Annotated in this window: 51 protein-coding genes (2 of these 51 cut by a window edge); 26 read left to right on the top strand and 25 right to left on the bottom strand. The window is 64.9% G+C overall.

The features are described from left to right. A protein-coding gene (locus tag FY251_RS07080) for a metal-dependent hydrolase (RefSeq protein ID WP_148414087.1) crosses the window boundary here: on the bottom strand, nucleotides 1-348 show its 5' portion. It extends 222 nt beyond the left edge of the window; the window shows 348 of its 570 coding nt (coding positions 1-348); the start codon lies at nucleotides 346-348; its stop codon lies beyond the left edge, outside the window. Beyond that, nucleotides 348-1,433 (bottom strand): DUF1616 domain-containing protein, encoded by a 1,086-nt coding sequence (locus FY251_RS07075; RefSeq protein WP_148414086.1) that lies wholly within the window; start codon nucleotides 1,431-1,433, stop codon nucleotides 348-350. Before FY251_RS07075 ends, FY251_RS07080 begins: the two co-directional genes overlap by 1 nt. A gap of 304 nt (nucleotides 1,434-1,737) precedes the next feature. Between FY251_RS07075 and FY251_RS23055 the strand changes: the two genes are divergently transcribed. The 7 genes from FY251_RS23055 (at nucleotide 1,738) to FY251_RS07045 (ending at nucleotide 9,374) form a co-directional block, all read left to right on the top strand. Continuing rightward, a complete protein-coding gene (locus FY251_RS23055; protein WP_255516610.1) occupies nucleotides 1,738-1,866 on the top strand; it encodes a hypothetical protein in 129 nt (42 codons plus the stop codon). Next, nucleotides 1,863-2,444, top strand: coding sequence for an acyltransferase (locus FY251_RS07070; RefSeq protein ID WP_148414085.1), 582 nt, complete (start codon nucleotides 1,863-1,865; stop codon nucleotides 2,442-2,444). The genes FY251_RS23055 and FY251_RS07070 overlap by 4 nt, the downstream gene beginning before the upstream one ends. Further along, on the top strand, nucleotides 2,441-3,829 hold the full coding sequence (locus tag FY251_RS07065) for a nucleotide sugar dehydrogenase (protein WP_148414084.1): 1,389 nt from the start codon (nucleotides 2,441-2,443) through the stop codon (nucleotides 3,827-3,829). The genes FY251_RS07070 and FY251_RS07065 overlap by 4 nt, the downstream gene beginning before the upstream one ends. Then, entirely contained in the window at nucleotides 3,822-5,108 is a 1,287-nt protein-coding gene (locus FY251_RS07060; RefSeq protein ID WP_148414083.1) for a nucleotide sugar dehydrogenase, read from the top strand. The genes FY251_RS07065 and FY251_RS07060 overlap by 8 nt, the downstream gene beginning before the upstream one ends. 10 nt (nucleotides 5,109-5,118) lie before the next feature. Then, a complete protein-coding gene (locus FY251_RS07055) occupies nucleotides 5,119-6,144 on the top strand; it encodes a DUF354 domain-containing protein (RefSeq protein WP_148414082.1) in 1,026 nt (341 codons plus the stop codon). A gap of 176 nt (nucleotides 6,145-6,320) precedes the next feature. After that, entirely contained in the window at nucleotides 6,321-7,373 is a 1,053-nt protein-coding gene (locus tag FY251_RS07050; protein ID WP_255516609.1) for an ATP-grasp domain-containing protein, read from the top strand. Between the two features lie 63 nt (nucleotides 7,374-7,436). Continuing rightward, a complete protein-coding gene (locus FY251_RS07045; protein WP_255516608.1) occupies nucleotides 7,437-9,374 on the top strand; it encodes a glycosyltransferase family 39 protein in 1,938 nt (645 codons plus the stop codon). 77 nt (nucleotides 9,375-9,451) lie between these two features. On the opposite strand, the gene FY251_RS07040 is transcribed toward FY251_RS07045, so the two are convergent. From FY251_RS07040 to FY251_RS07030, 3 genes are all read right to left on the bottom strand, one after another. Continuing rightward, nucleotides 9,452-10,225 (bottom strand): methyltransferase domain-containing protein, encoded by a 774-nt coding sequence (locus FY251_RS07040; protein WP_148414079.1) that lies wholly within the window; start codon nucleotides 10,223-10,225, stop codon nucleotides 9,452-9,454. A gap of 25 nt (nucleotides 10,226-10,250) precedes the next feature. After that, the gene (locus tag FY251_RS07035; RefSeq protein WP_148414078.1) at nucleotides 10,251-10,628 is read right to left on the bottom strand and encodes a hypothetical protein; all 378 of its coding nucleotides are present in this window, start codon (nucleotides 10,626-10,628) and stop codon (nucleotides 10,251-10,253) included. A 137-nt stretch (nucleotides 10,629-10,765) separates the two neighbouring features. Beyond that, entirely contained in the window at nucleotides 10,766-11,797 is a 1,032-nt protein-coding gene (locus FY251_RS07030) for a thioredoxin domain-containing protein (protein WP_148414077.1), read from the bottom strand. A 370-nt stretch (nucleotides 11,798-12,167) separates the two neighbouring features. Here FY251_RS07030 and glmS point away from each other — a divergent pair, with 370 nt between their 5' ends. Together glmS and FY251_RS07020 are read left to right on the top strand one after the other, a co-directional pair. After that, the gene (gene glmS / locus FY251_RS07025) at nucleotides 12,168-13,976 is read left to right on the top strand and encodes a glutamine--fructose-6-phosphate transaminase (isomerizing) (protein WP_042666557.1); all 1,809 of its coding nucleotides are present in this window, start codon (nucleotides 12,168-12,170) and stop codon (nucleotides 13,974-13,976) included. Between the two features lie 24 nt (nucleotides 13,977-14,000). Continuing rightward, a complete protein-coding gene (locus tag FY251_RS07020) occupies nucleotides 14,001-15,710 on the top strand; it encodes an asparagine synthase-related protein (protein WP_148414076.1) in 1,710 nt (569 codons plus the stop codon). A gap of 208 nt (nucleotides 15,711-15,918) precedes the next feature. Here FY251_RS07020 and glmU read toward each other — a convergent pair whose 3' ends face one another. The 4 genes from glmU to glmM form a co-directional block, all read right to left on the bottom strand. Continuing rightward, nucleotides 15,919-17,100, bottom strand: coding sequence for a bifunctional sugar-1-phosphate nucleotidylyltransferase/acetyltransferase (glmU, locus tag FY251_RS07015; RefSeq protein WP_148414075.1), 1,182 nt, complete (start codon nucleotides 17,098-17,100; stop codon nucleotides 15,919-15,921). A gap of 100 nt (nucleotides 17,101-17,200) precedes the next feature. Further along, nucleotides 17,201-18,568, bottom strand: a complete 1,368-nt coding sequence (locus FY251_RS07010) for a succinylglutamate desuccinylase/aspartoacylase family protein (RefSeq protein WP_148414074.1) — start codon at nucleotides 18,566-18,568, stop codon at nucleotides 17,201-17,203. Nucleotides 18,569-18,809: 241 nt separating this feature from the next. Then, nucleotides 18,810-19,799, bottom strand: coding sequence for a hypothetical protein (locus FY251_RS07005; RefSeq protein ID WP_255516607.1), 990 nt, complete (start codon nucleotides 19,797-19,799; stop codon nucleotides 18,810-18,812). Between the two features lie 86 nt (nucleotides 19,800-19,885). After that, nucleotides 19,886-21,217, bottom strand: a complete 1,332-nt coding sequence (glmM, locus tag FY251_RS07000) for a phosphoglucosamine mutase (protein WP_148414073.1) — start codon at nucleotides 21,215-21,217, stop codon at nucleotides 19,886-19,888. A gap of 424 nt (nucleotides 21,218-21,641) precedes the next feature. On the opposite strand from glmM, the gene FY251_RS06995 reads away from it, so the two are divergent. Together FY251_RS06995 and FY251_RS06990 are read left to right on the top strand one after the other, a co-directional pair. Beyond that, entirely contained in the window at nucleotides 21,642-21,872 is a 231-nt protein-coding gene (locus tag FY251_RS06995; protein WP_148414072.1) for a PadR family transcriptional regulator, read from the top strand. Between the two features lie 117 nt (nucleotides 21,873-21,989). Beyond that, complete coding sequence (locus tag FY251_RS06990; RefSeq protein WP_148414071.1) at nucleotides 21,990-23,012, top strand: rhodanese-like domain-containing protein; 1,023 nt, start codon at nucleotides 21,990-21,992, stop codon at nucleotides 23,010-23,012. A 305-nt stretch (nucleotides 23,013-23,317) separates the two neighbouring features. Here FY251_RS06990 and FY251_RS06985 read toward each other — a convergent pair whose 3' ends face one another. The 5 genes from FY251_RS06985 to FY251_RS06965 all read right to left on the bottom strand — a co-directional run bounded on the left by FY251_RS06985 (nucleotide 23,318) and on the right by FY251_RS06965 (nucleotide 28,294). Next, a complete protein-coding gene (locus tag FY251_RS06985) occupies nucleotides 23,318-24,184 on the bottom strand; it encodes an SDR family oxidoreductase (protein ID WP_148414070.1) in 867 nt (288 codons plus the stop codon). Between the two features lie 126 nt (nucleotides 24,185-24,310). Further along, on the bottom strand, nucleotides 24,311-25,660 hold the full coding sequence (locus FY251_RS06980) for a phenylacetate--CoA ligase family protein (RefSeq protein WP_148414069.1): 1,350 nt from the start codon (nucleotides 25,658-25,660) through the stop codon (nucleotides 24,311-24,313). Between the two features lie 102 nt (nucleotides 25,661-25,762). After that, nucleotides 25,763-26,509, bottom strand: coding sequence for an enoyl-CoA hydratase/isomerase family protein (locus tag FY251_RS06975; protein WP_148414068.1), 747 nt, complete (start codon nucleotides 26,507-26,509; stop codon nucleotides 25,763-25,765). 125 nt (nucleotides 26,510-26,634) lie between these two features. Next, a complete protein-coding gene (locus FY251_RS06970; RefSeq protein WP_148414067.1) occupies nucleotides 26,635-28,062 on the bottom strand; it encodes a sodium:solute symporter in 1,428 nt (475 codons plus the stop codon). After that, nucleotides 28,055-28,294: a hypothetical protein gene (locus tag FY251_RS06965; RefSeq protein WP_148414066.1), complete on the bottom strand. Its 240-nt coding sequence runs from the start codon at nucleotides 28,292-28,294 to the stop codon at nucleotides 28,055-28,057. The genes FY251_RS06970 and FY251_RS06965 overlap by 8 nt, the downstream gene beginning before the upstream one ends. Before the next feature lie 535 nt (nucleotides 28,295-28,829). Here FY251_RS06965 and FY251_RS06960 point away from each other — a divergent pair. Continuing rightward, the gene (locus FY251_RS06960; protein WP_187367365.1) at nucleotides 28,830-29,582 is read left to right on the top strand and encodes an IclR family transcriptional regulator; all 753 of its coding nucleotides are present in this window, start codon (nucleotides 28,830-28,832) and stop codon (nucleotides 29,580-29,582) included. A 472-nt stretch (nucleotides 29,583-30,054) separates the two neighbouring features. Here FY251_RS06960 and FY251_RS06955 read toward each other — a convergent pair whose 3' ends face one another. Continuing rightward, nucleotides 30,055-31,191, bottom strand: a complete 1,137-nt coding sequence (locus FY251_RS06955; protein ID WP_148414064.1) for an acyl-CoA dehydrogenase family protein — start codon at nucleotides 31,189-31,191, stop codon at nucleotides 30,055-30,057. A gap of 118 nt (nucleotides 31,192-31,309) precedes the next feature. Between FY251_RS06955 and FY251_RS06950 the strand changes: the two genes are divergently transcribed. From FY251_RS06950 to FY251_RS06940, 3 genes are all read left to right on the top strand, one after another. Further along, entirely contained in the window at nucleotides 31,310-31,795 is a 486-nt protein-coding gene (locus FY251_RS06950) for a VOC family protein (protein ID WP_148414063.1), read from the top strand. A gap of 233 nt (nucleotides 31,796-32,028) precedes the next feature. Continuing rightward, complete coding sequence (locus FY251_RS06945; protein ID WP_148414062.1) at nucleotides 32,029-33,627, top strand: long-chain-fatty-acid--CoA ligase; 1,599 nt, start codon at nucleotides 32,029-32,031, stop codon at nucleotides 33,625-33,627. 1 nt (nucleotide 33,628) lies between these two features. Then, a complete protein-coding gene (locus FY251_RS06940) occupies nucleotides 33,629-34,516 on the top strand; it encodes a haloalkane dehalogenase (RefSeq protein ID WP_148414061.1) in 888 nt (295 codons plus the stop codon). Between the two features lie 148 nt (nucleotides 34,517-34,664). Here the strand turns inward: FY251_RS06940 and FY251_RS06935 are convergent, their stop codons facing one another. Genes FY251_RS06935 through FY251_RS06925 form a run of 3 tightly spaced genes read right to left on the bottom strand, consistent with a single transcriptional unit; the run spans nucleotide 34,665 to nucleotide 38,322 of the window. Next, complete coding sequence (locus FY251_RS06935; RefSeq protein ID WP_148414060.1) at nucleotides 34,665-35,180, bottom strand: Zn-ribbon domain-containing OB-fold protein; 516 nt, start codon at nucleotides 35,178-35,180, stop codon at nucleotides 34,665-34,667. After that, complete coding sequence (locus FY251_RS06930; RefSeq protein WP_148414059.1) at nucleotides 35,177-36,373, bottom strand: beta-ketoacyl synthase N-terminal-like domain-containing protein; 1,197 nt, start codon at nucleotides 36,371-36,373, stop codon at nucleotides 35,177-35,179. Before FY251_RS06930 ends, FY251_RS06935 begins: the two co-directional genes overlap by 4 nt. A gap of 2 nt (nucleotides 36,374-36,375) precedes the next feature. Next, nucleotides 36,376-38,322 carry a 3-hydroxyacyl-CoA dehydrogenase/enoyl-CoA hydratase family protein gene (locus FY251_RS06925; protein WP_148414058.1) on the bottom strand — a complete coding sequence of 649 codons (1,947 nt, stop codon included), beginning with the start codon at nucleotides 38,320-38,322 and terminating at the stop codon, nucleotides 36,376-36,378. Nucleotides 38,323-38,654: 332 nt separating this feature from the next. Here FY251_RS06925 and FY251_RS06920 point away from each other — a divergent pair, with 332 nt between their 5' ends. From FY251_RS06920 to FY251_RS06895, 6 genes are all read left to right on the top strand, one after another. Then, nucleotides 38,655-39,914 carry an ABC transporter substrate-binding protein gene (locus tag FY251_RS06920; RefSeq protein ID WP_148414057.1) on the top strand — a complete coding sequence of 420 codons (1,260 nt, stop codon included), beginning with the start codon at nucleotides 38,655-38,657 and terminating at the stop codon, nucleotides 39,912-39,914. 5 nt (nucleotides 39,915-39,919) lie between these two features. Next, entirely contained in the window at nucleotides 39,920-40,942 is a 1,023-nt protein-coding gene (locus tag FY251_RS06915; RefSeq protein ID WP_148414056.1) for a branched-chain amino acid ABC transporter permease, read from the top strand. Beyond that, complete coding sequence (locus FY251_RS06910; protein WP_148414055.1) at nucleotides 40,939-42,066, top strand: branched-chain amino acid ABC transporter permease; 1,128 nt, start codon at nucleotides 40,939-40,941, stop codon at nucleotides 42,064-42,066. The genes FY251_RS06915 and FY251_RS06910 overlap by 4 nt, the downstream gene beginning before the upstream one ends. 36 nt (nucleotides 42,067-42,102) lie before the next feature. After that, on the top strand, nucleotides 42,103-42,885 hold the full coding sequence (locus FY251_RS06905) for an ABC transporter ATP-binding protein (protein WP_148414054.1): 783 nt from the start codon (nucleotides 42,103-42,105) through the stop codon (nucleotides 42,883-42,885). Next, the gene (locus FY251_RS06900; RefSeq protein WP_148414053.1) at nucleotides 42,882-43,589 is read left to right on the top strand and encodes an ABC transporter ATP-binding protein; all 708 of its coding nucleotides are present in this window, start codon (nucleotides 42,882-42,884) and stop codon (nucleotides 43,587-43,589) included. Before FY251_RS06905 ends, FY251_RS06900 begins: the two co-directional genes overlap by 4 nt. A 216-nt stretch (nucleotides 43,590-43,805) precedes the next feature. Beyond that, nucleotides 43,806-44,327 carry a winged helix-turn-helix domain-containing protein gene (locus FY251_RS06895; RefSeq protein WP_148414052.1) on the top strand — a complete coding sequence of 174 codons (522 nt, stop codon included), beginning with the start codon at nucleotides 43,806-43,808 and terminating at the stop codon, nucleotides 44,325-44,327. A gap of 81 nt (nucleotides 44,328-44,408) precedes the next feature. On the opposite strand, the gene gdoA is transcribed toward FY251_RS06895, so the two are convergent. The 7 genes from gdoA to FY251_RS06865 form a co-directional block, all read right to left on the bottom strand. Beyond that, nucleotides 44,409-45,485 carry a gentisate 1,2-dioxygenase gene (gdoA, locus tag FY251_RS06890; protein ID WP_187367364.1) on the bottom strand — a complete coding sequence of 359 codons (1,077 nt, stop codon included), beginning with the start codon at nucleotides 45,483-45,485 and terminating at the stop codon, nucleotides 44,409-44,411. Between the two features lie 97 nt (nucleotides 45,486-45,582). Further along, entirely contained in the window at nucleotides 45,583-45,759 is a 177-nt protein-coding gene (locus FY251_RS22510) for a hypothetical protein (protein ID WP_187367363.1), read from the bottom strand. A 70-nt stretch (nucleotides 45,760-45,829) separates the two neighbouring features. Further along, nucleotides 45,830-46,240, bottom strand: coding sequence for a thioesterase family protein (locus tag FY251_RS06885; RefSeq protein WP_148414051.1), 411 nt, complete (start codon nucleotides 46,238-46,240; stop codon nucleotides 45,830-45,832). Continuing rightward, on the bottom strand, nucleotides 46,237-46,938 hold the full coding sequence (locus FY251_RS06880) for an acetate--CoA ligase family protein (RefSeq protein ID WP_148414050.1): 702 nt from the start codon (nucleotides 46,936-46,938) through the stop codon (nucleotides 46,237-46,239). Before FY251_RS06880 ends, FY251_RS06885 begins: the two co-directional genes overlap by 4 nt. Then, the gene (locus tag FY251_RS06875) at nucleotides 46,931-48,346 is read right to left on the bottom strand and encodes a CoA-binding protein (RefSeq protein WP_148414049.1); all 1,416 of its coding nucleotides are present in this window, start codon (nucleotides 48,344-48,346) and stop codon (nucleotides 46,931-46,933) included. Before FY251_RS06875 ends, FY251_RS06880 begins: the two co-directional genes overlap by 8 nt. Before the next feature lie 88 nt (nucleotides 48,347-48,434). Then, a complete protein-coding gene (locus FY251_RS06870) occupies nucleotides 48,435-51,461 on the bottom strand; it encodes an FAD-binding and (Fe-S)-binding domain-containing protein (protein WP_148414048.1) in 3,027 nt (1,008 codons plus the stop codon). A gap of 404 nt (nucleotides 51,462-51,865) precedes the next feature. After that, on the bottom strand, nucleotides 51,866-52,744 hold the full coding sequence (locus tag FY251_RS06865) for a fumarylacetoacetate hydrolase family protein (RefSeq protein WP_148414047.1): 879 nt from the start codon (nucleotides 52,742-52,744) through the stop codon (nucleotides 51,866-51,868). 116 nt (nucleotides 52,745-52,860) lie between these two features. Between FY251_RS06865 and FY251_RS06860 the strand changes: the two genes are divergently transcribed. From FY251_RS06860 to FY251_RS06840, 5 genes are all read left to right on the top strand, one after another. Continuing rightward, on the top strand, nucleotides 52,861-53,370 hold the full coding sequence (locus FY251_RS06860) for a gamma carbonic anhydrase family protein (protein ID WP_148414046.1): 510 nt from the start codon (nucleotides 52,861-52,863) through the stop codon (nucleotides 53,368-53,370). 217 nt (nucleotides 53,371-53,587) lie between these two features. Then, entirely contained in the window at nucleotides 53,588-54,091 is a 504-nt protein-coding gene (locus FY251_RS06855) for a hypothetical protein (RefSeq protein ID WP_148414045.1), read from the top strand. Further along, nucleotides 54,088-55,602 carry a UbiD family decarboxylase gene (locus FY251_RS06850; RefSeq protein WP_148414044.1) on the top strand — a complete coding sequence of 505 codons (1,515 nt, stop codon included), beginning with the start codon at nucleotides 54,088-54,090 and terminating at the stop codon, nucleotides 55,600-55,602. The genes FY251_RS06855 and FY251_RS06850 overlap by 4 nt, the downstream gene beginning before the upstream one ends. After that, nucleotides 55,602-57,125 carry a UbiD family decarboxylase domain-containing protein gene (locus tag FY251_RS06845; RefSeq protein WP_148414043.1) on the top strand — a complete coding sequence of 508 codons (1,524 nt, stop codon included), beginning with the start codon at nucleotides 55,602-55,604 and terminating at the stop codon, nucleotides 57,123-57,125. Before FY251_RS06850 ends, FY251_RS06845 begins: the two co-directional genes overlap by 1 nt. Further along, nucleotides 57,122-57,671, top strand: partial view of an MBL fold metallo-hydrolase gene (locus tag FY251_RS06840; protein WP_148414042.1) — the 5' portion only. The gene runs 437 nt beyond the window's last position; only the first 550 of its 987 coding nucleotides appear in the window; the start codon lies at nucleotides 57,122-57,124; its stop codon lies off the right edge, out of view. The genes FY251_RS06845 and FY251_RS06840 overlap by 4 nt, the downstream gene beginning before the upstream one ends.

The raw sequence follows: 57,671 nt of genomic DNA, 5'->3' as shown, positions 1-57,671 counted from the left end.
CAACCGCCCGGCGTTCGGCCCGTTCGCCCGGAGGGCGAGCAGGTCGCCGACGAGGTGCGACCCGTAGCCGACGACCGCGGCGACCGCGAGTTTCGCCCTGTTCCGCGTCCACAGCGCCCCCGCGAGCAGCGCGACGAGCGGTGCGCCGACGAGGACCGAGTGCGCCGGGCCGTACCCCGTCGTGACGACGCCGAACGACCACGAAAGCGGCTTGTCGACGAGGTCCGGGACCTGCGTCATCAGCGCGACGGCCACGCCGGCCTCGTCGCTGATCGGCGGGTCCCACGCGGCGCGGTTCACGAGGGAAAACAGCACGTAGCCGAAGACGAGATGCTCCCACGGCCACATCAGGCGCTCGCCCCTCCGGTCGAATCGGGCCGGCTGAGTTGCGCGGTGCCGTCTTCACCACCGCCGACCGAAACGACCAGTTGGACGGTCCGATACGCGTTCTCGCGGTTCGCATCGTCGGGGGCGTCGCCTCTGTAGACGTGGTAGACGAGTCGCAGCGATTCACCGGACATCGTCGGTCGCACGTCCTGTTGGACGTAGGCGGTCTGGTTGTCCTCGACCGACTGCCGCGTTCGGTCGAGTTCGCGTTCCTCGGTCACCCGCGTCCCGTTCGCCGTTCTGTCGAGCCGTTGGAGCTTCGTGACGACCGTGTACGTCGTCGGTTCGCGCTCGTGGTTCTCCAGCGCCAGCGTCACCGGGACCTGCTCTCCGCGACTGAGTTGCTGGGGGTAGCCGCTGGCCGCGTACCCCGATTCGTTCTGGGTCACGAGGTACGCCTCGGTGAAGTCCGACTCGGGCGTCTGCGTCTCGACCATCGCGAACCCGACGCTGCTGAGGAACGCGACGACGCTCACGACGACGAGGAGGTTGACGGCGAGCGAGACTGGCGAACTCCGCGACTCGGACGAAAGCGGGGACGTGACCGCTCCGGTGGTCGACGCCACGCTCCCGAGAACGGTACTCAGCGCCGGGGCACCGGCCCGCGCGTCCGAGGGGAGGAGCATGCGCCGGACGACGGCGACGGCGGTGAACAGTATCGTCACGCCGAACACGCCGAGCGCGACGAGGGTCGCGTCGAACCCCCGCCCGGCGACGTTGGCGACGAGCGCGACCGCGGCGACGAGCGCGAGGCTCAACGCCGACGAGAGGGCCAGCCGAACGGAGTAGAGCAGTCCGGCGGTGTGTCGCGTCGGTCGGGTGAGCGCCGACTCGTCGCTCATGGTGTCGGACTCGACGTCCGACCGCCGCTCCGGGAACACGGCGGCGAGGACCGCGTATCCCGGGTACAGAACGATGAGCGGCACGACGAACAGGCTCCGGACGATCGACCCGGAGAGACCGAGCATGACCGCCGCGAGCGCGGCGATCGCGCCCGCGACGACGAGGAGTAAGTCGAGTGTCCAGTGACGGGTAGACGACTTCATCACCCGCGCCTTGACCGTCCGTGTTGAAAAATGGCCGCGACCGTTCACGCTCGAAATTGGGCGAAAGAGCGGCTTAGCGGTCTGGTAAGGGCGAATGGCCGAACGCGCCGACGGCAGCGTTCCGGGGTGATGCTCCGAAAAACCGAGGAATCTCGGCTTCGATTGGTGAGGGTTCGCACGGTGGGGCCGACCCGCGTTCGCCCGTCTACGGCCGTCTACGGGCTTACCGTCCCGATAATAATGGCCGCTTCGCGTGACCTCCGTTTCGAATCGCGGGCCACGACGGCCCGCGGCGTGACCAACAATGCGCACCAAAACCAAACTCCTCGCGGCGCTCGTCGCACTGTTCGTGCTCGTAACCACGCTCCGGTCGGAAAGCGGCGGGTCGCTCCCCGAAGAGGACGAAACGTCTGGCGATTCGGCACAGGCATGAACTTGTACGTCACGGGCACCAACTGCGAGATAGACGACGACGTCACCCTCGGGTACCCCGCCGGCGACGACTCCCGGCAGACGATCGTCGGCGACGACGCCCGAATCCGCTCGGGGACCATCGTCTACAGCGACGTGACTATCGGCGACGGCTTCGTCACCGGCCACGACGCGCTCGTCCGAGAGGACACCCGAATCGGCGACAACGTCGTCGTCGGGACCAACACCGTCGTCGACGGCACCTCCACCATCGGGTCCAACGTGAGCCTCCAGACCCGCGTCTACGTTCCGACCCACACGCACATCGGCGACGACGTGTTCGTCGGACCGGGCGCGGTGCTCACCAACGACCCGTACCCCGTCCGGCAGGACGTCGAGATGACCGGCCCGACGCTCGAAGACGGCGTCTCGGTCGGCGGGAACGCGACGATTCTCCCCGACGTGACCGTCGGCGAGGACGCGTTCGTCGCCGCCGGCGCGACCGTCACCGAGGACGTCCCCGCAGAGACGCTCGCGGTCGGAACGCCCGCCGAACACCGCCCACTCCCGGCGAAGCTACAGGGAGCGAACTCGATATGAGCACGCAATCTTCAGTCACGACCATCTACGGCTCCGCCCGTCCCGAAGACGAACAGCGAGACGCGTTCACCTCCGGCGACGTGCCCGTCGGCGTCTACGGCCTCGGCAAGATGGGCCTCCCGCTCGCGTCCGTCTACGCCGAGACCACCGGCAACGTCACCGGCGCGGACATCGACACCGAGGTCGTCCGCGAGATAAACGCCGGCCGCAACCACATCGTCGGCGAACCCGGGCTCGACGAACTGGTCGAGGAACTGGTCGAAGACGGCGCGCTCGTCGCGAACACGGAACCGCGGGAAGTCGCGGCCGAGGCGAGCGTGCACGTGGTCATCGTCCCGACGCTCGTCGACGACGGGGGTCGCCCGGACCTCTCGGTCATCGAGGCGGTCGCGGGCGACATCGGCAAGGGCCTCGACGAGGGCGACCTCGTCGTCTTCGAATCGACGCTCCCGCCGCGCACCTGCCGAGACGCGCTCCTCCCGCTTCTCGAATCCGAAAGCGGCCTCTCGCTCGGCGAGTTCGGGCTCGCGTTCTGCCCGGAGCGGACCTCCTCCGGCCGGGCGCTGAGGGACATCCGCGGGGCCTACCCGAAGGTCGTCGGCGGGGCCGACGACGAGAGCGCCCGCGCCGCGTCGCTCATCTACGACCAGATATCGTCGAACGAGGTCATCACCGTCTCGGACACGACGACCGCGGAGGCGGTCAAGGTGTTCGAGGGCGTCTACCGCGACGTGAACATCGCGCTCGCCAACGAGCTGGCGACCCACGCCGACGAGTTCGAAGTCGACGTGACCGAGGCCATCGACGTGGCCAACACCCAACCGTTCTGCGAGATTCACACGCCCGGCGCGGGCGTCGGCGGCCACTGTATCCCGTACTACCCGCAGTTCCTCATCAACGAGTTCGAGACGGGGTCGCCGCTCATGGAGACCGCTCGCGCCGTCAACGACGAGATGCCGCACGTCACCGCGCAGACGGCGCTCGACCGACTGGACGCACGGGGCGTCGCCCCCGAAGACGCGACCGTTCTCGTCCTCGGCCTCACGTACCGAGCGGGCGTCAAGGAGATTCGAAAGACGCCGGCGCTCCCCGTCATCGAACACCTCGACGCCGCCGGTGCCGACGTGGTCGCCACCGACCCCATCCTCGACGACACCGACGTCTTCGAGGACGCGGGCGCGACCATCATCCGCGGCGTCACGAACGACGACCTGTCTCCGGACGCCATCGTGCTCGTGACGGCCCACGAGTCGTTCGAACATCTCGACGTTCCCGCCTTCGCCGACGACGACCGCCCGGTCGTCTTCGTCGACGGGCGGCAGGCCGCCACGGAGTACCGCGACCACGAACGCGTCGATTACGAGGGAATCGGACTCCATGACTGACACCGTCTGCGTCGTCGGCCTCGGCTACGTCGGCCTGCCGTTGGCCATCGAGTTCGACCGCGCCGGGAAGTCGGTCATCGGCTACGACGTCGACCCCGACAAGGTCTCGACGCTCTCGGCGGGGACGGACCCGACCGGGGACGTGACCGACGAGGGCGTCGCCGCCTCCGACGTGCTGTTCACGACGGACCCGACGCACATCTCGGACGCGGACTTCGTCATCGTGACGGTCCCCACGCCGGTCGACAGCATGGAGAACCCCGACCTCCGGTTCGTCGAGTCGGCGGCCGAGACCATCGGCCGGCACGTCTCCCCGGGGACGACCGTCGTCCTCGAATCCACCGTCTACCCCGGCGCGACCGAGTCCGTCCTCGTGCCCGCGCTCGAAGCCGAGTCCGGGTTCGACGTGGGCGAGGACGTGTTCGTGGGCTACTCGCCGGAGCGCGCGTCGCCCGGCGACACTGGCCGGAGCGTCAAGGACGTGGTCAAGGTGGTCGGTGCCAACTCCGAGGCGGTCCGCGAGCGCCTCGCGGACCTCTACGGGAGCATCGTCGACGCCGGCATCCACCGCGCGCCCGACATCGAGACGGCGGAGGCGTCGAAGGTCATCGAGAACGTCCAGCGCGACATGAACATCGCGCTCGTCAACGAGCTGGCCATCGCGTGCGACCACATGGGCCTGACGACGAAGGACGTCCTCGAAGCCGCGGGGACGAAGTGGAACTTCCACGACGGCTACTCCCCGGGCTTCGTCGGCGGCCACTGCATCCCCGTCGACCCGTTCTACCTCACCTACCGCTCCAAGCGCGAGGGCTTCTCGCCGAAGCTCGTGTTGCAGGCGCGCGAAATCAACGAGTACGTCCCGGTTCACGCCGCCCGCAAGGCGGTCAAGACCATCAACGAGTCGGGCCGCGTCCTCCAGGACACGCGGCTGCTCGTCCTCGGACTCGCCTACAAGCCGGGCGTCGGCGACATCCGGAGCTCGGACGTGAGCACGATGATAGAGAAACTCGACGAGTTCCACGTCGACTGCGTGGGCTACGACCCCCACGCCGACCCCGACGAGTCTCGGGAGGTCTTCGGCATCGACGTGGTCGAGTCGGTCGACTTCGAGGCGTACGACGGCGTCGTCGTGGCGACCGGCCACGAGGAGTTCACCGACTACGACCTCGGCGAGATGGCCGCCGGCCTCGGGTCCGACCCCGTCATGATAGACGTGGCCGACGCGTTCGACGCCGACGAGGCCGACGAGCGCGGCTTCCACTACGCGCAGCTCTGAGACACCGACGATGGACATCCTCATCACGATTCAGCACCCCGCGCACGTCCACTTCTTCAAACACGCCATCGACGAGTTCGAGGCCCGCGGCCACGAGGTGCACGTCCGCGCCCTCGACAAGGACGTCGCCTTGGACCTCCTCGACGAGTACGAAATCGACTACGAGGTGGTTGGCTCCCGCGGCGACTCGCTGGCCGGCGTCGCGCTGTCGACCCTCGGCATCGAGTATCGGCTCTTCCGCGCCGCGAGGGACATCGACCCGGACGTCGTCGCCTCCATCGGGGGGTTCGAGGCCGCACACGTCGCGACGCTCGTCGGTGCCGACTGCGTCGTCTTCACCGACACGGAGCACGCGACACTCTCGAACGCGCTGACGTTCCCCTTCGCCGACGAGGTGGCGACGCCGAAATGCTACCGCGACGACGCCGGGTCGAACCACTACCGATACCCGAGTTACCACGAACTGGCGTACCTCCATCCCGACCGGTTCGACCCCGACCCGGCGGCGCTCGACGGCCTCCCGGTCGACGCCGACGACACGTACGCGGTCGTCCGTCTGGTCAGTTGGGGCGCGGCACACGACGTCGGCGACGAGGGTCTCGACGGACTCACCGGCCTCGTCAGTCGCCTCGAAGACGCGGGCGCGACCGTCCTCATCTCCGCGGAGGGCGATTCCCTCCCGCCCGCGTTGGCGGACTACGCCATCACCGTCGACCCGCATCTCATCCACCACGTGCTCGCGTACGCCGACCTCTTCGTCGGCGAGAGCGGGACGATGGCCTCGGAAAGCGCCGTCCTCGGGACGCCGACCGTCTACGTCCACAGCGCGAACCCCGGACTCATGCGCGACCTCGCCTCCTTCGACCTGCTGTTCGGCTATCACGGCGAGCGGCGGAACGAACGCGCCGCGAATCAGGCGGTCGACATCCTCCGGTCGACCGACGCCGATTGGGAGGCGCGCCGACGGCGACTTCTCGAAGAGAACGTCGACGCGACGGACGTCATCGTCGAGCGGGTGCTGGCGACCGAGGAATAGTTTTTCGAACGCGCGTTTCACGCCCGTTCGCCGACCGCGTCGACTCCGAACGACACGTCGATTTTCGGCGCTTCACGCCTTTATCTGCTATATAATAAGGGGCCCTTGGTGTCTGTCTCGTCTCGATGACACTGCTGGATACAGTCCGACCGTCGAGCCGAGACGGTGATGTGACCGTGCTGGTGACCGGCGCCGGTGCCGTCGGCGCTTCGGGTATCATCAAGGCGATTCGCCGGGCCGACGCGTTCGACGCGCACATCGTCGGCGTCGACACGGACCCGGACGCCTACGGCTTCACCCTCGTCGACACGGCGGAGACGGTTTCCGCTGCCGACACCGACGCGTTCGTCTCCGACCTGCTGGCGGTCGCTCGCCGCGAAGACGCCGACGTAATCCTCCCACTCAACGCGGCGGAGGTCGGCCCCCTCTCCGAAGCGAAGCCAGTCTTCGAGAGCGAGGGTATCGAAGTGATGGCCCTCTCGTCGCAGGCGCTGTCGGTTGCCAGAGACAAAGGGCGACTGTACGACGAACTCGTCAAGCAGGCCCACCCGGTGGCACCCGAGTTCTACCGCGTCTCCACGTACGACGAGTTCCTCGACGCGGTGCACGCGCTCGGCTACCCCAACCGCCGCGTCTGTTTCAAGCCGCCGGTGAGCACCGACATGCGCTGCTTTCGCGTCCTCGACCCGGACATGGACCGGTTCAACGCGCTGTTGAACCAGAAACCGAACAGCACCGTCACGACGCTGGGCGACGTGCTGCCCGTCCTCCAGGAGACGGTCCAGTTCCCCGAACTCATCGTGATGGAGTTCCTCCCCGGCGAGGAGTACACCGTGGACGCGCTCGTCCGCGACGACGAGACGCCGATTCTCGTCTCCCGGTCTCACAACGAGGCCTGCGACGACGCCTCGTTCGTCGGAACCGTCGAAGAGAACCCGGAACTCCTGCGAGACACCCGCGAGCTCTGTTCGGTCTTCGGGTTGGAGTACAACGTCACGTTCCGGTTCAAATACACCGCCGCCGGCAGGCCGAAACTCGTCGACATCCATCCGCGACTCTCCCCGTCCGTCACCGCTTCGGTCGGTGCGGGTGCCAACATCCCCGCGCTCAGCGTGCAGTACGCGATGGGACAGGAGCTTCCCGAACTCGACATCGAGTGGGGAACCCACGTGACCCGCGACTGGCAAGACGTGTTTTACGGCCCCGATAAGGACCCGACCACGATCTGACGGACTCAGTTCGAAACTCAACTCTCACCATACATAACGATGCTCTCATCAATATACGGCCGATTGCGACGAGCCGAACTCGACGTGCTCGCGGCGGGTCTCGGAGTCGTGCTCGCGCTCGCGTTGTTCCCGCTGCGATTCCTCTCGTCGCAGATCTTCATCGTGACGCTCCCGATTATCCTCGGCGTCGGTTGCCTCCTCTATCTCGCGGCCGCCCGCGGGAGGGGAACTACGGAGGGGCTCCCGACGCTCGCGCCGTCGCTCGTTCGGCTCACCTCGGCCGGCGTCTTCCTCGGCCTCGCGGGGATGGTCGTGCTCGCGGTCATTCAGGACGAACGGAGCGTCCTCTTCATGGACGTCGGCGGCGTCGTCGGCACGCTCCTCCTTGGACAGATACTGCTCGCGCCGGACAGCGAACTGCGTCCGAGCGTCTTCCTCGCGGAGATTATCGTGTACTCGTTCGTCGTTCGGTTCGCCGCGCTCTACACCGCCCCGGGGTACATCGGCATCGACATCTGGTCGCACACGACGTTCGTCCAGATGATCCTGCAAGCCGACTCGCTGTCGGCAATCAGCGAGGTCAAGTACTACGCGTCGCCGCTTTTCCACCTCCTCGCGGCGGCGTCGACGCACCTCCTCGGCCTGTCGCTTCGGAACGCGCTGTACCTCTCGGTCGGCGTCGTGATGCCGCTCGTGCCGCTTTTGGTCTACGGGACGGCTCGACTCCTCGTGCCGCTTCGCTGGGCGCTCACCGCCGGCGCGCTGTACGCGATGGGCGACCAGGTCATCCGCTGGGGCATCCACCTCATCCCGACGAGCCTCGGGCTGCTGTTTTTCCTCGCGTGTCTGTACTGCCTCGTGCGGATCACGCACGCGAGCGAGCGGTGGCGCGACTTCGGTCTCCTCGTCCTGTTCAGCACCGCCGTCATCCTCACCCACCAAGTGTCGTCGTTCATCATGTTGGTGGTCCTCTTCGCGGGGTTCGCCGCGCAGGTGCTGCTCCGGTTCGACTTCTTCACCGAGGACCCGGACCCGCTTTCGTTTTCCAGCGGCGGGTCCAACCCCGTGAACCTCGCGGGGCTCGTCGGGTTCAACCTCGGACTCATCGTCTTCACCTGGTCGCTGACGCCGTACCAGGGTGATACCTTCCTCGAAACGGTCATCAACTACCTCATCGTGAACCTGTTCAACGCCGGCTTCCTCCAAGGCGTGGGGGGAAGCGGCGGGTCGGCCGGCGCGTCCGGTGCGGCCGGTTCGGCCGGACAGACGTTCCTCTCGCAGCTCTCGACGTACGTCACCGAAGCCGGGTTCCTCCTGCTCGTTTTCGCGGGTCTCATCGGCTGTCTCACCGTGCTCAACCGCTCGCGGGCGACGCAGACGACGTACACGTTCGTCGGCGCTATCGTGGCGATGCTGTTCGTCGTGCTCGGACTGCCGCTCGTCGGCATCGAGAGCTTCGTCCCCGGTCGCTGGTTCGCGTACCTCTACGCCCTCCTCGCCATCATCGGCGTCCTCGGGTTCCGACACCTCGCCAACCGGACCACCTTCAAGGTGGTCGGCGTCATCCTGCTTTTGTTCGTGCTCGTCTACCCGAACGTGATGATAATGTCGAACGACGGCGCGATGGACAGCCCCGCGTTCCCGAACCAACACGAGCGGCTCTCGTACACCGAACAGGAACTCGCCGCCATCGACACGTACGGCTCGGCCCGCTCGTCCCAACAGGGCGGTGAACTCTACACCGACCTGCCGTACGGGACGGTGTGGGAGCGAACGGACGCGTATCCGGCCGAACCCTTACCGGTGGAAGACGGCAGACCGGTGCCACAGGGGATAACGGCCTACCGGGAGTACCAGTCACAGAGCGCCTCGTACTTCCCGAACGAACAGGACACGGCCACGAACCTCGACCCGTCGAAGACCGAGGTCTGTCCGCCGACGACCAACTACGTCTACGCGAACGGCGAAGTCACCATCTGTTCGCTCCCCGGCGCGAACTGACCGCTCTGCTCGCGGTCGTTGTTTTTTTGCGTTGTGTGGTCGGTGCAGGCGACTTACGGACCGACCCGTCTGTTGCGTCACTCGTCCACCGGCTCGACGAGATAACAGAACTGCGTGAGAGAGAAAAACGACTCACTCCTCCGGTCACGAGTTCGGACGTCTTCGGCCCACTGACGCGCGACTTCCGCTCCGAGCCGAGGTGTGACAAACTCTCGGATAGACGCCAACAGATAGTATGCAAACGAATCCTGTCCGAGTTCCGTAAGCAGGAGCGTATAGGGAACGATATCCGTCACGTCGAACGAGGCGGCTCGGAGTTTCGGTTCGAGGGTCGACCCCAAGTGTGGGTGTGAGCAGTGTTCGTTCCACGCGGAGAGGACACGGTTCGAACGCGCGCTGTTCCGGACGCGCCAGACGAGCGATTCCCAGTCGGTTGCATAAATCACCGCTCTCCCATCGGAATCGAGAACGCGATGGAGTTCGGAGAGGGCGGCATCGATATCGTCGATGTACTCGTAGACCTGTACCGACACGGCCGTCTCGACGGACCCGTCTGCGACCGGGATGGACGTCGCGTCACCGCGCAGGAGTGAGACAGCGTCTGGACACCGATCCCGGGAAACAGCGAGCATCGCCGGGTTGGAGTCGACTCCGAGAACGCGGGATGCGTTCGTCTGTGATGCGAGTTCCGACGGTTCGAACCCGGGGCCGCAGCCGATAGAGAGGACCGATTCTCCGGACTTCAGGTTCAACTGCTCGCGGACAAACGCCCGACGTGCCCGAGCAGTCGCCGTCTGGTAGTTTGCCTCTTCACGAGCGACCGCCGCTTCGTCGTAGTTGAGGTTAGTCATGGGTTCCGTGACGGGCCGGTGATGCCTACTCGTCGAGTGAGTTGGTCGTCGTCGTACGCTGTTCTCTGCGAGGCGACGCGCCTATCTCGGCGCCGAATCCGATGCCGGCAGCGGTGAGCCCCATCGCGTGGAGTACGAGAACGGTCCGAAGGCTTCCCAGCGGTAGTTCGGGGTGAATGCTGTACAGGGGTACGAAAGACACCAACCCGACAAACAGAATCTGGTGGAGGGCTGGCATATTACTGAGCGCACGGCGATTTCGCACCAGTAGCCAACCGGCGACTCCCCACGTGAGGATAAGGCAGAACAGCAGTTGCGGGTCCCACTGACCGTCCGCGTAGTAACTGCCGCCTGCGAGTATGCCGACGAGAACACCGATCGAGACGTGTTTGAACTCGGCCACAGCGATGCTGTTGTCGCACGGACAATAAATGTTGGAAGAATAACTCGTGTGACGGTGTGAACTGCACCTCTCACCGCAGTCGGCCGGTGCAGACGGCCCACAACCGAAGAGTACCACCCAGACAGCGCCGCGGAGAACTAGAACGCGTCGTCGCTGTCCGATTCGGTCGTTTCGTCGCTTCCGAACGTCGTCGAACTGTTGTTCGCCGTGCCACTCTCGTTTCCGCCGGACGACGACCCGAAGGCGGTGTCGTTTTCGGTCGTGGACTCACCGAACGACGTGTCGTTTTCCGTCGAGTTCCCGCCGAACGAGTCGTCGCTCTCGGTCGTCGTTTCACCGAACGTCGAACCGCCGGCGGCCCGTTCCAGCTGTTCTCTCGTGGCTTCGAAGTCGACCGTCGGCGCGGTCACCTCGTCGTCGGAGACGACCCGCGGGACGGTCGTGATGTCGAGTTCGGCCGCGCTGTCGGCGGACAGTTGGACGCTCTGGGCGTACGCGCGCGACCGAATCGCCCGCTGAATCTGGTCGACGCCGTTCACGTCCGCCTCCTCGGCGATTCGGACGAGGTTGTCGGTGGTCGCCCAGTCGTAGCGCTCCTGCGGCTGGTTGGCGAAGACGTACGCGAAGTACGTCCAGAACGACTCGGGGTCGATGTTCCAGACGGCGAGTCCGGCCTCGCTCGCGCGGGGCGCGTCCGGCCCGAGGTACGGGTCGCCGTCCATGTACGCCACGTTCCGGAACTCGACGGAGAGGTCGCCGGTCGCGACGTAGTCTTCGATGAGCGTGCCGAACTGCTGCTGGACGAACTCCTGGGTGTACGGGCACTTCCAGTTCCCGTACACCGTCACCGTCGTGTCGGCCGTCCCGACAGTCGGGTAACGGTTGTCGGTCTGCAACGACGGGAGGGACTCGGTCGGAAGGTCGAACGACGGGTCGGAGACCGTCAAGGGACCCATCTCGTCTGACGAGTCCGCGTCGGTTTCGTTGCCCTCCGCCGTCTGCGTCTCGGGCCGCGCCGTGGTCGTCTGTCCCCCCGATTGGCTCGCCGTCGTGGTTTCCCCGCCGGTGTTCGCCTGCCGAGCGAAACTCGCACAACCGCTCAGCGAGGCGATGGCCGCGACGCCGGATAGTTTGAGAATGCTTCGCCTGTCTGTCTCTCGGTCAACCATACAGTACACCCGGGACGTGACCGGCATTATTATCGGCCGTGTAAAGCGTGGCACCGCCCGTCCCGCGGACTGTTCGGTGCCTAATCCGCCGTTCGCCCGTCACCGCGTCGTTTCGAAGAAACCGAACGACAACGGTGCCTTTGTATCGGTTTCGAAATCGGAGCCATCCCTTAGCGCGTCTATAGTAATGGCCGCTTCTTCGTATCATGGTTCCAGGGGCAGCTCAACTCGCTGTCGACCTCGCAACCCATGACACACAGCAAACAACACCGGGTGGGGCCGAACGCCGCCACCTCGTCCGCTCTGAACCGTCCGCAGCCAACGACGACCGGCACGGCGCGTGTTTCCCGACACGCGGAGGAACGCTAACATGTGCGGAATCATCGCTCACGTCGGTGAACGACGGGCCATCAGCCCGCTCGTCACCGGGCTCGAAAAACTGGAGTACCGCGGCTACGACTCCGCCGGTATCGCGGTGAAAAACGGCTCGGGACTGGACGTGTGGAAGTGCTCGGGTCAGGTTTCGGACCTCAAAGAGACCATCGACGGGGTCGAATCGAGCGCGACGCTCGGTATCGGACACACGCGATGGAGCACCCACGGGCCGCCGACCGACGAGAACGCGCACCCGCACACGAACCGGACGAACCAGGTCGCCGCGGTCCACAACGGCATCATCGAGAACTACGCGGCGCTCAAGGACACCCTCGAAGAGAAGGGCTACGAGTTCACGAGCGACACCGACACCGAGGTCATTCCGAACCTCGTCAGCTACTACCTCGACCGCGGAAACGAGCCGCTTGCGGCGTTCCAGCACGCGGTCGACACGCTCGAAGGGAGCTACGCCATCGCAGTCGTCATCGACGGCAACGACTCCATCTACGCCGCGCGACAGGGGTCGCCGCTCGTCCTCGGCGTCGACGAGGACAGCTACTTCCTCGCGAGCGACGTGCCCGCGTTCCTCGACCACACGAAGAACGTCGTCTACCTCGAAGACGGCGACACGGTCGAGGTCCGCGCCGACGGCGTCGACATCACCGACGAGGACGACGTGACGGTGCGGCGCGAAGTCGAGACGGTCGACTGGAACCCCGACGAGACCGGCAAGGGGCAGTTCGACCACTTCATGCTCAAGGAGATTCACACGCAGCCGACCTCGCTCCAGAAGACGCTCGAAGGGCGTCTCGACCCGGCGTCGGGCGAAATCGACCTCGACATCGAGACCGACCTCTCGGAGGTCGACTCCGTCCAGCTCGTCGGATGTGGCACCTCGTACCACGCCGCGCTGTTCGGTGCGAGCCTCCTGAACCGCTGTGACGTTCCGGCGCGCGCGATTCGCGCGAGCGAGTACGACCTGACCACGGGGTCGCTGACTGACAACACGCTGTTCATCGCGGTCACCCAGAGCGGCGAGACGGCGGACACGCTCAGCGCGCTCCGACAGGTCAACGAGGAGGGCGTCGAGACGCTCGCGGTGACGAACGTCGTGCAGTCGACCGCCGCCCGCGAGGCCGACGAGCCGGTCTACATCCGCGCCGGCCCCGAAATCGGCGTCGCGGCCACGAAGACGTTCTCGTCGCAGGCCGCGGTCCTCACGCTCCTCAGCCAGCACCTCTCGGATATCGTCGATTCCGGCGTCCCCGCGGACAACCTCGACCGACTCGTCTCCGACATGGCCGACCTCCCCGACGCCGTCGAACGGGTGCTCCAGACGAGCGACGCCAAGCGACTCGCCCGCGAGTACCTCGACATGAACGCGTACTTCTTCATCGGCCGCGGACTCGGCTGTTCGGTCGCCAAGGAGGGCGCGCTCAAGTTCAAGGAGATCACCTACGAGCACGCCGAGGGGTTCGCCTCCGGCGAACTCAAACACGGCCCGCTGGCGCTCGTCACCGACCGAACTCCCGTCTTCGCGGTCTGTACCGACGGCAGCGACAAGACGGTGACAAACGCCAAGGAGGCGAAGACCCGCGGTGCGCCCATCGTCGCCATCTGCCCGTCGGACCACCAGATAATGGACGCCGCGGACGAGCACCTCTACGTCCCCGACAGGCATCCCGTCTGTACGAACCTCCTTGCGAACGTCCAGTTACAGCTCCTCTCGTACTACTGTGCGACCGAGTTGGACCGCGAGATAGACAAGCCTCGAAACCTCGCCAAGAGTGTCACGGTCGAGTAACCCCACGGAAACCAGCCATCCACAATGAACAAAGAACTGTTTGGCGTCCTCGACGACGACGGAGCCTTCGACGACCTCGCGTCTCGTTCGAGTTTCGACTGGGTCGCCGACGGTGAGCGCGCAACCGTCGCCATCCGCGACCCCGCGCTCGGCTTTCCCGGACGCTCGTCGACGTATCGAGACGAACGAGGGAGCTGTATCGTCTGGGGCGAGGCGTTTTCGCCCGACGACGTTTCGGCCCCGGCGGCCGAGCACGCCTTCGAGCGGTACGCCGAGGTCGGACCCGACGCGTTCGGCGAACTCAACGGGTCGTTCCTCGTGTTCGTCGAACTCGACGGCGACGCGATCGTCGCCTCGGACCCCGCCCGAACGTGGCAGTGTTTCTACACCGACACGCCCGACGGGCGGGTGTTCGGTACGAACCCGCAACGCGTCCTCTCGGCGGCCCGCGATCTGGAAGTCGACACCCGCGGTCTCCTCGAATACATCCACATGGGCGTCGTCGTCGACGACCGGACGGTGTACAGCCGACTCAGTTGCATCCCGTTCGACGGCTACTTCACCGCCGACGAGTCGGGGTCGCTCTCCCGGTTCGTCTACGACCCCGCCGACCCCGACGAGTTCGACTACGTCGACGAACTCGCGGCGCGCCTCGAACGGGCGATAGCCCGCCGGACGAACTTCCCGGGCAGGCAGGGGGTCCTCTTGAGCGGCGGCTACGACTCGCGGGCGATCGTCGCCCAGCACCCCGACATCGACGTCTGTTACACGCTCGGCCAGCCAGACCATCCGGAAGTCGAAGTCGCCCGGAACATCGCCCACCAGTACGGCGCTGACCACGAAACCCTCGTCCCCGACGACGACTACATCAACGTCGACGAGGACGTCATCGAGTACTCCCTCGGAACGCGTGAATCCGTCCACATCCACCACGCGGGCTGTGACGAAAAGATGGACGTCGACACCGTCTTTCACGGACTGCTCTTCGACACGTTCCTCCGCGGACACTTCCTCCCCCAGAACGTCGTCGACGTGTTCGGTAATCGGTTCCCGTTGCAGGGGCTGGACCCCGACCCGGACCCCGCCGAGGTGCTGTCGTCGAAGTTCGGCTACCACCCGGCGTGCGACCACGTCTTCCCCGAGTGTTACGACGAGTTCGACACGAGCATGGAGTTCATCGACGACGTCGTCGACGAGCAGCTCGACAAGTGGTCGGGCCGCTACGACAACGTCTACGACAGTATCGAACTCATCGGCATCCAAAACCAGCCGTCGGTCCCGTTCCACTTCGAGTTGTCCGACAACTACATCGAGTCGTTCGTCGCCGCCGACGCCGAACTCATCGACTGGCACCTGAAGACGCCGCCGGAAAAGCGCAACACGAACACGATGATGGCGGCGATGCGGAAACTCAACCCCGACATCTTCCGCCACCGCCCGCCGGACAGACCGCACGACTCGTTCCGGAAGAACCAAATCGAGAAGTTCCTCCGGCGGAAAGTGCCGGGCGTCTCCCCGTTCAGTTCGCCGTGGCCCGACATGGAGGCGCAGTACGACCGGAACGAACTCGACCGCAAGCTCTTCCCCGGCTACCCGAGCATCCACGAGCTTCCGGTCAGAGTCAAGCTGCGAATCAACGACATCACGACGTGGATGAACGCCGCGGACGACGACAGCATCCTCACCCCCAACGACGTGTTGTGTCCGCCGGTTCGGATGCTGACCGACTCCTGAGTCTCCGCTTCTTCTCCCCCGACTGACCGACGGCTCGCGCTCGCGATGTCGTCTCGCTCGTGCCCCGCCGCCACGGACTGCTGTCGGTGCTGACTCACCTCGACACGACGACGACTGACGAGAGCGTGCGACGGTGCGGGGAGATTCGGACTGTACCGAGACGTCGCAACCGGTGCGAGAAGGAGGTCGCCTCGTCGCTGTCGCCGCGTTATCGGTCGGTCGTCACGGTCTCACCGGGGGCCGTCTGAGCGCCTTCAGAGAGCGTCACACCGGCGTTGAGCGCCGTGTTGATGCCGGTCTTCACGTCGTCGCCGACGACCACGCCGAACTTTCGGCGGCCGGTCGAGACGCGGTCGCCCTTGACCGTCACGGAGACGTCTTCGTCGTCGTGCCGGAGGTTGGCGACGTTCGTCCCCGCGCCGAAGTTGACGCGGCGGCCGACGACGCTGTCGCCGACGTACGACAGGTGGCCGACGTTCGTCTCCGCGAGGAGCACGCTGTTTTTGATCTCGACGGCGTGGCCGACGTGAACGCCGGGGCCGACGAACGTGCAGCCGCGGACGTACGCGTTCGGCCCGACCGTCGCTCCCTTCGAGACGTAGGCGGGCCCCTCGACGACGGAGCCGTCTCTGACGGTCGCGCCCGCTTCGACGACCACGTCGCCTTGCACCGTGGCGTCGTCGCTCACGTCGCCGTCGATGCGGCGGTCGAACGTCTTGAGTTTCCACTCGTTGGCTTCGAGGAGTTCCCACGGCCGGCCCACGTCCATCCAGCGGTCGAGCGTCACCGGCGAGACGTTGAACTGGTCGATGACTCGGTCGAGGACGTCGGTGAGTTCGCGCTCGCCGCGCTCGCTCAGCGGCACGTCCAACATGTCGCGGGCCTCCGCGGGGAACACGTACGCACCGGCGTTGACGAGGTCGTTTCGGGGGGCGTCGGGTTTCTCGACGATTTCCGCCACCGCGCCGTCTGCGACGTTCAACACGCCGTAGTTGCCGGGGTTCGGAACGCGAATCGACGCGATGCTCGGGGCCGCGTCGAACAGGCTGTCGATGCCCTCGGGGTCGTAGAGGTTGTCGCCGTAGAGGACGGCGAACGCGCCGTCGATGTATTCTTCGGCGGCGCGGACCGCGTCCGCGGTCCCCTGCTGTTCGTCCTGTTCGACGTAGGAGACCGGGACGCCGCGGTACGACGAGCCGAAGTACTCGCGCACCGTCTCTTGGCCGTAGCCGACGACCATGACGAGTTCGTCGGCACCGGCTTTCACCGCCGCCTCCGCGGTGTGACCGACGATCGGCTGTCCGGCCACGGTCAGCATCGGTTTGGGAACTTCGTTCGACAGCGGTCGCATGCGTGTGCCTCGCCCGGCCGCGAGTAGGATAGCTTGCATACCCCGCCGTAGTCGAACGACGGGCCTTATTATACGCGAGATAAGGGGTCGTTGTCGGCGTTTTTCGGCGAGTTCAACGCCATTAGGTGCGGCGTAGTGCTCACCCGTGATAGACGCCGTGCTGCCACAGCAGGTCGCGGGCGACCGCGACTTCCCACGTCACGGCGTCTTCGAGGGTCGTCCCCTTACGGGTCGTCTCGACGAGGTAGCCGGGGAGGTGCAGGTCGCCGTACGCCTTGTGGATAAAGAGCGGCCGAGACCCGTCGAGGGAGTTGCCGCAGTCGAAGTCGTAGTGCGACGGGTACGCCGAGCGGTCGATGTACTGCTCGTTGACGTAGTCGCAGGCGTTCACCGCGTTCATCGGGGTCGCCCGGGTCGGGAAGACGGCCTGCCCGACTTTCCCGTCGTACTTGTAGATGCCGCTGGAGCTGTGGAGGTCGACGACGACGTCGGGGTCGTGGGAGACGAGTTCGTCCCAGAGCGCCCGGGCGAGCCGGGACGTGGGTTTCGCCCCCGTAGGGAACTGTCGATTCAGGTCGCCGTCTTCGGTGTACCGCGCGCCGATTTTGACCGCGGGCATGTTCGCGTAGGGGACGACGACGAGTTTGCCGCCGGTCGGGCGGAGGTGTCTGATGTAGTCCGCCGCATGGTAGCCCTGCGGTTCTTCGCCGTGGACGCCGCCGACGACGAACGCGGTCGGGCCGGGTTTACCGGAGTCGATGACGTGGACGGGCGTCTCGTGATTCGTTCCGGGCAGCAGCGAGTGAGTGCTGACCGACCCCGCGTTGACGCGGTCGAGGCGGGTCTGGGTCCAGCCGAGGATGTCGGAGTAGTTGCCGTGTTTGTGGTCGCGGAGGAGTCGGACGCGCGGCACGTCCGGAATGCCGTAGCGGACGGCCTCGTCGGTGGCCGAGCGAACGAGACTGTCGTAGCGGTCCTCGTAGGCTCGGTTGGCGATTTTGGTGATGTTGCGGACGCCGGCGAGGTCCATGTAGGACTCCAGGCGAGCGTGGGTGTACGTCTTCGTGGTGAAGTTCCAGAACATGAACTCGAAGAACTGCCAGAAGTTCTCGGGTTCGACGTCCCAGACGCCGTGAGCGGCGCGAGCGGCGCGGGCCTCGCCCTCGTCGTCGCCGACGAGATACGCGTCGAGGTCGTCGGGCTTGTACGAGAGGAATCTGAGTTCGAGATTGAGGTCGCCGGTGAGGACGTACTCGCGGACGACGTCTTCGAGGTTGTGCTGGACGAAGTACTGCGAGGAGTCCGACAGGAAGTTGACGTAGACGACGAGGGTGGGGTTGTCGTCGTCGGTGCCCATCGTCGGGTAGAGTCTGTCGGGGAGGTACGGTGCGGTTCCGACGACGCCCGGCGAGAACGCGGCTTCGGCGTTTCCAGTTCCGATAGTCCCGAGGAGCGCGAGTCCGCCCGTGGCGGTGAGGAAGTTTCGGCGGGTGAATTGAGTATCCATTTATGTTCGTTTCACAGAACGTCATGGATTCGAGAAAGTCACAGCCTTCACATATTCAGCTTTTTTATACTATCGCAAAAATTGACTGTATCGAACTTCGCCGCGTTACGGTGTGTCACCCGGTCACGAGGCGAATGCGCCCTCCCGAAGTTCAAGCGCGCACTACTCGGTGGGATTGACTGAACGCCCTGCGCCGCCACTCACTGCGTGTTCGGCCGTGAGAACGGGCTCTCCGGTCGCATCATTCGGTGGTGAACCTGAGTGTGTAACTGAAGTAGCGGTCATCGTACCGGAGGAACCGACGTTCGAGGTCTGGGTCGACGTCAGCGTCTTTCTCGACGTTGCCATCGAGATACACCCAGTGGCCGAGCTTCTTCAGAAGCGATTCGAAGGCGGTCGAGTACGGGTGTGACTCACGGTACGGCTCGGCCGTCGCTTGCCGGAGAACCTCGCGCTCCGCCTGCGAGAGTTCCCCCCGCGTCACCCGCGCGTCGAGGACCGCCGCCTGCAGAATCGTCTCGATTTCGGCCGCAGACTCGGCGACGGGGTCGACGTCGGCCCGATAGACCGCTTCGTGAAACGTCTCTCGGGTGAGTTCGACTTCGTAGATAATGTCCCGATATTCGACGTGAGACGCGCCGCGTTCGCCGATGAGGTCGCTCGCCCCCGCTGCGTCGTCGTCCCGGTACACGTAGCCGTCGCGTTGGACCAGTCCGTTCGGAACGCCACCGGTGTTGCCTCGTGCCCGAGCGGCGAAGAACGCGACCTGTACCGCCTGTTGGTCGACCTCGGGGAGCGACGAATGTGCGACGTGGTCCGGGACGTGTTCGAGCTTGTCAGCGCGGCCGACTTCGAACAATCGGAGAACCGGGTGGGTGACAGTCTCCTCACCGACGACGAGCGCATCGAGGTGGTAGTACGTCCCGTTCCGACGTGCGTAGGTCGGGGTATCGTCTCCCCGAGCGAGGAACGGCGTTCGATACTGCGTCGTGTACTCCGTGCCGTCGAGTGTGGTGTTGAACGCGTCTTCGTCCCACGAGGGCCGCGTCTCGGCCAGGTCCACGACGTACCGTTCGCGGAGCGAGCCATCGAACGGGAACAACGAAAAGACGAGTTGCCGCGAGTCGGTCTCCGAATCCGAGAGGGCCTGTGAACAACCGCCAAGCGCCGCTGTGAGCAGTGTTCCGCCGGTCGCGAGGAGTCGTCGCCGCGTCGTGGGTGGGGAGGGCACGGCTCTCCTTCTCCCAGAACTGTCAAAGTTGTTTCTTTTCGAACGGCTGCGCGGAGCCCAACCCCTACAAGGGCAGACTCCCCGATTCAAGCGGGGACGGTGTCGGCGCAGGACTCGACGAGGGTCAGCGCCTCGTCGAACAGTCGGTCGGTCGCCGTTTCGGTTCGCGCCTCGGCGGTGACCCGAACGAGCGGTTGCGTTCCGCTCGCCCGGATGAGGAACCACCCCTCGTCGGTCTCGACGCGAAGGCCGTCGCGGTCGTCGATGTCGACGTCGTCGTACTCCTCGCGGACGGCGCTCTCGACGCGGTCGAGAACGCCCGCTTTGTCGGTCGTCTCGACGCTCTCGCGGCGAAGCGGGTAGCTGTCGATGCCGTCTACGAGGTCGGCCAGCGGGCCGCGCCGCGAGACGAACTCCACGAGCTTACACGCCGCGAGCGGGCCGTCTGGACACGGCGTCTCGTCGGCCCAAATCCACGCGCCGGAGGGCTCGCCGCCGAAGACGACGCCGGGTTCGGCGCACTTCTCGGCGACGAACACGTCTCCAACGCGCGTCCGCACCGCGTCCGCACCGACGGTCGCGAGCGCGTCGTCGACGGCGAGGCTCGTGTTCACCGGAACCGCGATTCGGTCGCCCTCGGACGCGGCCTCGCGCCCGAACAGGGCGAGAAGCGTGTCGCCGTCGACGAAGTTCCCGTCGCCGTCGACGGCCATCATCCGGTCCGCGTCCCCGTCGTGGGCGATACCGAGGTCCGCGTCGGTCGCGGCGACGTGGGCTTCGAGCCCCCGGAGCGTCTCGTCGGTCGGTTCGCTCGGACGGGCGGGGAACCGGCCGTCGCGCTGGCCGTTGAGCGTCGACACCGGACACCCGAGGTCGGAGAGCGCGTCCGCCGTGAGCCGCCCCGTCCCGTTTCCGATGTCGACGACGACGGAGCAGGTGTCCGCGAGGTCGACGCTCGATGTGAGCGCGTCGCGGTGGCGGTCCTCCACGCTCCGGTGGTGTTCGGCCCCCACGCCGTCCCACGCGGCGAACTCGTAGTCCTCGTCTTCGATGCGTCGTTCGATGGCGGCGCGCCGGTCCGAACCGAACGCCCGGCCGGACGCGTCCCAGAGCTTCACGCCGTTGTCGGTCGGCGGGTTGTGCGACGCGGTGATGACGGCACCGGCATCGGCGTCGAACCACTCGACGGCGCGTGCGATAGACGGCGTCGGTTGGGTTCCGAGTCGGATTACGTCGGCTCCGCACTCCATGAGTCCGGCGACGAATGCGTGTTCGAGCATCGTCCCGCTTTCGCGCGCGTCGCGGCCGACGACGACGCGCCCGGAGACCTCGCTACCGAGGGCACGGCCGATACTGAGCGTCAGTTCCGCCGTAACGCCTTCGCCGACGGGGCCTCGAACGCCGCTCGTTCCAAACATACTCCGAAAGTAGGCCGCGGGGTTCCTTACTATGGGATGAGTAAGAAACCGCTCGACGGCGAGTTGGCTCCCGACTGGCCGCGGCCGAGGAGGGCCGTCATCGCTCGGCGTCCGGCGGTCGGCAGTCGCGGCGTGCTGGCGCAGTCGCCCGAACCCGCGAGATACCGCGCTTCGGGAGACCGAACCGGGTTCGGCTTATGATGTGTTTATTCGGACGGTCGACGTCCGTTGTGATGTGTTTATTCGGACGGTCGACGTCCGTTGTGGTGAGTGTAATCCGAGAAACGACCGTTTCACCCGTTCTAGGGTCTCTTTAGGGTCACAACTATCTCCGAAGTTCATATAGGGTGCGCTCGTGGCATCTCCTATGTGCGTACACGAATTAACCGCGATTCAACGCGATTTACTGTTCGTTGTGCGAGGAATGAGCGACTCGTCTGGGCAGACGATAAAGACCGAACTCGAAAAGACACAGGGGCGTGACCTGCTCACGGGTCGCGTGTACACGAACCTGAACGAGCTCGTCGACAAAGACCTCGTCAACAAGGGGAGCAAGAACGGACGGACCAACGAGTACTCGCTGACTGACAAGGGCCGCGACGCGGTCGAAAAACGCCGCCGCTGGGAGCAACGGTTTCTCAAGCAGACCGCGTGAGCGGTGATTTAGTGGTCCGATAGGTTCGCAGCCTCCGAACTGCTCACCAGAGATATCGAGGACGCTCGACCCTTATTCTGTATATAATAAACATCTGATGATTAGTAGTGGCTGGTGATGACAGAACGACAGTCGAGCCGCAGACGGTTCCTTCAGTTGACCGGTGCAGCGACGATTGCCGGACTCGCGGGCTGTTCGAGCGGGTCTTCGGACGAGACGACGACCACAACCCGGACGACCACCTCCGCCTCCACGCAGACGACGCAGACGACCACGGCCGCGCCGGAAAACCAGATGCGTGGGCCACGCGAGGGCGATGACTTGCCGACCGACTCCAAGCCCTCGGACGGTTACCCGCCGGAGTTCGACACCGTACCGGAAGAGCGGTCTATCGACACGAGCGCTTACGACACGCTCACCCGAGAGGTTCAAGGCGTGACCGTTGAGGTTCCGCTCGTTCCCATCGAAGACGCGTACTACTGGTACGCGCGCGGGGAGGCGCGGTTCGTCGACGCCCGCAGCGAGACCGGATACGAGGTCTCTCACATCTTCGGGTCCGTTCTCAGCCCTGCACCGGACGGCCGTGCCCTCGACCCCACGAGCGACTGGAACGAGGCGGACCGCGTGGTGACCTACTGCCACTGTCCGCACCACCTGTCGTCGCTCCGAGCGGCGATGCTGCTCTCGACCGGCTTCGAGAACGTGTACGCCATCGACGAAGGCTTCCAGTCGTGGCTCGACCGCAACTACCCGCTTGCGGGGTCCGATACGAACCGGGACTACACGGTTCGGACCATCGAAGGCGAGACCAACCGACTCGACGCCGGCGAGACGGCATGGGCGTTCCATCCGCAGACCGATCAGGTCGAAGCGACCGAAATCGAATCCGACGGCACGTACACGCTCGAACTGAAGTTCGTGCAGGTCGACGCGCAGAGCACGATTCAGGTCGAGACGCCGAGCTATGCCATTCAGGCCCCGCTGAGTGAACTGACGAGCGGAACCGTCACGGCCGGCACGGGCACACCGGCCGAACAGACGAGGTCGGCTTCGAGCTCCACGAACGAGACCATGACGAACGGTACCGAGACGAACGAGACCATGACCGACAGTTCGTACTCGCTGAACTGGCGCATCTGACTGGGGACCGACCGGCGGAAAGAGCGGAACTCGCCCCGTGGTGATTCTGTGCGTCTCGGTTTCGGCTTGTAGGCGATACATTTTGACTAATTGACTATATTTAGTGCATCGTTGTCGCATCTGGACAATGAGGTTGAGTAGCATCTGCGGAATACGGGGCGGCAAACAGATATATCGCATGATGCTATATAGAATCTACAATCCGGGTGGCCCACCGAGTCCCGGGAGCTAGGCCAATTTCGAGTCGATATTCCGACGAAATGCTCGATTCCAGCCCACTCCGAACGTGGTATTTCAACCGACGGTTACCGTGAGTCACCGAGCCCCAGTTCGTCGTGAAATACCGACGTGAGGCGGTCGGCCGTCCAGCCGTTTTCGTTTATCGCGGTCCGCTCGATTTCGGGCTCCGAGAGGACGCTGACGGAGTCACCGACGGCACGTATCGTCCGGCCGGTGATACCGGCCGCGTCGTCGCTCATCAGCGCGGCGACGACCGGCGCGATTTTCTCCGCCGACTTCGACTCGTCGTCGAGGAGACCTTCGGTCATCCGCGTGTACGCGATGGGCAACAGGGCGTTCACTCTGACGTTCGACGTGGCGAGTTCCTGTGCCGCTGTCCGCGTGAGTCCGAGGATGCCCGCCTTCGCCGCTCCGTAGTTCGCCTGTCCGACGTTCCCGAGCGCCGACGGACTCGTGACGCTCACGAACGACCGCTCCGACGAGAGGCCGCCCGCGGTCTCCTCGTCGCGGTTGCGCCAGTGGTGAGCGAGGTTCCGAAGGAGTGAGAAGTGGCCACGCAGATGAACGTGAATCACGGCGTCCCACTCCTCGCCCGTCATGTTCGTGAGATACGAGTCGCGGAGGATGCCGGCGTAGTTGATCGCTCCGTCGATTCGTCCGTACGCTTCGAGGGTGTCCTCGATGAGGGTCTCCGTGTACTCCAGACTGGTTATGTCGCCGAAGTGCACCATCGCCTCGCCGCCGGCGGCTTCGATCTCTTCGGCGGTCGTCGCGGCGGGCTCTTCCGCGGTGCCCTCGCCCGCGAGCGACGTTCCGAGGTCGGTGACGACGACTGTCGCACCGTTCGCGGCCAGCTCCTCTGCGGTGGCGCGGCCGAGGTCGCCGCCGCCACCGGCGACGATATACACGTTTCCGTCGAGAAGGTTCGTCATTCGTACTGTTCTGTATCAATCGACCCTTATAAAATATGCGGGCGTCTCGCCCCGCCTTCGAACCATCGTTGCCTCTCGGGTGTCGGGTGCGAGCGACGAGTTCCGACGGGCCTGCGGTCCCGAAAGTCAGTCGTCTGCGACGCGGACGAGGTCGGTCTTGTACTCCGAGAGTTCTATCTCTTCGCTCGGGAGGACCGTCGGGTCGACGCGAACGTTCAGTTGCTCTCTGACCGAGGTCGCGATATCGTCCACGAGTTCGTCCTCGGGTCGTTCGGTGTCGGGAGAGCGGGCGACCTCTATCGGAATCGGCTCGTCGAACTGGACCTTCCCCTCGTGGGGGAGGACGACCTTCATCTTCGGCGACGCTCCCTCGATTTCGCCGACGACCTCGCGGATTCCGGCGGGGTAGATGTTTTGCGCCTTGTAGATGAGCATGTCGTCCGCGCGACCGATAATCTGGAACCGCGGGGACGTCCGTCCGCACTCACACCCCATATCGATGATGCGTGCGTAGTCGCCGGAGCGGAATCTGAGAAGCGGCGTCGCCTCGCGACCGAGCGGCGTGTACACGACCTCGCCTTCCGCACCGGGTTCGAGGTCGATGGGCTCGCCCGTTTCGACGTCGATGAGTTCCAGGTACACGTACTCCTGGCCGACGAAATGCATCCCGTTTTCGACCGTACACTCCCCAGACAGCGCGGCCGCGATATCGCCGATTCCCATGACCTCGCTGACGCGGTCGGCGTCGTACGCCTCGTGGAGTTGGCTTCTGACGTCCGGGTTAGCGATTCCCGGCTCGCCCCCGCCGATGAGTTTGGTGACGGGCAGTTCTCCGACCGTTCGGTCGGTCACTTCCGGGGCGCGCTCGATGAGATACTGAAAGTGCGACGCGGTCGAAAACAGCCCGTCGACGTTGAGTTTGTCCGCCGTTTTGAGGATTCGCTCGGTCGAGCCGTCTCCCGCGGGAACGACGGTCGCACCGATCTCTTGCAACGCCTCGACGTACGGGAGTCCGCCGGGGACCATCGTTCGGCCGATTGCGTGCAGGAATACGTCATCGGGTCGAGCCCCCGCCGCGTACACCGACCGGGCGGCCATCTCGATCCACGCGTCGTAGTCATCGCTCGTGAGGCCGAAGAACGTCGGCTCGCCGGTCGTTCCCGAAGAGGACATGACCCGCGCCAGCTCGGCGCGGTCCGCGGCCTGATGCGGACCGAGCGGCTGGTCGATAGACGGGTCGACCTGATTCCGTCGCTCGTCTTCTTTCACGGTAAAGGGGATGTCCGCGAAATCGTCCATCGACTGGACATCGTCGGGGTCGATACCCCACTCGTCGAACTGTTCGCGGTAGTACTCCGACTCCGTCGCGAGGTACTCGACTTGGTCGAGGAGGCGCTCTTCTTGGAGCGTACGAACCTCGTCCCAGTCCCTCAGTTCGATCTCCGCATACACCGCTTCCGAACCCGTATCTGTCATGATTATCCAGATAGACAAGACGAATCTCGGGTGGAAAAACCTTTCTAACAGAAAGTTGTCACAATTCGGGGTGAAGTCGAATTCGACGGCCCCCGGGGTGGCTCACTGGTCGAGGAACCCCCGCTTTCGGTCGGTGAACTCTTCGCTCTGTATGAGCGGCTTCGCGAGTTCCAGGTCCCACTTGGCACTGCTGATGGGTTGCGGGAACGCCGCGTTGATAGCTTTGTTCAGCGCCGAGAGCGCCGCCGGTGGTTGTTCGGCAATCGTTCGGGCGAGCGACTGCGCCGTTTCGACCACCGATTCGGGGTCGTCGGTGGTTCGCGTAATCAGTCCCCAGTCGGCGGCCGTCGCCCCCGAAATCGATCTGCCGGTCAAAAGCAGGTCACGCGCACGGCTGAGGCCGACGTGCTGGACGAGCAGGCGGGCGGCCCCGGCCGGCGGGATGATACCGAGCGAGGCTTCGGGGAGCTTGAGAGTCGCGTCCGCGTCGGCGACGCGGAGGTCGCAGGCGACTGCAATTTCGAGCCCGCCGCCGACGGCGACGCGTTCGATAGCCGCGATGTACGGCGTTCCCGACTCGTACATCTGAACAATCGCGTCCAGACTCGTGTCTACCGCTTCGATGAACTGCTCGGGAGACTGGGTCAAATCACCGCCGGCACAGTAGGTTCCGCCCGCACCACGCACGACCGCGGCCCGCGCGTCGGACTGTTCGACCCACCGAACGGCCTCTCTGAAGTCCACGGCGAGCGGCAGGTCAATCGCGTTCGTACGCCGTTCGCCGTCGATGACGATTGTGGCGATCTCGTCGTCGTAATCCACGCGGACGTACCCGTGAGAACACTCCATACCGACAGATGCGAACGAGCGGTCATAATACTCCCGGCGTTCCCCACCGCATCTGCGGGACGCTGGCGACTCGAACCGCCGTTGGTAGTTGGCACTGCGGAGGCGGCTCGAACGGGTTCACTCCCCTATGCAGACGTTCCCTCCTGGGTTCCCGACGAGGAACTGGCGTAGTGGGTGCCCAAGAACACGACGGTACTTACGAGCGCCCCGAAGACACCCGCGGCGGGGTCGTGTGCCAGTTGAATCCCGGGCGTCACCGGGTGGGAGATGACGACTGCGGCGAAGCCGCAGACCATCGCTGACGCCGCTGTCCAATCGGAGATGTGGTCCATCGACGCGCTCAAGAGGACCGGAGCAGTGAACGCTCCGACGAACAGGCTCATCCCCGCAATCATCACCGTCAGGATGAGCCCGGGTTCGGTAATCGTGATTAGCGCGGCAACTGCCCCGACGCCGACCGTCACGACGCGGAGATACAACGTCACGTGGTCGGTGTTTTCGATATCGATGACGTGTTCCCCCAGGTCGTACACGAGCGACGAAGTCGCGTTCATCAGCATCGCGTCGGCCGAGGACATCGCCGCGGAGAGGATAGAGGCGAGAATGAGGCCGACGATGATGGGGTTCTGTGCGAACACCTCGCGGACGAGCGCGATGTACGCCGCGTCGGGGTTGTTCAGCCCCGGGACCAAGAGAATTGCGAGCGCAGGGGGGATGAGAATGATGGAGTAGAAAGCGGCAGTGAACAGCGCGGCGACCGCCGAGGAGTGTCTCGCGACGACCCCGTCTTTCGACGCGAAAAACCGGAAGATGACGTGCGGCGACGCCAGAACCCCGAGGAACACCATCGCCCCGAAACTCAGACCGAACCCGATACCGATTCGGCCGCCCGGCGTGAAGTAGTGGCCGGCGTTTTGACTGATGTCGGTAAGGAAGACGCTCCATCCGCCGACGTTACCGATCCCGAAGGCCGCGACGAGCGTCACCCCGACGATCAGAATAACCGCCTGCAAAAAGCTCGTGACGGTGATGGCGTACATCCCGCCGAAGAACGTGTACAGGACGAACGCCGCCGTGATGAGAAGCACCGACTCGGTGTACGAAAAGCCGAGCACGCTCTCGGCGACGAGGGCACCGCCCCGTACCTGAGCGACCAAGTAGACCACCATCACCACGACGATGATTGCGGACGAAAGCGTCCGCGACCGACCGCCGAACGCCGTCCCGAAGTACTCGGGTAGCGTCTCGCTTCGAACGTCTCGCAGTTTCGGCCCAACGTACAACATCGCGACGAGGAACCCGAGTGTGACGCCGACGCCTGCGAATATCATCCAGCCAACGCCGACCATGTAGCTGTTTGAGACGACGCCGAGCAACGACGCCGTACTCATATACGTGACGGCGAGGGCCCCGCCGCCGACGGTCGCACCGATAGACCGACCCGCGACGAGGAAGCCGGACTGGTCACCCGCCCGACCTCGATAGTACAGCCCGATTCCGATCATGCCCGCGACGTAGAGTATCGTGACGCCGAGGATGACGTGGTTAGACATCGGCGGTACCCTCTGCGATGACGAACGAATAAACGAGCCCGGTCGCTGCCAATCCGGGCATCGACATCCACCCCAGCACGAACCAGAGATTGATTCCGGTGAACACCTCCAATTCAAACATCGGGACGCCTACCGTCGGTACCGCATAGATCAGGAGTGCAACGTACAGTACGAGTGCGATACCGAGCCGGTTCTTCGTTTTGCGAAACCATTCACTGCTATTTGTGGCCATTGTTCATGACACCAAGTAGCACCATAATTTGACACAACTAAAGATTTCCGTTACTCGTCAAAATAATGATATTTGATTGCGGAAATGAGTATGGACAGACGAACATACCTCACAGTTCTCCGTCCGACTGATTCGACGGGTCGGCGATAAGTGAAAGCCGAGGTCCAGAGGGCAGGCCGGGTAACACCATCAAATCTGGCACCGAGTGTTAAATATATGTTAACGAATGGCCACCTAGTGCATCGACGAACCTGAAACTTCAATCGGAGTTGCGTCCGGAGGTTCGGCTTTCCGACACTCCCCATCAAATATTACAACTCTAATGTTGTAATATATGAGGTCGGGAGCGACCCACTTCGTTAAACATTAACAAACAGGAGTTCAGCTATCGCTGGTGTATCGGTTTCGCATCCGCGAGGATTCGTCCCGGATTCGCGGCGCTCACCTACTGTAGCCGCGTCGAATTTCTCGTGGGGACCGTCATCGCTTTAGATATATGCAAACGTTTTGTACCTCCGGTGTATCGAAGCGATACATGTGCGCGAAAACTCTCAAGACAGTCCTCACCGCATTAGAGGTCTTAGAGATTCTCGAACAAGAAGAGGGAATAGGGCCGACGAAGTTAGCCGAACAGCTCGACGTGACACGGCCGACCGCGTATGGGTATCTCTCTACGCTGGCCGAAGCGGGCTACGCTCGAAAGGACAGCGGCGAATACTATCTCAGTTACCGCATCCTCGGCATCGGGAACCGATTGAAGTACCGTGAGCCGCTCTTTCGAGCGTCGAAAGTCCCGCTGAGAAAGCTCGTCTCGGAGATACGAGAGCCGGCGTTCATCGGAATCGAAGAGGCCGGTGAGTGGGTCGTGCTCCACCGCAACGGCGACATCTCGTCCATCGATATTCGGACGTACTCCGGCTTACGGTTACCGCTGCATACGCACGCCGCGGGAAAAATCATGCTCGCGGAGATGGGGCCGGAACGACGAGACGAGGTACTCGAATCGCGCGGCCTCCACGCGATGACTGACGAGACGCTGACCGAAAGACCGGAGTTAGAATCCGAGCTACGGCGGATTCGGGAGCAGGGGTACGCCGTCGACTGGGACGAGCAAGCACGCGGCGTCGGGACCGCCGCACGGCCGATTTCGGGCGACGAGGGCTTTTTAGGGACGATTTCGGTTGCTACCCTGACCTCCACGCTTCAGAACCGAGACGACCGAGACGCAATCTTACAAAAGCTAAAGGAAACGGCCGAAGAGATAATCGTCAACTACCGACACCTGTAGTGTCGTCTGCGTGGTTGTCCCTCTGCGTCCCTGCCTCTGTCGCTCGATGGCGGCGCGGAGTTCGTCGGTGCCCTGATCCGATAGCACAGTCGGTCGTCAGGCGCTGGTACCCGGGGGTTTCGACTGCCTCCATGACTGACGGCTCCGCGTCCCGACCCGATCGGATATACAGTACTGTATACAGTATATAACCATTCAATATGAACCATCGTGTTCGTTCGTTACTGTCTCGAACCGTTACGGAATTAAGTTTGTAATATCTCTGCTCGAACGTATCTGTTTCCGCGATTGTATACGAAATTGTATACATACTCGGTTCGCGGAGTTACGGCTCAGCAGGGAAAGATGCAGGCATCGAGAACAGCCTATGCGAAGCTATCGGTCGGAGCAAACCACTTCCCACAGTCCTCGTCGACGGCGTGACGGTGGAACGGTGGAATGCGGGGCGGCCGTGAGTACGGTGGCGCTCCCCTCAGAGGAGTTCGCGAGCGATAATGTTCTTCTGTATCTCGTTCGTCCCCTCGTATATCTTCGTGATACGGGCGTCACGGTAGTACTTCTCGACCAGGTTGTCCTCGACGTATCCCGGTCCGCCGTGTACCTGAACGGCTTCGTCAGCGACCTCGGCGGCCCGTTCGCTGGCGAACTGCTTCGCCATGCTCGCGAGCTTCATCGCGTCGTCGTCCCCGCGGTCGCCCGCGGAGGCGGCGCGATACGTCAGCGACCGAGCGGCCTCGACCGCAGAGCCCATCTCCGCGACCTTGTGTTGGATGGCTTGATACTCCTTGATCGGCTTCTCACCTTGCGTGCGCGAGTTCGCGTAGTCGGTCGCCGCATCGAGCGCCGCCTGCGCGACTCCGACCGCCTGTGCGGCCACGTTGACGCGTTCGGTCTCGAAGAATTCGAGCAGGTGATAGAACCCCCGGTCGACTTCTCCGACGACGTTCTCCTTCGGAATCCGGACGTCGTCGAGCTCGATTCCCGCGACGTCCGCCGCACGAATCCCCAACTTGCCGGTGATGGGCGTCGCCTCGAACCCGTCACGGTCCGTCGGCACGAGGAACGCGGTCAGCCCCCGGTGCTCGGCGTCTCGGGTCGTCCGAGCGATGATAATTGCGACGTCGGCGACGGACGCGCCGGTAATCCACTTTTTCTTCCCGGTGAGCGTCCACTCGTCGCCGTCGTGCTCGGCACGGGTTTGAATACCCGCCATGTCCGAGCCGTAGTCCGGTTCGGTGAGCGCCATGCACGTCCCGACTTCGCCGGCGGTTATCCGCGGGAGCCACGTTTCGCACAGCCGTTCGTCGGCTTGGTCCAACAGGAGCGTCGAGCCGAAGCTTCGCGCCTGAATCGCCAGTCCGATTCCGGGGTCTGCCCGCCAGAGTTCCTCTGTGTAAATCGCCATCTCCAGTGGGTCGAGGTCGAGCCCGCCGTACTCCGAGGGGACGTTCGCCCCGACGAGTCCCGATTCGGCCGCCTCGGCGATGATGTCATCCGGGTACTCGGCGGTTCGGTCGTACTCCCGTGCGACAGGTGCAATCGCTTCTTCGCCGAATGCGCGCACACGCTCTCGAATCTCGTCGTGCGACTCGATCAATTCGTAAGCCATTATCTCAAATTTAGAATATAGTGGTAAGTATTCTTCGACTGTTTTCTGACATCGTTAGTTATATCGGGCGTTCGACTGACCGGAGAGATTTTACCTGACGCGTGTGACTACCTATCATGTGAAGCATCATAACATACCGATACACGTCGAACACGTGGGCATCGCCGTCGAATCGGTCCGAGACGCGGAACCGGTCCTCGTAGCGCTCGGCTGTCAGAAACTGCTCGACGATACGGTCGACGACCAGTTCCGGTGGGCGTACTACCGACTCGGGGACGGCTCTCGTATCGAACTGATTGAACCGATCGGAGCGGACTCGTTTCTCACGCAGTATCTCGACGTCAATGGTCCGGGCCTCCACCACGTGACCTTGGAAGTCGCGGACATCGAGGCCGTCATCGAAGCGATGGAGGCGAACGGGTTCTCCGTCGTCGATTACGAGCGCCGCGACGAGTGGTCCGAAGCGTTCGTCTCGCCTCGGAACCCGACCGGGGCCCTGTTCCAACTCATGGAGTACCACGACGCCTACGAGCGTAACCGCCCGCACCCCCCGGAAGAGCTGTTCGTTGCCGGCTCCCGACTCAGCGCTCCCGACGAAGACTGACCGACGCTCACATCGCGGACCCAGCCGGCGAGACCACCGCGTCGGCGAGCGGTTTCGCTCGCCACATGGGACACACTGGTAACAACAACCGGAAGATTAATTTAAATTGTGTAGAATTACTACCTACAGGCGTAACAAGAGATAGCACACACGAATTCGGACGTCCGCGGGCTACGGCTCTCTCGACGCCGCGTCGACCGCGTACGAACTCGCAATCGGTGCGCACTAGACATATGCAAAAACCACTACTCACTACGGACTTCTTGGAACGGGCTGTCAAACTATACGGGGACGAGGTCGGTGTGGTCGCCGACAACGGCACCGAGTTCACGTACGCCGAACTCGGTGAGCGCATCGACCGCCTCTCGAACGCGCTTCGGGAGTGGGGCGTCGAGAAAGGCGACCGCGTCGCTCTCCTCTCGCCGAATTCGCACTACTTCATCGAGACGCTCTACGCGTCGATGCAGTTGGGGGCGCTGTACGTCCCGTTGAACTTCCGACTCCAGCCCGAGGAGTACGACTACCTCGTCAACGACTGCGAGCCGACCGTCCTCATCGCCGATTACGACTTCACCGAGAAACTCCAACATCTGAAGGAGGGAGGCGACACCAGCGTCGAAGAGTGGGTGGCGTACGACGCCGACAGCGTCGAAGGCGAGTGGCACGACTACGAGACGGTTCTCGACGAGGCATCGCCCGAACAGCCCCCGACCCCGGACCTCCACGAGGACGACGACGCGACGATTCTCTACACGAGCGGCACGACGGGGGACCCGAAAGGCGTCGTTCACACACACCGGATACAGCACTATCACGCGCTCATCCACGCCCACCACACGGAACTCGAAGACAGCGATACGATGCTGTGGACCTCGCCGATGTTCCACATCAACGGCTGGGGTCACATCTACGGGCTGACCGGCATCGGCGGGACGCACGTCATCCTCCGCGACTTCGACCCCGCGACGGTCTTCGAACGAATCGAAGAACACGACGTCTCGTTTCTCGGTGGGGCACCGACCGTACTCAACATGCTGTTGGAGTACTACGAAGACGCCGACGTGCCCACGCGCGGCGACCTCCCCGTCCGCGTGGAGACCGCGGCGAGCCCCCCGCCGAAAAAGACGATTCGACGAACGGAAGACGAACTCGGCTGGCGTATCATCCACGCCTACGGTGCCACGGAGACGGGCCCCATCATCACGACCAGCAACTCGAAACGCAAGATTGCGAAGGGCGACAAATACAGCATCATCAACAAGCCCGGTTTCGCCACGCTCAACACCGACATTCGGGTCGTCGATACAGACGGCCAAGACGTCCCGCTCGACGACCAGACGAAGGGAGAAGTCGTCGTTCGCGGCAACCAGGTGCTGGACCGGTACTGGAACAAGCCCGAAGCCACCGACGAGGCGTTCAACGACCGCGTCGAGGGCTGGTTCCACACCGGCGACATCGCGACGATGGACGAAAACCGCATGATTACGATCGTCGACCGGAAGAAAGACATCATCATCTCCGGCGGCGAGAACATCTCCAGCATCGAAGTGCAGGACACCATCTACGACCACCCGGACGTGTCGCGCGCCGCGGTCATCGCGGTTCCGCACGAGAAGTGGGGCGAGACGCCGAAGGCGCTCGTCGTCACGCGCGAGGGGTCGGACCTGACCGAAGCGAACCTCATCGAGTTCTGTCGCGAACGGCTGGCACACTACAAGTGCCCGACCGTCGTGGAGTTCAGAGACGCGCTTCCGGAGACGTCGACGGGGAAGATTCAGAAGTTCGAGCTTCGACAGGAGCACTGGCAGGAGGAGGAACGAGGCGTGAACTGACGTGCCGCTCGTCTCGACGCCGGAAGCCCGGTTCGACGACCTCCAGGGGTACGACTACCCCGTCCGGCGCGTCTCCGTCGGCGAGCCCGAGATGGCCTACGTTGACGTCGCTGGTGACGGCCCGGAAACGTTTCTCTGTCTCCACGGCGAGCCGACGTGGGGGTATCTGTACCGAGGGCTGGTCGACCGTCTCGCGGACCGCGGGCGGGTGGTCGTCCCGGACGCCATCGGCTTCGGCCGGTCGGACAAGTACACCGAACGCAACGAGTACAGCTTTCGACTCCACTACGACGCGCTCGTGAGGTTTCTCGAAGCGCTCGACCTCACCGACGTCACCCTCCTCTGTCAGGACTGGGGCGGGGCGCTCGGATTGACCGCCGCGGCGAATCACCCCGACCGCTTCGCCCGGCTCGTTCCGATGAACACCGACCTCCCCTCGGGTGACCAGACCATGGCTCCGGAGTGGCACCGCTTTCACGAGTTCGTCGAATCGACCGACGAACTCGACGTCGGACGGCTCGTTCGGAACGGCACGAACCGCGGTCTCTCGGACGCCGAGGCGACCGCGTACGACGCCCCCTATCGAAGCGAGTCCGAGAAGGCGGGAGCCTACGCGTGGCCGGACCACGTCCCGCGTCGCGGGGGCGGTGACGGCTCGGCGCTGACCACCGCCGCACGCGACACCCTGAGTGAGTGGCGGAAACCGGTGTTCGTCCTCTTTTCTGACGGCGACCCGATTACTCGCCACGCGCGGGACGACCTCCGCGAACTGCTTCCCACGGCCAGTCGCCAGCCCGACGTCTGGGTTTCCGACGCCGGTCACTATCTTCAGGAAGACGCCCCCGAGGAGATTGCCGACGCTGTCGTCGGTTTCGTCGACCGCACGTAGTTCGAACTCGCGGAACTCGCGGGGGGATGGCCCGAGTCGAAATCCCCGTCAGAAACGTCTTCGAACACCGCCACACTCGTTCCCAATCGGTGGCGTACCGTTCCTCCAATCGTCGTTGCCTCGACCGACGACCGGGAGGCTCGACGCCCTATACGGGCGTGAACCGATAGAAGACCCGGTCTTGGTCGGTCGGGCCGTCTATCTCGACGATTTTGAGCCGGACCTCGCTCCCGATTTCGAGGTCCTCGTACGACGCGTCGTCGACCCGCGCCGAGAGTCGAATCGGACCGAGGTCGACGACGCCGGCGACGAACGGCGTGTCCTCGTTCATCCCGATTGCGGACGTTCCGCGCACCTCGGTAAAGGAGTACATCTCACCTTCGTGCGGGAGGTCGACGTATTTGAGGTCATCGCTCGTGCACTCGGGACAGACGATACGCGGCGGGAAGTGTAGCTCGCCGCACTCCTGACACTCCGTGGTCGTGAACCGGTCGTCTCGGAGGTTCTCGTAGAACTCGTGAATCTGCGTGTGTTCGGCGTCCTGTAACTCGTAGAAGTCGAGGAGCCGCGGCAGTTCGATCTCGGTCGGAATCGAGACGGTCTCCCGCGGCAGTTCGCCGCCGTCTGGCAGTACGTTCTCGTCGTTCGATGAGTGGTCGCTCATTGTGGGTCCCTCCCGAGGGTCATGACGCTGTGCACCGAGCCGCTCCCGCTGAGGTTGTGAATCAGCCCCGTCTCCGGGTCACCCGCGACGGCGCGGGCGGACGGCACCGTGCCGGCGAACTGGCGGTAGATCTCCAGTGCCTGCGAGACGCCGGTCGCACCGAGCGGGTGTCCACAGCCGAGCAGTCCGCCGCGGGGGTTGACCGCGACGTCGCCGTCGAGTTGGCTCCGCCCGTCTTCGACGAACTGCCCGCCCTCTCCGGGCTCGCAGAAGCCGAGTTGTTCGTACTCGATTATCTCGCTAATCGAAAAGCAGTCGTGGACTTCCGCGACGTCGATGTCCCGAAGCGGGTTGTCGATGCCGGCCTGTTCGTAGGCCTCTTGGGAGGCCTCGCGGGCCTGCGGCCACGTCGTCATCGACGGGAGGTTGTTGATGGAGTTCCCCGCCATACAGGACTGGCCGCTCCCGGTGATGTACGCAGGAGTCTCGGCCCCGATTTCGTCGGCCTTCTCCTCGCTGACGAGCAGGAGTCCGGTCGCGCCGTCGGTAATCCCACTGCAGTCGAGCAGGCTCAACGGGGGCGCAATCGGGTACGAATCGAGCACGTCGTCGACGTCGACCTTCTTTCTGTACTGCGCGAAGTCGGTCTCGGCGGCGTGGTTTTTGTTCTTGACGCTCACCATCGCGAGCTGTTCGCGCGTCGTCCCGTGTTCGTGCATGTGTCGCTGTGCGAACTGCGCGAAGTGAGACGGCCCGTTGAGTCCGTTGACGCCGTCGAACTCCCTGTCGAGGACGTTCGTCATGTTCGACTGCATCTCGGGCATGTACTCCTTTCCGAGGTTCATCTTCTCGACGCCGAGCACGAGCGCGACGTCCAGTTGCCCCGCGGCGATTGCGAGCCACGCGTATCGGAGCGCGACCTGCCCGCTGGCGCACGCCAGCTCCGTCCGCGCGATCATCTTGTTGGCGTTGATACCCAGCAGTTCCGCGGTGAGCGGGGCGACGTGGCTCTGGAACGCGAATCGCTCGGGCTGGACGGCACCGACGAACAGCCCTTCGACGTCGTCCGGTTCGAGACCGTCGACGTCGTCGAAGGTCGCCTTGCCGGCCTCCTGCGCGAGGTCTTTCCAGGTCGCGTCGCGTGCGCCCCACTCGGTCGTGCCGCCGCCGACGATGGCTGCGTTCTGGGGCATCGTCAGTCCTCGAAGTTCGGCTGGCGGTCGTTTCGGAACGCCTGGACGCCCTCGACGACGTCGTCGGTGCTGGTGAGGAGCCCGAATCCTTGGCTCTCCAACTTCAGTCCGGCGTCGAGGCTGGCGTCCTGTCCCTCGTTGATGACCTGCTTTGCGACCTTGAGCGCTGTCTTCGGTCCGTCGGCGATGTCGCCGACGAACGCCTCGACGGTGTCGTCGAACTCGTCGGCCGAGACGGCCCGGTTGAGGATTCCCCACTCGGCGGCCTGTTCGGCCGGGATGTGGTTCCCGCGGAACACCAGTTCCTTCGCGCGCGCTTCACCGACGAGGCGGGTGAGCCGCTGTGTGCCGCCGCCGCCGGGAATCAATCCGAGGTCGATTTCTGGACTCCCGAACGTCGAGTTCTCGGTTGCGATCCGAATGTCGCACGCCAGCATGAGTTCGAGACCGGCACCGAGACAGAAGCCGTCGATCGCCGCGACCGTCGGTCGGTCGAAGTTGTAGATGCGCTCGATTGACTCCTCGACGTCCATGATTTCGGTCGGGGCGTTGGTGAGAAAGCCCGTGATGTCCGCGCCGGCCGAGAACGCGCGGTCGCCGGCCCCGGCGAACACCACGCACGAGACCTCGTCGGTGTCCGCGGTCGACAGCGCGCGGTCGACCTCCGCGAACATCTCCTCGGAAAAGGAGTTCAGACGCTCGGTGCGGTCGAACTCGATAGAGAGCACGCCCCGTTCGTCGAGGTCGACGTTGAGGAACTGATACGGCCACTCGCCCGTGTAGTCGTAGAAGCCCTTGCCGGCGGCTTCGCCCGTATCGCCGTCCTCGACGAGCTCTCGGAGGTACTCCGCGGGCCGGTATCTGTCTGCCCCGGTCTCGTCGTACAGCGATTCGAGCTTTTCGAGCACCGCGTCGAGGCCGATTTTGTCGCCGACCCGGCAGGTCCCGAGCGGGAACCGCCCGCCGAGGCGGACGCCGAGGTCGATGTCCTCCGGCGTGGCGACACCGCCCCCGACCAGCTTGGCGGCTTCGTTTATCATCCGCGCTTCGATGCGGAGCGTGTCGAACTCACCGGCGTCGTTGGGACCGTACGTCGGCCCGTCGCCGTCGTCGTACTCGTAGAAGCCCGACCCCGTCTTCCGGCCGAGCGTCTCGCGTTCGACCATCTCCGCAATCGGCGGGGGTACTTCGAACTCGGAACTGCCGATGAAGTCGTGTCCGATGTCGATGCCGCTGTAATCGTTGAGTTCGAACGGGCCCATCGGATAGCCGCGCTGGAAGACCATGGCCGCGTCCGCCGCTTCGACCGTACACACGCCCTCGTCGAGCATCCACGCCGCCTCCCCCATGAACGGGACGAGCACGTTGTTCACGACGAACCCGTGGACGTCTTTCTTGACGTCTATCGGCGTCTTCCCGATAGACTCGACGTAGGAGTGCATCGCTTCGACCGTCTCCTCGCTGGTCTGTTCGCCGTGGACGACCTCGACGAGCGACATCTTTACCGGCGGGTTGAAGTAGTGAGTCCCGACGACCTGTTCCGGTCGGTCGGTGGAGTTCGCCATCTCCGTTATCGAGAGCCCCGACGTGTTGCTCGCGATGATCGCGTGGTCGGGCGCGTACCGGTCGACGTCCGAGAACGTGTCCCGCTTCAGTTCCATCTTCTCCGGAACCGCCTCGACGACGAGGTCCGCGTCCTCGACCGCGCGTTCGAGGTCCACGAACCCGCTGACGCGGGAGAAGACGTCCTCCGCCGACTCGTCGATCTGTCGCTTCTCGGCGAGTTTTTCGAGACTCCACTCGATGCTTTCGAGTCCGTTATCCACGAACTCCTGTTCGATGTCTCGGAGTGAGACCTCGTAGCCGGAAATCGCGGCCACCTCTGCGATACCGTGACCCATACTGCCGGCACCGAGGACTGCGACTCGCTCTATGTCGTTCTCGTGCATCGTCTATACTGTACTTAACCCGCCTATTCAATGTTGCGGGGACGATACACACTGTTAGCTTCAAACCGAATTGGTAGTACGATAGATATAGGAAATGGAGATATTGGACATATTGGAAATCCCTACCGCAGTTAGGTACACTCGTCGCGACGGTCCCACCGAAACCGTCGGTGTCCCGGACTGTCGTGCGAGGCCGGTCGCCGAGCGACGTGGCACCCACGCGAGAGCAACTGTACAGTATACGTCGGGGGAGCTTTCAACTGTTAACCTCGTCCGGATATTCCTAACCATCGAAAAGGATATAACTCCATGATTCAAGTACAGATTAGACCATGAGATCATTTAGCAGACGAGAGTTCGTCAAGGTAGCCGGGGCAGGAACGGTCGTCGCGTCTTCGGGGCTGGCGGGGTGTACCGGCACCGGCGGTTCCGGCGGCGGCGGCGGTGGCGGCATCGGCGAGGAAATCACGATTGCGTGTCCGACGGCGCTGAGCGGGGCGTTCGCCCCGTACGGGGAGGCAGAACGAGACGGGGGGATGCTCGCCGCCCGACATCTGGAAGAGGAGTTCGACGTCTCCATCGAAATCATCACCGGCGACTCCGCCGCCGACCCGAACGAGGCAGTGAGTCAAATCGAGGGGATGGTCGTCGACGACGGCGCACACATGGCGTTCGGCGGCGTCAGTTCCGCGGTCGGTATCGCCGTCGGGGCGTGGGGGTCGGAAAACCAGGTTCCCGTCTGCGTACACGGGGGGTCAGACGACATCACGGGTTCGCAGTGTGCGCCGTATATGTTCAGCACGTACATGTCGAACACGATGCAGTTGGGTCCGGTCGCGCCGGCGATGGCCGACCTCGAAGACGACTGGTACATCCTGTACTCGGATTACACCTGGGGGCAGACGGCCTTCGAGGCCTACTCCGAGGCCCTCGAAGCCGAGGGGGCCAACGTCGTCGGCAGTCAGGCAGTTCCGTTCCCCACACAGGAGTACAACCCCTACCTCAACAGCGCTGCGAACTCCGACGCCGGCGGCATCGCGTTACTCGTCGCGGGGTTAGACCAGCGGGCCTCAACCAGTCAGATACTCAGCCGCGAGATGCAGGACGACTACTCGTTTATGATGCATCAGACCGAAGACGTCGGGCTCTGGGGTATCGACCCGGAGGCCGCGGCGCTCTTGGACGTGAACAGTCAGGGCTGGAGCCCGTCGCTCGACGTCCCGGAAGACTGGCTACAGGAGGTCGCCGAGGTTTCGGACCACGACCCGTTCGTCCGTCACTACATGGGGTACGTCTCCGTAGACCAACTCGTCCGCGCCGCGGTTCGCGCGGACTCGCTCGAAGGAGCGGCCATCCGGGACGAACTCTCCGGACACGAGGTCGAAAATCAGACCATTTACGACCTCCAGCCCTCCGCTGACACCATCTACTGGCGTAAGGGCGACCACCAGTTGGTCCAGCCGACCCACATGACGTCCGGGCGTCCGGTCGAAGAACAGCAGAACGACCCGAGCAAGGTCTGGTTCTCCGTCGAGGACACGATGAGCGGAGACGACGCGTCGCCCGAACCGAGCGACGAGTGTGAGCTCTAACTGAGATGGCTACCGCTACACTCAGGCGACTCGGAGCCGGTTCGCGCTCGACGCCCGCCGTCGGTGTCGTCATCGCGTCGGCCCTGCTGTTCTTGCTCACCTTCGCCGTGTTCCCCGAGCTGTTCGTCCAGAACCTCATCGGGGGCGTCGCGTACGGCATGGTCTTGGCAATCATCGCGCTCGGGTTAGCGCTTATCCTCGGCCTCCTCGGCGTCGTGAACTTCGCGCACGGCGGGCTGTTCATGTTGGGTGCGTACGGTGCCTACGAAATTGTCGTCTCCCAAGGGCTGTCGTTCTGGGCCGCGCTCGTTGTCATCCCGATTGCCGTCGGCCTACTCGGCGTCGCGATGGAGGTGAGCGTCCTCCGACGACTCTACGGGAAAAACCCCGTTATCGGCCTGCTGGCCACGTTCGGCGTCTTCTTGATGATAGAGGAGGCGACGAGGGCCCGGTGGGGCGGGACGCCGCTCACGTTCGAAATCCCGGCGGTGTTACAGGGCGCGATTCCCCTCGGCGTGGGACAGATTGCCACGATACGACTGCTGACTGTCGTCGTCGCGGCGTTCATCATCGTCGGCATCTACAGCCTCATGTACCGAACCGACTTCGGGCTCACGATTAGAGCCGGGCTTCAGGACAGGGAGATGGCCGAATTCATCGGTATCAACATTCCGATGCGGTTCACCATCGTCTTCTTTCTGGGCTCCGCCATCGCCGGGCTGGCCGGCGTCCTCCGTGGTGCCGAGACGGGCATGGACCTCTCGTTGGGATTCGAGTTCGTCCTCCTCGCGTTCGTCATCGTCATCATCGGCGGCGTCGGGAGCATCTTCGGAAGCGTCGTAAGCGGCCTCTTGGTCGGCGTCAGCGTGTTCATCCTCCCGGTCACGGCTCGGGCGCTCGCGACCGTGACCGGCGTCGACGCGCTCAACGTCGCCGGGATCGGCGGCGTCGTCCCGTACATCGTGATGCTCGTGGTCCTCTTGGTTCGACCGCGCGGGCTGTTCGGCGAGGAGGGGTTACTCGAATGAGCTACACGGCCCGGCTCAAACGACTGACGAGCGACGCGGATCTGGACACGGTCCGCGAACTCAAAAGTCCGATTGGAATCGTGTTGGTCGCGTTCCTGCTTCGCCCGGTTCTCGGCTCCGAACTCGTCCTCGGCACGCCGCACATCGCGACGACCATCCTCATCTGGATGCTGTTCGCCGCGGCGTTCAACCTCCTGTTCGGCTACGTCGGACTCCTCTCGTTCGGTCACGCGATCTTCCTCGGAACGGGAGTCTACGTGACCGCGATCGGCCTCTCAGAGTTCGGACTCCCGTTTTCGCTGATGACGGTCGTCGCCATCGTCGCTTCGGGGGCAATCGCCTACGGAATCTGCCGGATAATCGTCCGGTACGGGGAAATTTACTTCGCGATGCTCACGCTGGCGTTCGCGATGGGCGTTCACTTCATCGTGAACTCCAACCCGTACGGGCTGACCGGCGGGTCCGACGGGCTCCGTTCGGGCACGACCCCCGACTGGATCGGGAGCTTCCGAGGCCAACGAGTCATCGACGTCCCGTGGTTCGCCGACCTGCTCGGCGCGTTCGGCCTCGAACCAAGCTACTACTACTTCGTGGCCCTGGTGTTCGTTGTCGCGATGGTACTGCTGTGGCAGATCATCCGTTCGCCGTTCGGACGGACGCTCGTGGCGATTCGCGACAACGAGGAACTCGCCCGAGCGATGGGTATCTCGGTGAATCGGTACAAAGTCTGGGCGTTTACCGTCTCCGGCGCGTTCTCGGCGCTGGCCGGCGCGCTGCTCATGCTCAGTAACTACGGGGCCGCAATCGAGAACTTCAGCCCGGAGACCAGCGCGGAAGTGCTCTTGATGACCATCTTCGGCGGCGCAAACTTCTTTTTCGGGCCGTTGGTCGGTGCGCTCAGTTGGTTCGGCGTACAGGAGTACCTCCAGTCGTTCGAGACGCTTGGTCTCCCCGTCGTCGGTGCAATCGAAGTAAGCGGCGTCCTCGGGTACTGGCGGTTCTTCTTCGGACTCGCCTTCGTCGTCGTCATCCTCCTTTCGCCCCGCAACGGCGTCTGGGGGTTCGTCCGGGACGCCGTACTGAACGGAATCGACGCGATTCGACAGCGGGGTTCCAATGACTGAGTCGTATTCCGACCCACTGCGGGAGGGACAGTAATCATGCACACAGATACCGATCCGAAACAAGCATCGTTAGGCACAGACGGCCTCACCCGACGGTTCGGCGGCCACGTCGCAGTCGACCGTGTCGACCTGGCCGTCGCGAAAGGCGAGCTTCGGTCGATAATCGGGCCGAACGGTGCGGGCAAGACGACGCTTTTCAACGTCCTCACGAACGCGCTCGAACCCACGGAGGGGCGCGTGTACTACGACGGCACCGACATCACGGACGTCCCCCAGTACGAACGCCCCCACATGGGGCTGGTTCGGTCGTTCCAGTCGAACCAGCTCTTCGAGTCGAAAACGACGCTCGAAAACGTGCGAATCGTCGCACAGACGATCGAACAAGGGTCGTTCTCGTTTGACTTCCTCCGCGACGGCCGACGCGTGGCGAAAGAGCGGGCCTACCAGATACTCGATCAGGTCGGACTCACGCCGCTGGCCGGAGAGAAGGCGACGAACCTCTCACACGGTGATCAACGGCGACTCAGCATCGCGATGGCGCTCGCAACGGACCCCTCCGTGCTGCTGCTCGACGAACCGACGAGCGGCATGGGCCCCGCCGAAACCGAAGAGACCGCAGAGATGATCCAGTCCATCCAGTCCGAGTTGGGACTCACGCTTCTGTTGATCGAACACGACATGAGTATCGTACTCTCGATGAGTGACCGAATCTCCGTCCTCGACCGTGGCAAGATAATCGCGACGGGCGAACCGGACGTCATTCGTGACGACGACGCGGTACAGAAAGCGTACCTCGGCGGTATGCGGGAGGAGCTATGACGCTTTTGCGCGTCGACGGACTCGAAGCCGGGTACGAAACCGGACAGGTGCTGTTCGGTATCGACATGGAGATTTCCGAGGGCGAGACGCTCTCGCTGTTAGGGCGAAACGGTGCCGGGAAGACGACCACCATTCGCTCGATCGTCGGCGCTGAGACGCCCCGCATAATCGACGGGTCGATAACGTTCCGGGGGACAGACCTGCTCGCCTGCCCGACACACGAAATCGCCGACCTCGGCCTCGGCTACGTCCCGGAAGAGCGGCGGTGCTTCCCGCGATTGACCGTCGCGGAGAACATCCACGTGGCGGCGACGTCCGTCGACGACCCGCTTCCCGAGTCCGAGATGTTCGAGTTCTTCCCCGAACTCGACCAGGTACGCGACCGCGAAGCGAAGAACCTAAGCGGCGGGCAACAGCAGATGGTCTCGATTGCTCGCGCCCTCGTCGCGAACCCGGAGTTGATGCTACTCGACGAACCGTGCGAGGGCCTCGCGCCGACAATCGTCCGGCAGGTCGAAGCGGGCATTCGGCGGATAAACGAAGAGCGTGGCGTGACGGTGCTCATGGTCGAACAGAACGTCGCCGCGGCCATGGCAATCGCCGACCGACATTACATCCTGGAGGAGGGCAACCTCGTCAACGAGGTGACGACAGCGCGGCTCAGGGAAGACGAAGCGCTCCGACAGGAGTATCTCGGCGTCTGAGCCGGTTGGACTCGCGTCCCGAGGGGGAGTCGAACGCTCAAACACTCGCCGACCGTCCGGCTTCGGATCGTATCGGCCCGACCGCCCCGACCGGCTGTGTCGATACGAGACTCGGAGTCGGTGCGGCCTTCGAATCGGGACGTTCTTCTCGGTGGGGCGCTAGTCCCGGTCGGCTCCGAAAACCTATCGTACCCCGGCTTCGAAGACCGGACTGAGATGACTAATAAACGACCCGACTGGGAATTCAAAGACCGCGATATCATCATTCTCCGCGAACTCGGTCGCGACCCGCAGCTTTCCGCCCGGGAGCTGACGACCGTGCTCAAAGAGGAGTACGACATCGACGTCTCGCACGTGACGGTCAGTAAGTCGATTCGCGATATGCGGAGCGCGGGCGTGTTTCGGGAGGCCATCATCCCGAACGAAGACTACTTCACGTTCTCGTTGATGGAGTTCAAATTCAACCCGGAGAATTTCGCGGACCACTGGCGGGAGACGATGGAGTTCCTCCGCGATAGCCAGTACACGCTCTTTTATTTCCTTTCCGATGGCGAGTATCAGTGGAAGGCGGTCATGATGTTCCCGAGCCGAGAGGTGCAGTCCCGGTGGCTCCACAACTTCTACAAGGACTACGGGAAGATGGTGCACAACGTCCGCAGTTCGGTGATGACCAACGTGCTCAAGTTCGGGACCGAACCGCAACTGTTCGACCATCTCAAAGAGGATACCGTCAACTGACCGCCAACCGGAATCGAACTCCGGTTCGGTGATATCCGCTGAGACGCGAACAGAATGATCTGAGAGCCGACCCCCGCGCGGCTACGGTTCGGCCTCGGCGTAGAAGTTGAACGCTTCGAACACCGGGCGGTCGGTCATCCCGAGCAGAATCGCTTCGCCGTCGGGGTCGTGGTGGTGAATCTCGTCCGGCGGAATCACGAAGATGTCGCGTTCGCTCCATTCGAGCACGTCGTCGCCGACGTGCGTCGCGCCCTCGCCCTCGATGACGAAGTACGCGTCGACGGCGTTGTGGAAGTGCGGGTCGGTCTCCGCTTGGAGCAACTGCGCGCGGAACGACATCGTCGGGAACAGCGGCGGCTGTCCAGTCGCGGGGTTGACGTACGAGAGGCTGTAGCCGTCGTGCGGGTCCGGGTCGTCGTTCTCCGCTCGCTGCCGAAGGGTCTGGAGCGTGTCTTTCCAACTGAATCGGTACGGCGGCGTCGCGGCGCAGTTCCCCTCGAAGGGGCCGGGAATCCCGTCTTCTTTCGTGTCCTCGAACGGGCGGGCGCGTCCGTACTGCGACTCCCAGTAGCCCTGCGACTTCGTCACGGGCTGGCGGTCGAGTTCGTGGTTCTCGAAGGTGTTGCGCGCGTTGAGCGAGTCGAGGACGAGCGGGAGGTCGAGGACGTCGAGCCACGCCGCCGTCTCGTCGCCGTCGTTGACGTGGTCGTGCCACTCCCACTGCGGCGTCGTGATGAGGTCGTTGTCCCGCATCGGGAACTCCTCGCCCGCCACGACGGTCTTCATGTCCTCGCTTCCGTCGATAGTGAACCGAAGCGCGTTCGCCCCGTGCCGGTGTGCCGGCGCGGTCTCGCCGGGAGAGACGGTCTGGACGCCGACGTAAATCGTGTTCGAGATGGCGTTTCGGTATCCCGTGTTGACGGGGACGGCGACGCGTCGCTGGAACCCCGGCGGGAGGTCCTCGATGGGGACGTCCCGTTCGATGGCGTCGATCGACGCCTGGATGTCCTCCCATTTCCAGATGTCCGCCTCGAACCCGTCGAATTGATTCCCGAAGTCCTTTTCCACTTCCCAGAGGGGCCGAAGGTCGTTCTCCTCAAGGAGGCGCTCCGTGTCGGCACTCATCTCTAGGAGTTCCTTCGGCTCTTGTTCGGCCATAGCGAAGAGTTTTCGAGGATTCTTCATAAATGTATGGGTCGGTTCTCGACGCGTGACTGCTCGTCGGGGTTACGCCGTCGTCCCCACCCGCGGGTCGCTACTGGCTCGCCTGCGCGTCGAAGATCTCCTTCGAGGAGTACGGCTCACGGCAGTCCTCGCAGACCATCTGCCCCTGAATGGCGTACTCCCAGAGCTTTCCGCCGCAGGTCGGGCAGTCGAAATGGGCCCGGACGAACGGGTTCGATTTGGCGTAGATGTTTTCGAACTCGGCCATACGGACACACGGTTCGGACGTCACAAAAACATGTCGTCGGTCGCTTCGGCCGCGGCGACTCCGGCGCGAGTCACCCCTCGGTGTACGGTTCGATGGCCTCCCGGAGTTCGACCGGGAGGTCGCGCGAACTGACGTCGTCCGTGCTCGCACAGACGCGCGTCTCGTGTCCGGTGAACGTCACCGCGCCGTCTTCGTTGCGCGCGACGTAATCGAAGCGGAGGCTCCGGGTACCGAGCGCCGGCGTGATGGTTATCTCGATTTTGTCGCCGGCTTCCATCGGGCGCTCGAACTCGAAGTCGATTTCGACGAGCGGGAGTCCGAAGTCGTATTCCAGAGAGAGCTCCCAGAACGGGAATCCGACCTCCTCCATGAACATATCCGAGCTCTCGTGGAGCGTGTCGACGATGCGAGGGTAGTGCGCGATACCGAATGGGTCCGTGTCGGAAAACCGGACCGTCCAGGTGCGTTGGAAGCCGCTCATTCTTCGAGCACCACGAGCGCGTCGAGCGCGGTCGCACCGTTCGGCGTCGCCAACACGGGATTCACGTCGATTTCGGCGATCTCCTCGTGTTCGACGAGCAGGTCGCCGACCCGCGTTATGACCTCGGCGAGCGCGTCGATGTCCGCGGGGTCGCTCCCGCGATAGCCTTCGAGAAGCGGCGCGGACCTGAGCTCCTGGACCGCCGAGCGCGCCGTCGTCCGGGTGACGGGTGCCAGCCGGTGGGCGGTGTCTTCGAATAGCTCGGTGAAGACGCCGCCGAGTCCGGTGAGCACGACGGGACCGAACGAGGGGTCTCGAAGCCCGCCGACGATGACCTCGGTGCCGGCGTCGACGTCGGCGGCGGCTTCGACCAGCACGTCGGCGTCGATACCGCTGTCGGCGGCGGCATCGAAGACGTCCGCCGCGACGGCCGCGGCCTCGTCAGCGTCCGCGACGCCGACGGTCACGCCCAGTCCGCCCATCCACTCGCTTTTGTGGGTCACCGCGGGCGAGGAGACTTTGAGCACGACCGGGAACCCGATTCGCTCGGCCGCCGCGGCGGCTTCGTCGGGCGTCGATGCGACCTCGAACGCGGGGGTTTCGACGCCCGCGTCGGCGAGGAGCGCCTTCGCCTCGGCCTCGGTGAGCGTCGTCCGGCCGTCGGTACGAGCCTGTTCGATGGGGGTCGTCTCACGCATTGTCGACCACCTCCGCGGGCGCGGCGTCCGCATTGACGCGCGCGTACTCGGCGAGCGCGGCGACGGCGTCTGCGGCCCGCTCGGGCGACTCGAAGACGGGGACGCCGACGGATTCGAGCTCCTCGCGGTCCGATTCGAGGAGCGATTCCGGGCCGGCCGTCGCGAACACGACCGGCTTGCTGACGGACTCCGCGAGCCCGTCGAGCGCCTCGGTGGGGAACCCGAGGGCGGCCTCGTGAAGCTCGTACACGAGGACGGCGTCGACGTTGTCGTCCGCCGCGACCGCGCGGACGACCTCACCGAACTCCGGCATCGGTCGGCCGGTGTCGACGGGGTTCGCCGAGTACGTGATGCCCGGGAGGATATCGTTCACCGTCGCCGTGGTCTCGGCTTCGAGCGGCGGGAGCGAGACGCCCGCCTGTTTCAGGCGGTCTGCGATGATGATGCCGGGGCCGGCCTGCGCCGTCACGACGCCGACGTTCGTCCCGTCCGGGAGCGGCGCGGTCGCCGCCACGTGCCCGGCGTCGAGGAGTTGGCTCGTCGAATCGACCGTCGGAACCCCGTACTGTGCGAATCCGGCCTGATAGAGCGCGTGGTCGCCGGTGAGCGCGCCGGTGTGCGACTCGGCGAAGTCGCCGACGTCCGCCTCGCCGACCTTGTAGGCGAAGACGGGCGTCTCCGCGTCGTAGCAGGTTTCGAGGAGCGAACGCGCGTCGTCGGTCCCCTCGACGTGGAGCACGATTGCGCCGGTGTCCGGGTCGCCGTCGAGGTATTCGATGACCTCATCGAAGCCGACGTTCGCGCGGTTGCCCAGCCCGACCATCGCGGAGAGTCCGCGTCGCTCGCGGGTCGCCTGAAACGCGATGGAGTGGGCCACGCCGCCGCTCTGGGCGACGATTGCGAGGTCGCCCGCCGGGAAGCTCTCGACGCCGGTGGCGAACGAGCCGTACAGCCCCGTCCGCGGGATGACGAACCCGCTCGTGTTCGGGCCGAGCAGGGCGATTCCGTGTTCGTTGGCCGTCTCGGTGAGTCGGCGCTGTATCTCCGCGCCGTCGTCGCCGGCCTCGGCGAAGCCGCCGGAGTAGATGACGGCGGCACCCACGCCCGCCGCGCCGCACTCCTCGATGACGTCCGGCACGACCGGCGCGGGCACACAGAGCAACGCGAGGTCGACGTCGTCGTCGATGTCGGTCACCGACGCGACGAACGGCTCGCCGAACGCGGTGCCCTCCGCGGACGGGTTGACTGGATAGACCCGCCCGCCGAAGTCGTGGACGTTCTCCATCGCCTCGTACCCGATTTTTCCCTCCTTCGTCGACGCGCCGACGACCGCGATAGAAGACGGGTCGAAGAGTCTGTCGAGTTCGAATTGGTGAGTCACGTCAGCACGTATTCGGAACAGGAGCATAGTGCTTTCGCCCCGACTGTACTTCGCGGCCGAGGCGGGGGCCGGGCCGACGCTCAGACCGACTTCGGCGGGGGTCGAACGGTCCGGTCTACCGTTCGGTTCGGACGGCCCGCGCTACCTGTTCAATCGGGGTCGGCGGCCGCTCCGCGTCGTCGTCGCGGTCGCCGAGTTGGGTCCGACACGACGCGCCGGGGGCGACGACCCGCTCGCCGTCGCTCGCCGCCACCTGGTCGAACAGAATCTCCCCGACGGCGTCGCTCATCGACCGGTGTTCGGCCTCGTAGCCGAAGCTCCCGGCCATCCCGCAACAGCCGGAGTCGAGCGGGTCGACCGCGTAGCCGGCCCGCCGGAGCACGCCCACCGCGTGGTGGTCTTTCTTCACGGACTTCTGGTGGCAGTGGCCGTGATACGCGAGCGACTCGTCCGGCGCGTCGAACGCCAGTCGCTCGTCGAGGCGGAACGAGTCGAGGTACTCCATCACGCCGTAGGTGTTGCGAGCGACCCGCTCGACGGCGGGGCCCGACAGGAGATCGAGGTAGTCGGACCGGAGCATCACCGCGTCCGAGGGCTCGACCAGCACCACGTCGCGTCCCGATTCGACCTTCGGGGCGAGTTCCGCGACGTTCTCGCGCGCCGTGTTCCGCGAGACGTCGAGAAAGCCCTTCGAATGCGCGGGCCGGCCGCTGTCGGTGTGATCTGCGAGTTCGACGCGAACGTCCGCCGCTTCGAGGACGCGCACGGCCGCTTTTCCGGGTTCCGGGTGACTGTAGTTCGTGTACGTGTCGACGAAGAAGACGGCCGTCCGCTCGGCGTCCGCCGGGGCGACCTGCGACCCGCCGCGGGCCTCGAACCAGTCGTGGAGCGTCTCGCGCTCGAACGACGGGAGCGTCGCTTCGGACGTGATGCCGACCGCGGACTCCAACAGGGACCGCGCGCCCGGGAGCTTCGTCGCCCAGTTCGAGACGGGCGCGAACGCGCTTCCCACCTTCGAGAGCGTGTCGACGTTGGCGAACAGCTTATCGCGGAGGCTCGCCCCCTCGCGCTGGTGGTACTCGTGGGTCACCTCGGCTTTCAGCTTCGCCATGTCGACCTCGCTCGGACAGTCGTTCGAACAGCCCTTACAGCCGATACAGAGGTCGAGCACCTCGTGCATGAACTCGACGTCGAACTGCTCTTCGTCCGGGAGGTCGCCGCTCATCGCCTGCCGGAGGAGGTTCGCGCGCCCGCGGGTGGATTGAATCTCCTCGCCGCTCGCTCGATAGGTCGGACACATCACGCCGCCGGTCGTGTCCTGGTCGCCGCGACAGCCGGCACAGCCGTGACAGAGTTCGGCCATCCCTTCGAACCCGTTGTCGTTCGTCCACTCCAAGGCGGGGTCGAAGCCGGCGTCGAACTCGTAGTCGGGGTCGTATCGCAAGTGCTCGGTCATCGAGACGCGCCGGGCGCGCTCGGGGGCGTCGTCCGGGAGCGGCTCGTCCGGTTCGTAGCCGCAGACCTGACCGGGGTTGAGGAGCCAGTCGGGATCGTACGCCGCCTTCAGCTCTCGGAACGTCTCCCACAGCGAGTCCCCGTAGAGCCTGCGGTTCCACTGGGTCCGCGCCCGGCCGTCGCCGTGTTCGCCCGAGACGCTTCCGCCGAGGTCGACGACGAGTTCGGTCACGCGGTCGGAAATCTCCTCGTACGTCGCGAGTCCCTCGGCGGTCTTCGTGGTGACGAGCGGGCGGACGTGCAGGACGCCCGGCCCCGCGTGGCCGTAGAACGCCGCGAACGTCCCGAGGTCGTCGAGCACGTCGCGGAACCCGCCGACGAACTCGGGCAGGTGCTCGGCCGGGACGGCGCAGTCCTCGATGAACGAGAGGTGTTTCTCGTCGGTCGTCCGCGAGAGCAGAATCGGATTGCCGGCCTTCCTGAGCTTCCAGACTCGACCGCGCGCCGCCTCGTCGTGGGCCTCGATGGCGTCGACGGCGCTCTCGCCGACGCGGTCCGCGACGAGCGCGTCGACCTTCTCGCGTCCGGTCTCGTCGTCTTCGGCGTAGAACTCCACGAGGAGCGCGGCCCGCGTGCCGTCGGGGAGCATCCCGACCACGTCTTCGAACTCCGAGGTGTCGCCGGCGAGGTCGATGAGCGTGTCGTCGATGAACTCGACCGCCGCCGGGTCGTGTTCGAGGACCGCCACGACGTCTCGCACCGCCGTCATCAGCTCGTCGTAGGTGAGAAGCGCGACCGCTTTGGTCTCGGGGACGGGTTCGAGCGAGACGGTAACCTCGGTGATGAGCGCGAGCGTCCCCTCGGAGCCGGCGAGCAGTCGGGCGAGGTTCACCGACCCCGACTCGGCCTCGTCGACGAGCCAATCGAGGTTGTAGCCCGAGACGTTGCGCTTCAGGTCGGGGTAGCGCTCGCGGACGAGGTCCGACTCGGATTCGAGGATGCGGTGGACTTCGGCGTAGACGCGCTCTCGGATGCTCCCGTCGGGGTCGGCCCCCTCGCGGAGCGCGTCCAGCGTGACCTCGCCGAACGTCGTCACCGACCCGTCCGCGAGGACGGCCTCGACTTCCTCGACGTAGGCGTCGGTCTTGCCGTACTTCAGCGAGTGCGACCCCGTCGAGTTGTTCCCGATTGCGCCGCCGATGACGCTCCGGTTCCCGGCGGCGGGGTCGGGCGCGAACTTCAGGTCGTGCGGCGCGAGCGTCTCGTTGAGCTTCGACAGCGTGACGCCCGGCTGGACGCGCGCCGTCCGCGCCTCGGGGGCGACCGAAAGCGGCGCGTCCATGTATCTCGTGAAGTCGAGGACGACCGCCTCGTTCACCGTCTGTCCGGCGAGACTCGTCCCGCCGCCGCGCGGGAGCACGGGGACGTCCTCCTGTGCGCAGTATTCGACGACCGCCGCGACGTCTTCGGTGTCCGCCGGGAAGACGACCCCGATGGGCGTCACCTCGTAGGCGCTGGCGTCGGTCGCATAGAGCTGGCGGGAGTAGGAGTCGAAGCGAACGTCGCCGCTGATGCGCCGTTCGAGCGCGGCGACGAGGTCCGGCCGTTCGATATCGTCGCTCACGTAGTCGTAGTTCGTGTCCGATGCGTCTGCCGGGTCGGTGGCGGCTGTCTGTCGCGTCGTCATGCGGTGTTCTCGGATAGTAATCGCAGCGTCTTGGTCGGTGGTCGCGTCGGCCGACTCCGAACGGTGAGCGCCGGCGTAGTTCGGTCGGCGCGTCACCGGGCGTCTCCCCGGTCCGGTCGAAGTCGGCGAACTCGGTGTCAGTTCGGTTCCGTTCGTCCGCGGTGAGACCGCCGTCTCGGAGAGCCCCGAACCGACACCGGCGGCGGTCGCCGTTGACTCTCGTACACGCGAACGGACGGAGTCATCGTATTAGTGGCTTACGCTACCACACGTCACTCGGTCGCTCGTCCCATCGACGGCTGGCTGGGCCGTCGGGCGGGCGAAGCGACACAGGACCGCCGATGACCGGAGTGACTGACGCGTGGGCGGTCGTCAGTCGGGTCGCAGAAAAACCGCGGAGAGAGTCAGTTCTGTCCGTGCTTTTGGACGTCCACGTCGGCGAACGACACGTCGCGCTCTTCGACGCCGACGGTCATCGAGCCGATGTTCTCGATGGTCGCGTCGACGGTGTCGCCGTCCGCGAGGGGCCCGACGCCTTCCGGCGTCCCGGTCGTGATGACGTCGCCGACCTCTATCGTCGCGCCGATGGAGGCGTACTGGACGACGTCCGCGCACGTGTACACCATCTCACTGGTGTTTTCGGACTGACGGACCTCGCCGTTCACGGCGAGTTCGAGGTCGAGCGACTGGGGGTCGCCGACCTCGTCGGGCGTGACGACGCAGGGGCCGACGACGGTGAAGGTGTCGTAGGACTTCCGGTTCGAGCGGTCCTGGTCGCCGCGGACGGAGATGTCGAGGAGAATCGTGTAGCCGAAGATGTTCTCCCACGCCTCGTCGTTGGAGACGTCCTTCGACTCCTCGCCCATGACGAACGCGAGTTCGATTTCGTGGTCGATGCGGCGGTCGGAAAACGGGATGACGATGTTCTCCGAGGGACCGATAACGCTCGACGGAGCCTTCAGGAAGTAGCCCTTGTCCTTGATGGAGAACCACTCGTCGGTCGTGATGTCTTTGTCCGCGATGGCCTCCGCGATGTGGTTCTCGTAGTTGAGCGGCGCGGCGATGACCTTCCCGGGGCGGTCGACCGGCGCGTCGAGCGTGACGTCCGACACGTCGAAATCGGCGTCGGCGTCGACGTACTCGCTCGCGTCGTAGTCCCCCTCCATGTACTCGACGAGCGGTTCGTCGCTCGTGAGCCCGAGGCGGTCGGTCAAATCGACGATACCCTCGCCGTCGTCGGTCAACAGACCGAGTTGGCTCTGGTTGAATCGAACGAACTTCATTACACTCGTTGATTTACCCGCAGGTGTTTAAATTACACCGGTTCAGGTAGACTGGGAACGCCACGCCGTCGCCGTGACGCGAACCACTATACCGGTCGGCGTCGCATCGTGAGGTGATGCAACACACGTTCGACGGGATGGCACCGGTGATAGACGAGCGCGCGTCCGTCTCGGAGATGGCCTATCTCGTGGGAGACGTCGCCGTCGGACCGCGCGCGAGTCTCTGGCCGTTCGTCTGCCTCCGCGGCGACCGGGGGGCCGTGACGGTCGGCGCGGACACCAACGTACAGGAGTTCACGATGCTCCACGGCGCGACGGTCGGAGACGGCGTGAGCATCGGTCACGGCGCGGTCATCGATTTTGCGACTGTCGAGGACGACGCGCTCGTCGGGATGGGGAGTCGCGTCCTCGGCGGGGCGACCGTCGAGTCCCACAGCATCGTCGCCGCGAACGCCGTCGTCACCCACGACCAGATCGTGCCGTCGGGCCATCTGGCGTACGGCGTCCCCGCGGAAACCCGACCGCTTTCGGACGCGCAACTGGCCGAAATCGACGACATGCGCGACCACTACGTCGAACTCGGCCGGGAGTTCGTCGAAGCCGGGCCGCATCGCTACGTGGAGTGATCGCCCGCCCGCAGGGCCGCCGCAGTCGATAGCCCAATTTCTGCCGCTACCCTCTTGATTAATAATGACCTACACGCAGTATACCGGAAGGTATACACATGAAGTATTCTTCCGCCTCGAACCGACCCACGCGTGATTTCGGCACGGAGACGGGGTGTACTGGCACCGCGAGCGCGTCGTTGATGGCGCTGGCAGTCGACGAACGGTGGTGTGTCGGATGAGTCCGCAGTACATCACGTCCGAGGACCACCTGCCGTCGGACACGGGGGGAGAAGTGACGGTCCAGGTGACGAATCAGGAGACGAAGGAGATATTTCAGACGCGTGCGCGCCTCTCGCGGGACAGTCACGAACTCGACGACCCCGAGCCGCTGACGGTGCTGCGCGGCCCCCACGAGAACGTCGAAGAGCAGTGGTACATCGAGATAATCGAGGCCGACCTCGACGGGGCCCCGGTCGACGACGGAGTCCTCGACCGGTGCATCGAGCAGAGTCGAACGCAGTCCGACGTGGTCACGGTGCGGAGCGAGGACGTCCGCGCCCTCGTCACGTACCTCGTCGAGACCGGGGAGTACGACTCCGTCTCCGAGGCGGTTCGGACGTTCGTGACCCAACACCTCGCCGAGACCCGTCCGCTGCTCCTCGACCGATACGTCGAGCGGCGAGTCCGCCTCGAACAGGACGACCTCTCGCGGCGGCTCACCGGTGGTGACGAGACGTGAGCGCCGACCACCCCACCGAGAGCCTCCGCGAGTACGTCTCGCGTCTCGAAAGCCGGGGCGACGTCGCTCGAATCGACCGGTCGGTCTCGTGGGACCTCGAAGCGAGCGCGATAACGATGCTCGCGAACCAGCGCGACGACCGGATTCCGCTCTTCGAGTCGGTCGCGGACACGGACATCGACGCGCGACTCGTCGGCGACCCGTACCGCGGCAGTCGGCGGCGGCCGTGGGACCGAATCGCCCTCGCGCTCGGACTGGACCCGGGGCTGTCCGCCGACGAGTACTACGAGACGGTCATCGACCGGCTCAAGCGACCTATCGCTCCCGAAACCGTCGACGGCGGCGACGCGCCCTGCAAGGAGGTCGTCCGGCGCGGCGACGACGCCGACCTGCTGTCGCTGCCGTGGCCGTACATCCACGCCGGCGACGGCGGACGGTACTCGAACCTCCACACGATGGTCGTCAAGGACCCCGACTCGGAGTGGATCGACTGGTCGGTCCACCGGGCGATGATGCAGGACGGCGAGCGCGCGAGCCTGCTTCTCCTCGCGGGCGAGCAGACGCCGAACATCTACTACTACAAGTACGAGCGTCGGGACGAGCCGATGCCGGTCGCGCTCGTCATCGGCGGCGAGCCCGCGACGCAGGTGACCTCCTCGATGTGGATACCCACGGGGCGAGACGAGGCCGGGTTCGCCGGCGGCCTGAAGCGCGAGCCGGTCGAACTCGTCGAGTGCGAGACGAACGACCTGCTCGTGCCGGCGAACGCCGAGATCGTCGTCGAGGGCCACGTCGTGCCGAACGAGCGACTGGACGAGGGACCGTTCGGGGACTACTTCGGCTACATGCACGGCCCCCGCCGCTCGATGCCGGTCCTCCAAGTGGACGCGATTACCCACCGACGACGGCCCGTGATACCGTTCTGCGTCGAGGGCTCGGGCGTCGGCCACACGCTGAACACGAGCGCGACAGTCGAAGTGGCGTGCGTCGGGCCCGACGCCACGCTCGGCCTGCGAACGGCGGGCTACGACGTCGAGAAGTGCGTTCCGTGGCGGTTCACCTCTCGGACCGTCTACGTCGTGTCGACCGACGTGTCCCGCCCCGGCTACCTCCACGAACTGGCGAACTTCATCTTCACCACGTGGGGGATGCTCCACGTCGATTTCTTCGTGTTCGTCGACTCGAACGTGGACCCGCTGTCGATTCGAGAGGTGCTCGAATCGCTCGCGCTCCACGCCGACCCGGAGTCAGATTTCCACCAGTTCGGCACGGTCGCGATGCCGAAAGTCCCCCTGAACATCTACCAGACGCCGGAGGAGAAGGGAGACGGCGAGACCGGCACGTCCAAGACCAAGACGACGAAGGCGTACATCGACGCCACCTCGGGCGACGACGACGGGGACCGCGCCGACGCCGGCCTCGTCGACGACGACTTCGTCCGGGAACGCGCCCGTGAAATCCTCTCGGCGGCCGGTGTCACCGTCGACGAAGCCGACGGAGGGAGCCTGTAATGCTCGGCGTTCGCGACCTGCTCGACCGGCTCGACGACGCCGACGACCTGGCCCGAATCGACGAGCGAACGCACTGGGCGGACGCCGCATTCGCGGTGAGCGCCGAGGCGGCGCGGGCCAACGGGCCGGCCCTGCTCCTCACGGACGCCGGCGGCCACGCGCGACTCCTCGCCGGGGGGCTCGGCGGGCCCGACCGGCTCGCTGTGCGTTCGCGCGACCCCTGGTCGCGTCTCGGCGCGGCGCTGGGGCTCGGCTTCGACGCGGGCTACCTCGACGTGCTCGACGCGCTGGTCGCCGCCCGGCACGGCGGCCCCGTACCCGCGGTGGAACCCGCGGCCGCCACGGAGACGGTGTCGGACCTCCGGTCGCTGGGACTCCCGGCGGTCTCGGACACCGGCGTCCCGTCGGTCACCCTCGGACTCGGCGCACACTCGAAAACGGCCGACTGCGAGGGTGATGCCGACAGCGAGGACGACGCCGACGACGAGCGGGCGTCCGACGCGGTCGATGCCGACGCGGTCGAGTGGTTCCCGGTTCGTGGGTCGGTCCGCGGGAGCAACGGGCTCAGGCTCTCGGTTCCGGCGGACCTCGCCGCCGACGTCGCCGCGGGGACGACCGTCTCGTTCGCGCTCGGAACGCCGCCGGCGGCGCTCGTGGGTGCAATCATGCGCTGGGTCGGCGAGACGCAGGTCGCCGGCGCACCGGCCATCGCGAACGTGTTCGGACCGGTTCCGGTGGCCGCGACGGCCGCGGGAGTCGTCCCGGCGGAAAGCGAGGTGCTCGTGGAAGCGACGATTACGGATCGCGACGACGGCGACGACGCGGGTCGAGCGCCCGAGACGCCTCGGGAGCCGTGGGAGGACGCGATGGAGACGGCGACCATCGAGGCCCGCGCCGAACGGGTGACCGTCCGCGAGAACCCGGTCGTTCCGTTCTCGCCGACCGGCGCGCCGATGGCCGACGGCCGCGCGCTCCTCTCCGTCATCGAATCCGCCCGTCTGTACGGCCGCGTGAACAACTACTGGGGCGTCGCGCCGGTCGAGTGGCTCGCGTTGCCCGCGGAGACCGGACTCGGCATCTGCCTCGTCGCCAGCGAAATCCTCTATGCGGGCTTCGAGTGGCAACTCGCCAACACGCTGTTTTCGTTCTCGCGGCTCTTCGACAAAATCGTCGTGCTCGACACCGAGACCCGTCCGATGGACCTCGCGCGGGCGTTCGACGACATCTGGGTGAAGGCGCATCCGGCGAACGACTGGGAGTTCTCCGACTCCGCCGCGCCGGCGGCGAGCGCGCCGTACTACCGACAGGACGGCGCGACGGGCGCGAACGTCTACGTCAACGCCGCGTGGGACCCCCGGTGGGACGAGGAGTTCATCGCCCCGCGGGTCACCTTCGAGACCATGTATCCCGAGGCGCTTCGAGAGGCCGTCCGGGCCGACTGGACCGACATGGGGTTCGACCACGGCGACGAACACGAACCGCGGGGACAGCGAGGCGACGCGACGGACGGTGGTGACGAGTGAGCCCCGACGGGAGGATAGAACGCATCGCGCACACCGCCGCGAGCCCCGAAGGCGAAAACAGCACGTACGTGCTCCCGGACCGCGGCGTCGTCGTCGACCCGGGGCCGCCGGGAGACGCGTCGTGGGAGGTTCTGCGGTCGGGGTTGTCGGCGGCGGGACTCCCCGTCGAACGGGTCGGGACGGTCGTCGTCACGCACTGGCACGCCGACCACGCCGGATTGGCTCCCAGACTCGCGGCGGCCGCCGACGCGAGGCTCGCCCTGCACGAGGCCGACGCGCCGTTGGTCGCGGAGTACGCCGCCGCGCGGAGCCGCCGACTGGACCGAGACGCCCGCCGCCTCCGCGAGTGGGGGGTCCCCGACCCGCTCGTTTCGACGCTTCGAGACGCCGACGAGCCGTCTCCGATGCCCGACGAACACCCCGTCGTCACACTCACTGACGGTGCAACCGTGGGGGGCATCGAGGTCGTTCACGCGCCGGGACACACCGCGGGGCACGTCGTGTTCGACGCCGGAGACGCCCTGTTTCTCGGCGACGCGGTCCTCC

The organism is Haloferax sp. KTX1 (assembly GCF_902410085.1).
GTDB lineage: Archaea > Halobacteriota > Halobacteria > Halobacteriales > Haloferacaceae > Haloferax > Haloferax massiliensis.
This window is presented reverse-complemented; position numbering and strand designations above follow the sequence as displayed.

Bases quoted from the DNA above. Each gene is read 5' to 3' on its own strand.
- FY251_RS07075 (WP_148414086.1), bottom strand. From the start codon at position 1,433: ATGAAGTCGTCTACCCGTCACTGGACACTCGACTTACTCCTCGTCGTC.
- FY251_RS23055 (WP_255516610.1), top strand. From the start codon at position 1,738: ATGCGCACCAAAACCAAACTCCTCGCGGCGCTCGTCGCACTGTTCGTG.
- FY251_RS07070 (WP_148414085.1), top strand. From the start codon at position 1,863: ATGAACTTGTACGTCACGGGCACCAACTGCGAGATAGACGACGACGTC.
- FY251_RS07065 (WP_148414084.1), top strand. From the start codon at position 2,441: ATGAGCACGCAATCTTCAGTCACGACCATCTACGGCTCCGCCCGTCCC.
- FY251_RS07060 (WP_148414083.1), top strand. From the start codon at position 3,822: ATGACTGACACCGTCTGCGTCGTCGGCCTCGGCTACGTCGGCCTGCCG.
- FY251_RS07055 (WP_148414082.1), top strand. From the start codon at position 5,119: ATGGACATCCTCATCACGATTCAGCACCCCGCGCACGTCCACTTCTTC.
- FY251_RS07040 (WP_148414079.1), bottom strand. From the start codon at position 10,225: ATGACTAACCTCAACTACGACGAAGCGGCGGTCGCTCGTGAAGAGGCA.
- FY251_RS07030 (WP_148414077.1), bottom strand. From the start codon at position 11,797: ATGGTTGACCGAGAGACAGACAGGCGAAGCATTCTCAAACTATCCGGC.
- glmS (WP_042666557.1), top strand. From the start codon at position 12,168: ATGTGCGGAATCATCGCTCACGTCGGTGAACGACGGGCCATCAGCCCG.
- FY251_RS07020 (WP_148414076.1), top strand. From the start codon at position 14,001: ATGAACAAAGAACTGTTTGGCGTCCTCGACGACGACGGAGCCTTCGAC.
- glmU (WP_148414075.1), bottom strand. From the start codon at position 17,100: ATGCAAGCTATCCTACTCGCGGCCGGGCGAGGCACACGCATGCGACCG.
- FY251_RS07010 (WP_148414074.1), bottom strand. From the start codon at position 18,568: ATGGATACTCAATTCACCCGCCGAAACTTCCTCACCGCCACGGGCGGA.
- glmM (WP_148414073.1), bottom strand. From the start codon at position 21,217: ATGTTTGGAACGAGCGGCGTTCGAGGCCCCGTCGGCGAAGGCGTTACG.
- FY251_RS06995 (WP_148414072.1), top strand. From the start codon at position 21,642: ATGAGCGACTCGTCTGGGCAGACGATAAAGACCGAACTCGAAAAGACA.
- FY251_RS06990 (WP_148414071.1), top strand. From the start codon at position 21,990: ATGACAGAACGACAGTCGAGCCGCAGACGGTTCCTTCAGTTGACCGGT.
- FY251_RS06985 (WP_148414070.1), bottom strand. From the start codon at position 24,184: ATGACGAACCTTCTCGACGGAAACGTGTATATCGTCGCCGGTGGCGGC.
- FY251_RS06980 (WP_148414069.1), bottom strand. From the start codon at position 25,660: ATGACAGATACGGGTTCGGAAGCGGTGTATGCGGAGATCGAACTGAGG.
- FY251_RS06975 (WP_148414068.1), bottom strand. From the start codon at position 26,509: ATGGAGTGTTCTCACGGGTACGTCCGCGTGGATTACGACGACGAGATC.
- FY251_RS06970 (WP_148414067.1), bottom strand. From the start codon at position 28,062: ATGTCTAACCACGTCATCCTCGGCGTCACGATACTCTACGTCGCGGGC.
- FY251_RS06965 (WP_148414066.1), bottom strand. From the start codon at position 28,294: ATGGCCACAAATAGCAGTGAATGGTTTCGCAAAACGAAGAACCGGCTC.
- FY251_RS06960 (WP_187367365.1), top strand. From the start codon at position 28,830: ATGTGCGCGAAAACTCTCAAGACAGTCCTCACCGCATTAGAGGTCTTA.
- FY251_RS06955 (WP_148414064.1), bottom strand. From the start codon at position 31,191: ATGGCTTACGAATTGATCGAGTCGCACGACGAGATTCGAGAGCGTGTG.
- FY251_RS06945 (WP_148414062.1), top strand. From the start codon at position 32,029: ATGCAAAAACCACTACTCACTACGGACTTCTTGGAACGGGCTGTCAAA.
- FY251_RS06935 (WP_148414060.1), bottom strand. From the start codon at position 35,180: ATGAGCGACCACTCATCGAACGACGAGAACGTACTGCCAGACGGCGGC.
- FY251_RS06930 (WP_148414059.1), bottom strand. From the start codon at position 36,373: ATGCCCCAGAACGCAGCCATCGTCGGCGGCGGCACGACCGAGTGGGGC.
- FY251_RS06925 (WP_148414058.1), bottom strand. From the start codon at position 38,322: ATGCACGAGAACGACATAGAGCGAGTCGCAGTCCTCGGTGCCGGCAGT.
- FY251_RS06920 (WP_148414057.1), top strand. From the start codon at position 38,655: ATGAGATCATTTAGCAGACGAGAGTTCGTCAAGGTAGCCGGGGCAGGA.
- FY251_RS06915 (WP_148414056.1), top strand. From the start codon at position 39,920: ATGGCTACCGCTACACTCAGGCGACTCGGAGCCGGTTCGCGCTCGACG.
- FY251_RS06910 (WP_148414055.1), top strand. From the start codon at position 40,939: ATGAGCTACACGGCCCGGCTCAAACGACTGACGAGCGACGCGGATCTG.
- FY251_RS06905 (WP_148414054.1), top strand. From the start codon at position 42,103: ATGCACACAGATACCGATCCGAAACAAGCATCGTTAGGCACAGACGGC.
- FY251_RS06900 (WP_148414053.1), top strand. From the start codon at position 42,882: ATGACGCTTTTGCGCGTCGACGGACTCGAAGCCGGGTACGAAACCGGA.
- FY251_RS06895 (WP_148414052.1), top strand. From the start codon at position 43,806: ATGACTAATAAACGACCCGACTGGGAATTCAAAGACCGCGATATCATC.
- gdoA (WP_187367364.1), bottom strand. From the start codon at position 45,485: ATGGCCGAACAAGAGCCGAAGGAACTCCTAGAGATGAGTGCCGACACG.
- FY251_RS22510 (WP_187367363.1), bottom strand. From the start codon at position 45,759: ATGGCCGAGTTCGAAAACATCTACGCCAAATCGAACCCGTTCGTCCGG.
- FY251_RS06885 (WP_148414051.1), bottom strand. From the start codon at position 46,240: ATGAGCGGCTTCCAACGCACCTGGACGGTCCGGTTTTCCGACACGGAC.
- FY251_RS06880 (WP_148414050.1), bottom strand. From the start codon at position 46,938: ATGCGTGAGACGACCCCCATCGAACAGGCTCGTACCGACGGCCGGACG.
- FY251_RS06875 (WP_148414049.1), bottom strand. From the start codon at position 48,346: ATGCTCCTGTTCCGAATACGTGCTGACGTGACTCACCAATTCGAACTC.
- FY251_RS06870 (WP_148414048.1), bottom strand. From the start codon at position 51,461: ATGACGACGCGACAGACAGCCGCCACCGACCCGGCAGACGCATCGGAC.
- FY251_RS06865 (WP_148414047.1), bottom strand. From the start codon at position 52,744: ATGAAGTTCGTTCGATTCAACCAGAGCCAACTCGGTCTGTTGACCGAC.
- FY251_RS06860 (WP_148414046.1), top strand. From the start codon at position 52,861: ATGCAACACACGTTCGACGGGATGGCACCGGTGATAGACGAGCGCGCG.
- FY251_RS06855 (WP_148414045.1), top strand. From the start codon at position 53,588: ATGAGTCCGCAGTACATCACGTCCGAGGACCACCTGCCGTCGGACACG.
- FY251_RS06845 (WP_148414043.1), top strand. From the start codon at position 55,602: ATGCTCGGCGTTCGCGACCTGCTCGACCGGCTCGACGACGCCGACGAC.